The sequence below is a fragment of the Gordonia jinghuaiqii genome (assembly GCF_014041935.1).
Lineage (GTDB): Bacteria > Actinomycetota > Actinomycetes > Mycobacteriales > Mycobacteriaceae > Gordonia > Gordonia jinghuaiqii.
This window is the reverse complement of sequence record NZ_CP059491.1, coordinates 4,832,917-4,889,906: the sequence shown is the minus strand read 5'-3', so window position 1 is coordinate 4,889,906 and position 56,990 is coordinate 4,832,917. Positions and strand designations below refer to the sequence as shown.

Below are 56,990 nucleotides of genomic sequence, written 5' to 3'. Positions count from 1 at the left end.
ACTGCGACAGCGACTGATCGTGTCGGCGGCGCTGTCGGTGCCGGTGATCGTGCTCGCCATGGTCCCGGCCCTGCAGTTCACCTACTGGCAGTGGTTGTCGCTGACGCTGGCCGCGCCCGTCGTCGTCTGGGGTGCCTACCCGTTCCACCGCGCGGCGTGGATCAACCTGCGCCACGGCGCGACGACCATGGACACGCTGGTCTCGGTCGGCACCCTCGCGGCGTTCGGCTGGTCGCTGTACGCGCTGTTCATCGGAACGGCAGGTACACCTGGGTTGACCCACGGTTTCGATCTGCTCCCGCAACGGTCGGACGGGTCGTCGCACATCTACCTCGAGGCCGCGGCAGGCGTCACCACCTTCCTGCTTGCCGGGCGCTACTTCGAGAAGCGAGCCAAACGGCGGGCGGGCGACGCCCTCCGGGCACTGATGGACCTCGGGGCCAAGGACGTCGAGATCCGCCGTCCCGGTGCCGGCCAGACGCGAATCCCCATCGGGCAGTTGGCGGTCGGCGACGAGTTCATCGTGCGTCCCGGTGAGAAGATCGCGACCGACGGCGTCGTCATCGAGGGTGCGTCGGCCGTCGACGCGTCGATGGTGTCCGGTGAGTCGGTGCCCGTCGAGGTCACCGAGGGCGACTCCGTCGTCGGCGCGACCCTCAACACCAGCGGGCTGCTCGTCGTGCGGGCAACGGCCGTCGGTTCCGACACCGCGCTTGCCCAGATGGCCGCCATGGTGGCCTCCGCGCAGGAGGGCAAGGCCGACGTGCAGCGCCTCGCCGACCGCATCTCGTCGGTGTTCGTGCCGGTGGTGATAGCGATTTCGCTTGCCACCCTGGGCTTCTGGCTCGGGGTCGCGTCCAGCACCGGCTTCGACGGCGGGGACGTGACCTTCGCGTTCACCGCGGCCGTCGCGGTCCTCATCATCGCCTGCCCGTGTGCACTCGGACTCGCCACGCCGACCGCACTGATGGTGGGCACCGGACGCGGTGCGCAACTGGGCATCCTGCTCAAGGGGCCCGAGGTGCTGGAGTCGACCCGTCGCATCGACACGATCGTGCTCGACAAGACCGGCACCGTCACGACAGGTGACATGTCTGTCTCAGAGGTCACCGTCGTCGACGGGTACGACGCAGAACAGGTCCTCGGCTGGGCCGCTGCGGTGGAGAGCGGTTCGGAGCACCCGATCGCCGCGGCCATCGTTGCGTCGGGTCGGGGCCACATCACCGACCGGGTACGCGATTTCGTCTCGACGCAGGGTGCGGGTGTGGCCGGTGTGGTGGGCGATCGGCAGGTGAAGGTTCTGTCCCCGAGCAAGGTCGAGGCGGCGTTGCCACCCGAACTCGCCGCCGCGATCGGCGCAGCCGAGGAGGGCGGCGCAACCGCCGTCGTCGTCCTCGCCACTGACGCATCGGCCGAGGCCGTGTCACCCGAAGGCGTTGCGGGAGAGCCGGTCCCCGTCGGTGTCATCGCGGTGGCCGATCGGGTCAAGCCGTCCTCGGCTGCGGCCATCGCCGAGTTCCGGCGACTCGGGCTGACTCCGAAACTGCTCACCGGTGACAACGAGGGCGCGGCGCGGGCCGTGGCGGCCTCGGTCGGGATCGACGACGTGACCGCGGGAGTCAGTCCGCAGCGCAAGCTCGACGTGATCGCCGAACTGCAGCAGCAGGGACACGTCGTCGCGATGGTCGGAGACGGCATCAACGATGCCGCGGCACTCGCGCAGGCCGACCTGGGTCTCGCGATGGGTACAGGCACCGACGTGGCGATGGCCGCGAGCGATCTGACGATCGTCAGCGGCGATCTGCGCGCGGTCGGCGACGCCATCGTGCTGGCGCGTCGAACACTGGGCACCATCAAGGGAAACCTGTTCTGGGCCTTCGGTTACAACGTCGCCGCTATTCCACTGGCAGCAGCGGGCATGCTGAATCCGATGATCGCCGGTGCCGCCATGGCGCTCTCGTCGGTGTTCGTCGTCGGCAACAGCCTGCGGCTGCGGCGATTCCAACCGGTCCGCTGACACGTGAAACCGGTTGGGCGGCCTGGTTTCGATACGGACCTCGGCTAGCGCCTCGGCCCTACTCAACCAGCGGGTGTGTGGGGCTGGCCTATCAGCGGGGGTGGGTTGTGCTCGACCGCCGGGGGTGCGTTTCTGCTGGTTGAGTAGGTTCGAGCCGCTAGGCGAGAACCGTATCGAAACCACCCTCACGCCCGAGAGGTCACCTTCGCCGCGGCGTGACGCCCCGCGCGTCGACCGAAGTACGACCCCTCACCCAATTGTGTTCCGCTGCAATAACCCTTGCAGTCCTGGGCGATGTTGGTCGCACTCGCGCCTGCGGCGTACAGACCGCGGATGACCGCGCCGGAGTCGTCGAGCACTTCGCCGTCGAGCGAGGTCGCCATGCCGCCCATGGTGAAACCGGCGTACACCGCCTTGCCCAGTGAGAGGTCGTAGGCGGCCCAGGGGCCGGTGTCCTGGGGTTCGAGGAACTCGGCCGCCTTGTGGAAGTCGGGATCCTCCTTCTTCGCGGCGTTCTCGTTGTACCGCGCCATCGTTTGCTGCAGATTGCCCTCGGGGATGCCGAGTGCGGCTTCCATCTCCGCGACGGATTCGTAGCCGTCGATGAACTTGATCAGGTAATTGTGCTCCTGATTCATGTGTGATTCGTCGACGATGAGGTATGCCGTCGAATCCGGTTGTTCCAGAATGAATCCCGATGTCCGCGCGTGGTAGGAGTCCTCGGTGACGAACCGCTCACCGTACTTGTTGACGATGACGCCCATGACCATGCTCGCGGGCGGGTAGATCGGTGCGGTGATGAACGCCTTGTCCATGTACTTCAGTGCGGCACCGACTGATCGGCCCATGCGTAGGCCGAGGCCGTCGTCGTAGGTGTTGCCCAGCACGAACGGCTTCTCGGCGAGATGCGGGGTGTGTTCGGCGACCATGTCGGGGTTCATGACGAAACCGCCGGCCGCGATGATCACCGAATCCGCGCGGATGACGCCCTCGGCATCGGGCGTCTTCCAGGTCACGCCGACCACCGCGCCTTGCTCGTCGACGACCAGTTGGCGGGCCCCGGTCTCGTACCGGACCTCGGCCCCCAGCTCATCGAGCCGGGTGACCAGCAGATCGATGACCAGCTTCGCCCCGCCGGTCTCCCCCGGGACCGGCACCTTGTGGCCGCGCGGCGCGGGGACGGCCTGGTCCTTGAACGGCCAGACCTTCTCGTTGCCGGTGAACATCAGGCCCTCGGTGCCGGGCTGGATGACGGCCTTCTCTGCGTAGAAACTGCGCTCGAAGGTGAAGCCGAGGCCTTCGAGCCAGTTGAAGTGGTCGACGCTGTCGGCGCAGTAGGCGTGGATCTTGTCGGGCTCGGGGTCCACCGAGACCGCGGTGAGGTACTTCTCCATCTCCTCGACGGAGTCTTCCTGCCCCGTCGCCTTCTGCACTGCCGTGCCGCCGCCGAGGTAGAAGAACCCGCCGGACAGCGAGGTGGTGCCGCCGGGTGCCGCGGCGCGTTCGAGCAACAGGACGCGTGCGCCGTTCGCCGCGGCCTCCGCGGCGGCACATCCGCCGGCGATGCCGAATCCGATCACGACGACGTCGACCTCGTCGGAGAACGAGGTCACCGAGTCGAGGGGAACGGTCGCCGGAATCTCGGTGCTGGTAGCCATGGCGCTCAGATTAGCGGACAAACTAGAACCTGTTCTAGTCCTTGGTGACGATTGGTGTCCTGGTACGTCCGCCGGGTCACCGGCGGGTCTCGGAACGTACGCTCCACGGGGTATTCACAGAGTTCTCCGGTACCAAGAAGGATGACTTCTATCCCGAAGCTGCGCACACCCTCCATCGCCCCCGAGGTGTCCGGAGTGGTGGCGGTGGGTGCGGCCCTGGCGGTCGGTGAGCTCGCCGCGGTCCCGGTGTCGCCGGATGCCTCGCCCTACTTCGCCGTCGGGTCGACGGTCGTCGATTCCACTCCCGAGGCGGTTCGCGAGTGGGCCATCGAGACGTTCGGCACCTCCGACAAGGTCGCGCTCTACGTGGGGATGGGCGTCATCATCGCCCTGCTGGCCGCGGCGTCGGGATACCTCGAACGCCGTCGGCCGCCCCTCGGATCGGTCATCATCGCGGTGTTCGGCGTACTCGGGGTCCTCGCTGCGGTGAACCGTCCCGGGGCGTCGTGGACGTATGCGATCCCGTCGATCATCGCCGGTGTCGTCGGGGTCGTCGTGCTGCGAATCCTGTTGGCGCAGCTGGGCCCGAACCGGTCGCGAGAAGCCGCCGTCGTCGACGACGAGCCGGAACCCGCTGCGCGCGCACCGCTCTCGCGACGTTTCGTGCTGACCGCGGCCGGCATCGCGGCGGCCGCCGTGGCCGTGGGCGTGGTGGGGCGCCGCATGCTCGCCGACACCGCCGACACGGTCGCCGACCGGGCCCGGTTGCTGCTGCCGAAACCGGCCGTGCCGGCTCCTCCGATTCCGCCCGGCGCCGAGCTGGACCTCTCGGGCGCAACCCCTTTCGTCACCGACAATGCCGACTTCTACCGGATCGACACCGCACTTCAGGTCCCCACGCTCACCACAAGCGAGTGGCGGCTGCGAATTCACGGCGACGTCGACAAGGAGGTCACGCTCAGCTGGGATGACCTGCTCGCCATGCCGATGACCGAACGTGTGGTGACCCTCGCCTGCGTCTCCAACGACGTCGGCGGCGACCTGGTCGGGAATGCCTCCTGGCTCGGCGTGCCGATGCGTGCTGTCCTCGACCTCGCAGGTGTCCGCCCGGGCGCAGACATGTTGCTGTCGACCAGTGTGGACGGATGGACCTGCGGCACCCCGATCTCGGCGCTCACCGACGGGCGTGACGCACTGCTCGCCGTCGGCATGAACGGGTCACCCCTGCCCATCGAACACGGATACCCGGTCCGCCAGGTGGTGCCCGGCCTGTACGGATACGTGTCGGCGACCAAGTGGGTTGTCGACTGGGAGATCACCCGGTTCAGCGACGCGAAGGCGTACTGGACGACGCGCGGCTGGTCGGCGCTCGGTCCGATCAAGATGGCATCACGCTTCGACCGCCCCGCCGACGGGACCGAGCATCCGGCGGGAGAGGTGATCATCGCCGGCACCGCGTGGGCCCAGCACACCGGGATCGAGCGGGTCGAGGTGCGCGTCGACCAGGGGCCCTGGCAACCGGCCGAACTCACCACCGAGTACAGCATCGACACGTGGCGGCAATGGCGCTTTCCGTGGCAGGCGACGAAGGGCGAGCACACCCTCGAATGCCGGGCCATCGACAAGCTGGGCCGGCCGCAGATCGAGCGATATCAGTCGCCCGCGCCCGATGGGGCGAGCGGATTGGACGACCGTGGCTACACCATCACCTGACACCGGCCACCCGACGTCGGCGCGGACTTCGCGGACGACACTTGTCTGGACGGCTGTCCATTCTGGGTGAAAGCTCTTACGTCAAGGGCGGAGTGACCTATCCGACTCCCCTGAGCTGACGCTGAGAGTGCGTGTTATGTTCATCGGACCTTTATGTGAGCCGGGTGACAGCCATCCCTGTCCGATTCCCGGCATTCGTGACCTGAGTTCAGGTCGTCCGCGCCGCCGTCACATGGCGGAGCTGCACGATCTGCACGAGGGTCACGTTTTGTGAACGCGTAAGAGGCGTCGACTACCGGCGCCGGACAAGACGGCGCCGCGCAGCGGCGCCAACAGGCAGGGTGAGAGCAATGACAGTGGGTGTCGTGCGCGAGACGGCCCCGGGCGAGCGTCGTGTGGCGCTTGTCCCGAAGGTGGCCGCCGCGCTGGTGGGCAAGGGTGTGCCCGTCGTCGTGGAATCGGGGGCCGGTCTCGGCGCCCTGATCCCGGACGAGGCGTACACCGAGGCCGGAGCGACGATCGGCGATCCGTACAGCGCCGATGTGGTTCTGCGGGTGTCTCCGCCGTCGGACGAGGAGATCGGCAAGCTCCGCAGCGGGCAGAAACTGATCGGGTTCCTCGCGCCGCGTAACGCCGACAATCAGATCGGCACGCTGCGTGCGGCCGGCGTCGAGGCCTATGCGGTGGAGGCGATTCCGCGTATCTCGCGCGCCCAGGTCATGGATGCGTTGAGTTCGCAGGCCAACGTCGCCGGCTACAAGTCGGTCGTCGTGGCGGCGGACCTGTCCACCCGGTTCTTCCCGATGCTGACCACCGCGGCCGGCACCGTGAAGCCGGCGACCGTGCTGGTCCTCGGTGTCGGTGTCGCCGGCCTCCAGGCGCTGGCCACCGCGAAGCGTCTGGGTGGCCGGACCACCGGTTACGACGTGCGGCCCGAGGTCGCCGAGCAGGTTCGATCGGTGGGTGCGCAGTGGCTGGATCTGGGTATCGACGCCGCCGGTGAGGGCGGTTATGCCCGTGAGCTCACCGAGGAGGAGCGTGCTCAGCAGCAGCAGGCACTCGAGGATGCCATCAAGGGTTTCGACGTCGTCATCACCACCGCACTCGTGCCCGGACGTCCCGCGCCTCGCCTCGTCACCGCCGCCGCGGTGGAGGGGATGAAGCCCGGCAGCGTCGTCATCGACCTGGCCGGCGAGACCGGCGGCAACTGTGAGCTGACCGAGCCCGGTGAGACCGTCGTCAAACATGACGTGACGATCAGTGCCCCGCTCAACCTCCCGGCCACCATGCCCGAACACGCCAGTGAGCTGTACTCCAAGAACCTGCTCGCGCTGATCGAGCTGATGCTCGACGAGAACGGCGCGATCACACCGGATTTCGACGACGAGGTGCTCGCTGCGGCGTGTGTCACCCGGGACACCCCTCAGGAGGTGAAGGTCTGATGTATGCCGGACTTCTCGCGAATCTCGCGATCCTGGTGTTGGCCGGGTTCGTCGGGTTCGCAGTCATCTCGAAGGTTCCCAACACCCTGCACACCCCGTTGATGTCGGGCACCAACGCCATTCACGGCATCGTCGTGCTCGGCGCGCTGGTGGTCCTGGGCAAGCTGCCCGCCGACGCCGGGTGGGGCGTGCGCATCATCGCGTTCGTCGCGTTGGTGTTCGGCACGCTGAATGTGATCGGTGGCTTCGCGGTCACAGACCGGATGCTGGGCATGTTCAAGGGTAAGAAGGAGGCCGCCAAGTGAACGGCGCCCAGGACGTATTCATGTCACAGTTGGTGTTGGCCGCGGGCTCGCACACCCCGAGCGAGGGCATCTCCTATCTGGTGATGGCGCTCTACATCGTCTCCTTCTCGCTGTTCATCTACGGCCTGATGGGTCTGACCGGACCGAAGACCGCGGTACGCGGCAACTGGATCGCCGCGGTGGGTATGGGTCTGGCGGTCGCCGCGACGCTGCTCTACATCTGGAACGAGGGCGCGGTCGGCTCGGATGGTCATTCCACCGAGGGCGTTCCGACGATCAACTGGGTGCTGATCGCCGTCGGTCTGGCTCTCGGTGTGGCGCTGGGTATCCCGCCCGCGCTGAAGACCAAGATGACGGCGATGCCGCAGCTGGTCGCGCTGTTCAACGGCGTCGGCGGCGGCACGGTGGCGCTGATCGCGTGGGCCGAGTTCATCGAGACCTCCGGGTTCTCCACCTTCCACAACATCGAGCCGGCCTCGCCGCTGGTGGTGGGTTCGCTGATCGCCGCCGTGATCGGTTCGATCTCGTTCTGGGGTTCGCTGGTGGCCTTCGCCAAGCTGCAGGAGATCATGCCGAAGGGACTGGAGAAGGCTTTCGTCGCCAACGCCAAGCTCTTCCAGGCGGCCAACATCGTGCTGCTGCTCGTCGCTCTCGGTGTGGCCATCTACCTGGGCGTCAACGCCTCCGACGGTGGCGGGGCCAGCATGTGGTGGATGGTGGGACTGCTTCTCGCAGCCGGCGTCATGGGTCTGTTCGTGGTGTTCCCGATCGGCGGCGCGGACATGCCGGTGGTCATCTCGCTGCTCAACGCCATGACGGGTCTGTCCGCGGCTGCCGCGGGTATCGCGCTGGACAACACGGCGCTGATCGTGGCGGGCATGATCGTGGGTGCCTCGGGCTCGATCCTGACCAACCTGATGGCCAAGGCGATGAACCGTTCCATCCCGGCGATCGTGTTCGGGTCGTTCGGTGGTGGCGATGCGGCTGTGGCCGGTGGACCCGGCGGCGAGGGTGGCACGGTCAAGGCCACCTCGGCCGCCGACGCCGCGATCCAGATGGCTTACGCCAACCAGGTCATCGTCGTCCCCGGTTACGGTCTGGCGGTGGCGCAGGCCCAGCATGTGGTCAAGGAGATGGCGAACCTGTTGGAGGCCAAGGGCGTCGAGGTCAAGTACGCCATCCATCCGGTCGCCGGTCGCATGCCCGGTCACATGAACGTGCTGCTGGCCGAAGCCGACGTCGCCTACGACGCGATGAAGGAGATGGACGACATCAACGGCGAGTTCAGCCGTACCGATGTCGCCATCGTCATCGGCGCCAACGATGTCACCAACCCGGCCGCGCGTAACGACCCGAGCAGCCCGATCCACGGGATGCCGATCCTCAACGTCGACGAGGCGCGCTCGGTGATCGTGCTCAAGCGGTCGATGAGTTCGGGCTATGCCGGTATCGAGAACCCGCTGTTCTTCGGCGACACCACCAGCATGCTGTTCGGCGACGCCAAGAAGAGTGTCGACGGCATCATCGAGGAACTGAAGGCGCTGTAGCAGTTTCGCTCACACCCCCGTTGGTCCGGTCGTCGAGCCGGACCGACGGGGGTTTGTCGTGTCGGAGGGATCTGCGGGAGGGGATCTGCACGACGTGGTCACGTTGATGTGATCAGGAATCGAGAAGCGTGCCGGGGCGGCTGTGGTTAGCGTGTGATTCAGATCGCTACCCACCCACGTCCGATGGAGAAGCAACCATGTCACTCTCGCTCTGGTATCAGCGGAAGATGAACGAGCGCACCGTCAAACGCATCCGCACCAAGAGTGGATCGATGTGGGGGATGGAGATGTTGATCCTGCGGACCACCGGGCGCAGGTCCGGCGCGCCGCGGGAGACCCCGCTGAGCTGGTTCCCGGCCGACGGCGACCGATTGATCGTCGCGTCGGGCGGCGGCAGACGAAACCCCGATTGGTACGCGAACCTCGTCGCACATCCGGACTCGGTGTCCATCGAGCGGCACGGCGAGCCGCCGGTGGAGGTGACCCCGGTGGTGTTGTCGGGCGCCGACCGCGAGAGTGCATGGACCTCGGTCGTCGAGGCGCAGCCGCGGTATGCCAAGTATCAGAAGAAGGCGACCCGCGAGTATCCGGTGGTGAGGCTGGTGGCCCGGCAGTAACCGTTTCCGTCGGCGGCGCGGTCACCACGAAGACGCGTATCGAGGCATCCCGGTTGTCCGCACCCGTTACCTATCTGGGATCGGACGGGTGCGTGGCTGTTGTTCGAGTCTCGTACTGTTGCGCGAGTGACTGGTGTTACCAGAGTGAAGCGCATGAAATTGGTTGCCGCGGCGACGATCGCGGTCGCTGCGCTCGGTGGCGTGGCCGTGGGCTCGCTACCCGCCGATGGCGTCAGCGTGGTCACCACCGCGTCGGCCGTCGATCCGGCCGGTCTCTACAACAGTGCCCAGTCCAAGTTCGCCGGCGGTGACGTCACCGGTGGTCTCGATCTTCTGCAACAGGTCCTCGCGGTCGCGCCGGCAGATACCGACGCCCTTGCGCTGCAGGCTGTCTGGGCTGACCAGGTCGAGGATGCGGTCGGGCGATCGGCGTTGAGCCGACTGTCGATGATGAACCCGATGCTGGCCACGACGGCACGCAACGTCATCTCGGGTGTGGCGACCGCCGCTGCGATCGTCCCGGACACGACTCCCAAGCCGGTGTCGGGGCGAGTCGCGATCGTCATCCTCGGGTACGGGTTGAACGCGAACGGCAAGATGGCGCCGGAACTCGTCAACCGGGTGTCGGCAGGTAAAGAACAATCCGAGATCACCACCGGCGCGCCCATCGTGGTGACCGGCGGTGTGCCGAAGAAGGGCATCACCGAGGCGGCCGCCATGCGAACGTGGCTCGTCGACAACGGCGTCGACGCCAATCGGATTCTGACCGAGGACAAGTCGGGGTCGACGGTCGCCAACGCGCAGAACACCGCGGAACTGCTCCGGGCCCAGGGGATTCGCGACATCGTCCTGGTTACCTCGCCCAACCACATCCGACGCGGCGCCGCGGACTTCGGCGCGGCCGGCTTGCGCGTCGTCGGAACACTCACCACCGCAACCGACCTCGCCAAGTACCTCACCCCGCTGGCCAAACCGCAGCAGAGTGGCATCCGCCTCGAGGCCACCCGCACCGCGCGGATCCCGGCTACCCACGAGGCGGGCCTGCTCCCGCAGAACCTCCCGGACACCGGCCCCGGCCTGATCCCGGAGATCGGCGGAAAAATCCTTCAGGAGCTGCTCAAGACCGGCTCGTCGGCAATCGGCGCAGACTAGGCGTCACCGGTCCGGGACATCCCCGGTCTAGAACATCACCGACCGGAAGTGGGTGACGAGCTGCCCGTCGTCATAGAGGTGGAAGGCGATGCCCGGCGGCTGACCGCGATTGACGATCTCACGCCCCTCGAAGGGCAGGCTGAGCGTCGACGACACTCCCGGCGCAAGGCACAACGGGCGATCGGCGAAGACGGTCACCGCAGGCGTGTGCGCGTGTCCGCACAGGAACGCGACGACGTTCGGATGTTGTCCGACGAGCGCGGCGAGTCGCTCCTCGCCGGTCTGGCGGATCGAATCCATGAAGGGCATGTGCAGCTTGGCCGGCGGGTGATGAAAGGCGATGAACACCGGGGTGGCGGGGTCCTCGGCGTCGAGTTGATCCGAGAGCCAGCCGATGGTCGCGTCGTCGAGGTAACCGTCGTTGCGGCCGGGAATCGAGCTGTCGCACATCAAGAACAGGACGTCGAGCCCGTCGCGGCCACTGATGCGTCGTGCGTGGTTGATCGGCCCCGACGTCTCCGTGCCGATCAGAGCCGCGCTGAAGGGCTCGCGGACATCGTGGTTGCCTGCGGTGATGAGCATGGGGAGGGGACTCTCGAGCACCCCGTGGGCCTCGCGGTACTCGCTCGGGGCGCCCTCGTCGGCGATGTCGCCGGTGACGAGTAGGACGTCGATGCCTGCGGCGCGGGCGTTGATGTAGCTCAGCGTCGACTCGATGCGGCTCCGATTGAACCGCGTCCCGTTGAAATGCAGGTCGCTGATGTGGGCGACAACGAACACGAAGAGCTCCCGTCACGGTCACTGACTCCCACGAGGTTATCTGTCGGGCGGCCTGTAGGACTCATCGCATCTCCGGCGAGAGTCGCAACGCACTATGTCGGCGTGACTGTGGTGCAGCCCGCCGCAGGTCTCCGGGCCGGTGCATGCGTTGGACTTCGCACGCGTACCCGCGGACGGGCAATTAGTTGAGGTACGCAACTAATTGCAAAGGGAAGGTAAAGACCGTCGACGCCTCGGCCGTCATGTGGGCCCGCGACAGCGGTGAAAGGGCAACGATGACAGATTCCTCGGCAACCGCCGGCGCAGTGGCTCACGACGATGACATCGCCGGGGCCGGACTGACCCATCGTCAGATCCTGACCATCCTCGGCGGCCTCATGATGGGCATGTTCCTCGCCGCGCTGGACCAGACCATCGTGTCGACGGCGATCCGGACCATCGCCGATGAACTGCAGGGATACGACATGCATTGTCTGGGTGACCACGGCCTACCTCGTCACCGCGACGATCGTGACCCCGCTGTACGGCAAACTCTCCGACCTCTATTGTCGCAAACCGCTGTTCCTGCTGGCGATCTCGATCTTCGTCGTGGGCTCGCTGCTGTGCACGATCGCCACGTCGATGTACGAGCGCGCCGGGTTCCGGGCCTTCCAGGGACTCGGCGCGGGCGGCCTGATGACGCTCGCCTGACCACCATCGGCGACATCGTCTCGCCGCGCGAACGCGCCAGATACCAGGGCTGCTTCCTCGCCGTGTCGGCACGTCCAGCGTCCTCGGTCCGGTCCTCGGCGGCCTGTTCGCCGACCAGACGACGATCCTGTGGGTCTCCGGATGGCGTTGGGTGTTCCTGGTCACCGTGCCGATCGGACTCGCCGCGCTGTTCGTCGTCTACAAGGTGCTCAACTATGACCAGCAGAAGGGCGTCGGCGGCCGCACCGACTACTGGGGTGCGACAGCGCTCGCCGTCGCGGTCGCGCCGCTGCTCATAGTCGCCGAGCAAGGGCGCGAATGGGGGTGGAGCTCCGGACCGTCGGCACTCTGTTACGCGATCGGCGTGATCGGTATCGCCGCCTTCATCTGGGTCGAACACACGATGGGCGACGACGCGCTGATCCCGTTGCGCGTGTTCAAGAACATGGTGTTCAGTCAGGGCATCGTCATCTCGGTCATCGTCGGCGCCGTCATGTTCGGCGGGATCTCCATGCTGCCGCAGTACTTTCAGGTCCTACGCGGGTCGAGCCCCATGGTCGCCGGCCTTCAGATGTTGCCCATGGTGCTCGGGCTCATGGCCGGTTCGATCCTGTCGGGACAGCTGATCTCGCGCACCGGCCGCTACAAGATCTTCACGATCATCGGCGCGGTGCTGATCACCGCGGGCACCTTCCTGCTGCACCTGGTCGGCACCGAGACCCCGGTGTACCTGGTCATGCTGATGGCCGCGCTGCTCGGCTTCGGCCTCGGCAACCTGATGCAGCCGATCACCCTCGCGATGCAGAACATCCTGCCGCCCAAGGACATGGGACTGTCCACCGGCACCGCCACCTTCTTCCGCCAGAGCGGCGACCCGCGAGTCAGTGCATTCGGACAGTCGCTCATCGCGGCCGCCCAGAATCCCGGTGCGGCAACCGGATCGTCGGACAGCGTCATGAGCGACACGTCGATCATCGAGAAGCTGCCGGCCGACGTGGCACAGCCCGTCAAGCAGGGCTTCGCCGAATCGATGGACCTCGTGTTCCTGGCGGTGTCGATCATGTCGCTGCTGGCCATCATCGGCACCGTCACCTGGAAGGAACTCCCGCTGCGGCAGGGACGCCCCATCGGTGCCCCGGCGCGAGCGGCCGCCTCGTGAACGCCTACGTCGAGGGCGGCCCGCTGAAACCACCTCACGTGGACAGGGTTCTACGGAACAGCGCCTCCAACTCGGCGAAGTGATGTTCGCAGGCCTCGTGGTGATAGGCGGGCAGGTCGGACATCGTGTAACCGTGCGACGCACCGGGATACACGGTCGCCGCGTGCGTGACACCGCTCGAGGTGAGCGCGTGTTCGAACTGGGCGACGGCGGTGTGCGGCAGCGAACGGTCCTTGTCGGCGTGGATGGCCAGCACGAACGCGTCGATGCCGACGAGGTGCAGGTGGGGGCTGTCGCGGTCGTCGGTGACCAGGCCGCCGGCGTGGAACATGCCGACGGCGGCGACGTCGGAGGGGCGGGCCGCGGCCACGTTGAGTGCCAGCCGGCCACCCATGCAGTAGCCGGTGACACCGACCGGACGGTCCGAAACGCCCGGCAACGCCCGCAGGGCGTCGAGATAGGCGATGAGGTCGGGGCGCACCGTGTCGGGGGTGAGTGTGCGCGCCCGCGGCATGGCGGCGGCGAAGAACGCTTCACGCGCCTCCGGCAGCAACAGATCCTCGGCCGGGGCCCAGTCCTCGGCGGAGGAGAAGCGGTAGAACAGATGCGGGACCATCACGACGTGACCCCACGACGCGATGCGGTCCGCCATCGCCCGGGTCCGCGACCGCAGGCCGATCACGTCGGTCAGGAACAGCACGCCCGGCAGGGAGACCCCGCCGGCGGGCGGATCCGGCCGGGCCACATAGGCCTCGGTGTCGCCGTACGCCGCGGCAATGGTGATCGTCTCGCTCATCGTGATGGACTCCTGTCTCAGATCCCTGCCGCCGACGCCGGTGACGCGTCGCGGTCGCGCGGGCGGTGTCGCGGCAGAAAGAACGCCGGGATGACGATCACCGCGGTGAGTGCGAACGCCACCCAGAAGGCGTAGCCGAACGAATCGGCCAGCAACGGACCGATCACCGGCATGGCTTCCGGTGGGACAGAACCGATCAGGTCGGTGCCGCCGCCGTTCGACTGGACGCCGTGGGAGGTCAGTTCGTGGGTGAGTCGCTGCGTCAATGCCGTCACCAGCAGGGCACTACCCAGCGACGCGCCGACCTGCTGGATCGCCGAGAGCGTCGGTGCCGCTCGTGTCACCACGTCCTTGCCGAGATCGCTGTAGGCGGCGGCGATGGTCGGCATCATCACCGAGCCCAGACCCATACCGCGCACGAACAGTGCCAGGCTCAGCCACACGTAAGAGCTGTCGACGCTCACCTGGGTGAACGGGTACGTGCCGACCATCGCGAGCACGACGCCGACGGGCACGACGTACCCGGCGCCGATGCGGTCGGTGATCCGGCCGCCCACCACCATCGCCACCACGGCCCCGAGTCCTTGCGGTGCTAGCAGCAGACCGGCGTCGAGGGCGCCCTCCCCGCGAACCGCCTGATAGTAGAGCGGCAGGAGCAGCATGCCGCCGAACAGGCTGATGGCGACCAGGAACACCGAGACCGTTCCCGCGGCGAACACCCTGTTGGTCAGCAGACGGACGTCGACGATGGAATCGGCGCCCCTCCGAAGGCTGTGCCAGGTGTAGATCCCGAGACCGGCGGCACCGCCGATGAGCCAGCCGAGCACACCGGGGTCGGTGAACCCGCCGTGTGAACTCGCGCTGGACAGTCCGTAGAGCAGACACACCAGGCTGCCGGACAGCAGGGCGAGACCGAGCAGGTCGAGGCGATCGCGGTCGGGTGCGGTGTCGCCGTAGGGCAGCTTCCACACCGCGAGGACGACTGCGAGGATGCCGACCGGGACGTTGACCAGGAAGATCCAGTGCCAGCTGGTGTATTCGACGAGCAGGCCGCCCAGTACCGGTCCGAGCACCGGACCCAGCAGCATGGGCACGCCGAGGATCGCCATCGCCCGGCCGAGTCGATCCGGCCCCGCGGCGCGGGTGATGATGGCCTGCCCGGCGGGCAGGAGCATGCCCCCGCCGAGGCCTTGCAGGATGCGGAAGGCGATCAGGCTCTCGATGGACCAGGCCGCGGCACACAGCGCCGAGCCCATGACGAACAGACTCACCGCGGTGATCCACGTCGGTTTCGGTCCGAAACGGTCCATGGCCCAACCGGTGAGCGGAATGACCAGCGCCACCGCGAGCAGATAGCCCGTGACCACCCACTGCGTCGTGGACAACGTGGCGTCGAGTTCGGTGCTGAGCGAGTCCAGTGCGACGTTGACGATGGTGGTGTCCAGGACCACCATGACCATCCCCGAGACGATGACCAGCCCGGTGACGATGACGCTGCGGTCGAGCTTGTCCGATCGCTGGTCGGCGGAATCTGCCATTGCTCACCTACGTTTCGACGAGTCGGCGGACGCGTGCGGGCGTGGCCGCATCCTCGACCATTGTGCGGTGAAGTGGGGGATCGGCGTGGCTGCTTCGCGCTGCGGGCCCGCTCGGTCAGAGATCGCCGGGAAGTTTGTCCCGCCGGATACCCCGCCAGCTCGGGTGACGCAGATGTCCGGCCGATGTCCAGTCCATGAAACGCACCTCGCCGACGATCTTGGGCAGCACCCACACCGCACTCGCCGCGACCGGACGGTCGAGTTTGTCCAGGAACGGCGATCGCGAGATCTTCAGCGGCTCGAGTTCTTCGGCGAGCGAACGTAATTGCGCGTCGGTGAATCCCGTCCCCACGCGACCGACATACCGCAGTCCGGTGTCCTCGGGCAGTCCGATGAGCAACGACCCGATCGTGTCGGCGCGGTTGCCGCGGCCCGGACGGTAACCGCCCACGACGACCTCGATGTCGCTCCAGTTCTTGTGTTTGAGCCAGGTGGTGGAGCGCCGGCCCTGTTGGTAGACCGAGTTACGGCGTTTGGCGACAACACCTTCGAGGTTGTGTTCGCGGCTGTACTCGACCGCGGCGTGGCCGGGTGCGGGAAGCAGTGGCGGGACCTCGACGAACGGCGAGTTCCGGAACGCGGATGCGAGTTCCTCGAGGAGTTCGCGTCGTACCGACCACGGCTTGCGCAGCAACGACGAGCCGTTGAGGAACAGGATGTCGAAGAGGTAGAGCCGCAGGTTGTACGGCTCGTCGGTGTGCCGCCGTGAGGTGAGGAGGGTGAAGTTGGTGCGCCCGGAGGAGTCCAGTGCCACCACCTCGCCGTCGAGGACGACGTCCATCAGCCCGAGATCGTCGGCCAGGCCGGCCAATTCGGGGAAATCCCGGGTCATGTCGATACCCGAACGCGAGGTGAGACGGAACTCGCCGCCCACCGAGCGCACGAGCAGCCGGTACCCGTCCCACTTGCCCTCGAACGCCCAGTCGCGCCCGTTGAGCCCGTCGATCGCCTCGTCGGTGGCGAGCATCGGGCGCGGATCGGTGAGGCTGTCGGGGAGGATCGGGCGCGGTTCGTCGCTCATCAGGTGCGCGAGCCAGTTCTTGTCCCCGGTGCGGATCAGTGCATACCGCCCTTGGACCCGCTCGCCGTGGAGCCGGACGATGACCTCTTTGTCGCGCCACTTCTCCAGCTCGAAAGTGCCCTTGTCCCAGATGGATACGTGCCCGCCGCCGTACTCGCCCGCGGGGATGTCGCCTTCGAAATCGGCATAGTCCATGGGGTGGTCCTCGGTCTGCACGGCGAGCCGGTTCTGATCGGGATCGGTCGGGAGATTCTTCGGGACCGCCCAGGAGACCAGGACACCGTCGTGTTCGAGGCGGAAGTCGTAGTGCAGGCGCCGCGCATGATGCTCCTGGATGACGAAGATCGGTGCGCGCCCGGCGGTCGGGACGTCGGCCTCGGAATCGGCGAACGGCTCGTCCTCGGTCGCGACGCGTTGCCGGTGCACCTCGTCGCCGAAGGGTTCCGGAGTCTTCGACCGGTCGCGTTTGCGGCGGTATTCGCGCAGGTTGATGACCTCGCCGGGCTCCGGCTCGGCGTCGGGTCCGGGTTCGTCGTCGTAGGGGGCGTCGAGGTCGGCGAGGAGGTCGCCGAACTCGGCGACGCGCTCGAGTACCTCGGTGTAGAGCAACTGAGACAGGTCGGGGTCGGACATCTCCTCCCAGGTGCGCGGTGCGGCCACCCACGGGTGTTCGCGACCGCGGAGCGAATAGGGGGCGAGTGTCGTCTTGGCCGCGGTGTTCTGGCTCCAGTCGATGAACACCTTGTCGTCGCGCAGCGACTTGGACATCTTGGCGGTGATGAAATCGCTGTTCTGGCGGGCGAATTCGTTGGCGACCTCCTGTGCGACCTTCCGTGCCGCGTCCGACGGCACGGGCTTCGGCAGACGGGCGTACAGATGGATGCCCTTGCCGCCGCTGGTGACGGGGTAGGTGGTTGCGCCGCCGAGCCAGTTGCGGATCTCCAGGGCGACCTCGGCGGTCCGGTGCAGGGGCACCCGCGGGCCGGGGTCCAGGTCGAAGACGATGCGGTTGGCCATGGGTGCACCGTCGGGGCCCATCGGCAGCCGCCATTGCGGGGTGTGGATCTCCAGCACGGCCATCTGGGCGAGCCACACCAGGGTGGCCTTGTCGTCGGCCATCGCGTATTCGATGACCCGTTCGCTGTGCTGGATGCCGTGACGCCGGATCCAGTCCGGGGCGCTGTCGGGGAGGTTCTTCTCGAAGAACGGGGTCGACTCGACGCCGTTGGGCCACCGCTTGCGGGTGATCAGCCGATTGTGCAGGTGGGGGAGCATGACATCGGCGATACGCGAGTAGTAGTCGATGACCTCGAATTTCCGCGTCCCGGCCGCCGGATAGAGCACCTTGGAGAGATTGGTGATCGAGATCCGGCGACCGTTGACCTCCAGGATCTCGCCGCCCGCCATTCCCCCATTCTCCACACAGTCCGGGCGACCACACGATCCGAGCGGCTTCTCGCCATCGCGGCCGAACTCCTGGCAGAATGGCCGTCATGCGCTCGATCTGGAAGGGCGACCTCAGCTTCGGCCTGGTCAACGTGCCGGTCAAGGTCTATTCGGCGACCGAGAGTCACGACCGCAAGTCCTATCAGGTCGACTCGACCGACGGTACCCGCATCCGGTACCGGCGTGTGCGCGAGGGAACCGACAACGAGGTCGACTACGGCGACATCGCCAACGCCTACGAGACCGAGTCCGGCGAAACGGTGATCCTCACCAAAGAGGACCTCGCGAGCCTGCCGGTGCAGAAGAGTCCGGAGATCTCGATCCTGGAATTCGTGCCGGTCGATCAGGTCGATCCCATCTACTTCGACAAGCCGTACTACCTCGAACCGTCGTCGAAGTCGCCGAAGGCCTACGTGCTGCTGGCCCGGGCGCTGGAGGAGACCGACCGCCTGGCCATCGCCACCTTCACACTGCGCAACCGCACGCGGGTGGCCGCGCTGCGCGTCGTCGACGGCGTGATGACGCTGCAGACCCTGCTGTGGCCCGACGAGGTGCGCAAACCCGACTTCGGATTCCTCGACGACGACACCGAGATCCGCGATCAGGAGCTGCAGATGGCGGCGTCGCTGATCGAGTCGATGGCCTCCGACTACGACCCGTCCGAGTTCGAGGACAGGTATCAGAACGAGCTCGCCAAGCTCATCGAGGCGAAGTCCGAGGGCGGCGAGGCATTCCCCGAGGCCGAGGACGAGGACAAATCCGGCGACGAGGACTCCGAGGTCGCCGATCTGCTCGCCGCGTTGCGCGCCTCGGTGAAGGACCGAGGGGCCTCGGATTCGGACTCGGGCGACTCCACAGCGGACGACTCCGCACCGGCCGAGAAGGCGCCGGCCAAGAAGGCGGCATCGAAGAGCGCTGCCAAGAAGGCGCCGGCCAAGAAGGCGGCGTCGAAGAGCACGGGGTCGAAGAGCACGGCCGCGAAGAAGTCCGCATCGAGCAGTTCGGGCACCGAGAGCACCGCCAAGAAGGCCCCGGCCAAGAAGGCCTCGCGCAAGGCGAGCTGACCGCGACCGACCGTCCGCGCCGAGATGCCGGGCGCGCCGAAATCGCTGGCGTCGGCACAGGACGCTGCGGCAAGCTCGAAGGATGAGCTCTGCCGTCGACACCCGTCTGCCGCGCGCGTTGTTGCCGTTCGCGCGCCGGCAGTACCGGCTGCTGGCGTCGGGTCTGATCCTGGCGATGTTCGCCGACGGCGTGTGGACCATCGCGGTGATCTGGCAGGTGATCGCACTGGGCGGTGGGCCCGGGCAGGTGTCGCTGGCGACCGGTGTCGCGGCCGTGGGCATGCTGTTCTCCACGCTGGCCGGTGGTGTGCTCGCCGACCGTGTCTCCCAGCGCCACATCATGATCGGCCTCGAGGTCGCGAAGATGGTCGCGTTCGGCGCGATCGGGCTGGCGTCGTTGGCCGGGGCGCTGGAGCTGTGGCATGTGGTGGTGGCCTCCCTGCTCGGGGGAATCACCACCGGGATGTACTACCCGGCCTATTCGGCACTGCTGCCCGGGGTGGTGGCGCCGTCGGAACTGCAGGCGGCCAACGGGATCGAGGGTTTCTTCCGGCCGGTGGTGATGCAGGCCGTCGGGCCGATGATCGCGGGTGCGGTCATCGGCGCCTCCGCGCCGGGTCCCGCGGTGCTGATGGCGGCGGTCGCGGCGATCGCCTCGGGGGTCTGCTATCTCGCGATGGCCCCGGTGACGACCCGCCGTCTGGGCCAGAGCTCCGCCGACGAACCGGTGGTCGCGAAGAGCGCAGGCGCGCGTGGTGTCGTGACCGACCTCGCCGAAGGGTTCGTGTACATGGCCCGGACGCCGTGGCTGTGGGGCACACTGCTGTTCGCGTGCGTCCTGGTGCTGGCCACGCTCGGCCCGATCGAGGTGCTCGTCCCGTTCGCGTTGCGTGAGCGCATCGACGGCGGCGCGACCCAACATGCCTGGGTCCTGGCCGGTTTCGGTCTCGGCGCGGCCGCCGCGTCGTTGGTGTTCGCCTCGTTCCCGATGCCGCGCAGGTACCTGACGGTCATGTTCTCCCTGTGGGCGTTCTCCAGCGTTCCACTGGTGCTGATGGGGATCGCCGATTCCACCTGGATGTTCATCGTGGCCGGTGTGGGCATGGGCATCCTGTTCGACGGCCCGATGGTGTTGTGGGGCACGCTGTTACAGCGGCGGGTTCCGCCTGCGCTTCTCGGGCGTATAGCGAGCCTCGACTTCTTCGTGTCGGTCGCACTGATGCCGGTGTCGATGGCGATCGCCGCACCGGTGTCGTCGGCGATCGGATTGACCGCGACGTTCGTCCTCGCCGGCGTCCTGCCGGTCCCGATCGCGTGGGCCTTCTACTTTGCGGCCGGCATGTGGCGCGACGAGATCGAGAACCCGCTCGTCGACGAGGGGCATCCGAAGCTGGTGTCGCCGACGCATTCATAGCTCCACGCCGCCTACGGCGCGGACAGGATTTGATCGGCAGCGTCGCAACATGTTTCGCCGAAGATCACCGAAACCGAATGCGAAGCGGGGGGCCGGCCGGGTCGGTGTCGCCGACGGGCACACCGTCACGGCATCCCTGAGTGACCGATCGAGCCGAACCCGGAGAACGTGTTGACGTGACCCGGCACACAGCTTACGGTGACACATCATCCAAAAAACGTATGACGTGACATAGATGGAGTGGGTCGGTGTCTCTGGGTAAACGGGCGGTTGTGCTGGGCGGCAGTGTCGCGGGTATGTGCGCCGCAGGCGCAGTGGCGCCGTACTTCGACGAAGTGCTGGTGCTCGAACGCGACATCATTCCTGATGACGCCGAGCATCGTCGGGGAGTCCCGCAGAGCAAGCATCCCCACTTCCTGCTCAACTCCGGACGACGCGCCATGGGCGAGTTGTTCCCGGGCTACGAGGAGGCGCTCATCGATGCCGGAGCCCTGCACATGATGCCGTCTCTGGCGGCCGCGCACTGCGAGGGATCGGTGTGGGTGCCGCGTAAAGAAGCGCCGATGACCATGGTTTACGCGTCGCGGTTGCTCATCGAGCGCACGCTGCGTAACAAGCTCGCCCTGGTGCCGAATGTCGTCGTCGAAGAGGGCGTCAACATCGAGGGCCTCGAGACCGTGGACGGCGGAACGCCGAACGGACGCGTCACCGGCGTCTGGGTGGTCGGTGGCGACGGCGGTGACGACAAGCGGGTGATCCACGCGGATTTCGTCGTCGACACCCTCGGTCGCGGATCTGCGGTCTCGGACTGGCTGGTCAAGGCCGGGTGGCCCGAGAGCCCGGTGCAGTCGCTGGACGCGGGTGTCACCTACGTCTCGCAGTGGTTCCAGAAGCCGGCGGATCTTCCGGAGAGCTGGTGGTGGGCGCAGATGTCGGTGATGCCGACCTCGGACACCAAGCCCCACCCGATCGAACACGACTTCTTGTGCCAGATCTTTCCCATCGAAGGCGACCGCGTGCTGGTCACCATGGGATCGTGGGGTCACCCGATGCCCCGCAAGGACGACGAGTTCATGGACACCGTCCGCAAGGTGCGCGCCCCGGCATTCGCCCGCGCGGTCGAAATGTGCGAGCCGATCTCCAAGGTGTTCGTCACCAAGTCGACCGGCAACAAGCGCCGCCGCTACGACGCATTGGACAATCCCCCGGCCGGATTGGTCGTCGTGGGCGACGCTGTGTGCGGGTTCAACCCGTTCTACGCCCAGGGCATGAGCTCGGCGTCGAAGTCGGCGGTGCTGTTGCGCGACAAGCTCGCCGCCGCCACTCAGGTCGACAGTGCGTTCACCAAGGACTACTTCGCTTCGCAACGAGAGTTGCTCGACGACATCTGGACGCTGGCGCTGGCCCGCGACCAGGGGTACGAGAACGCCGAAGGCACCGACATCGCGCCGCGGTGGCGGCAACAGCTCGCCAACCGAGCCAGCTGGCCGATCTTCAACCACATCTCGGCCACCACGCGCGAGGACGAGGTCGTCGCCCAGCACTTCGCCGATGTCTTCAACCTGGATGAGTCGGTCATGACCATGGTCAAGAGTCCCCGCGTCCTGGCCGGCCTGGCGTGGTTCGCGGTCAAACGAGCTGCCAAGCGCACCAAGCTGCCGATCGGTACCGACAACCAGCAGGACCCGCCGTCGGACATCTGGCGCGACGGCACGCCCCATCCGGCCGGCCGCGCCCTGGCGATTCCCCAGGGAACCCCTCAGGGTGAGTTCGCAGCGGTCTCGGCCGCGGCAGGTAAGTAGAGACGATGGCAGTCTGCACCCCGGGCGACGTCCCGTCGATAATCACCAGCTACCTCGGCTTCGACTGTGAGGGCGCCAATCCGTTTGTCACCATTCGTAATCCGGCCGATCTGACCCACTGGACGCAACCGATCCTCGAGGTCACCATCATCCTCGGCGCGATCCTCGCGCTGATCCATGCGATCCGCCGACTCCGACGCGACGGAGACCCGACCAACTTGACCGTGTGGATCGGCTCATTGGTCTACCTGTTCGTGATCGAGCCGCCGCTGTACTTCCCGAACTGGTTCCACGCCGAGGAGGCGATGGGATTCATGTTCTCCCACAACGTCTTCACGGTCACCTTCATGTTCGACCGGTTGCCGCTCTACATCGTCGCCTTCTACCCGGCCGTGAGTCAGCTCGCCTACGAGATCGTCCGGGCGTGGGGCTTCTTCGACGGCTCGAAGCGCTCGGCGCTGCGCGGCTCGCTCGTACTGGCCCTGGTCTTCCAGACCTTCTACGAGATCTTCGATCAGCTCGGCCCCCAGCTCAAGTGGTGGGCCTGGAACGTCGATGCGCCGTACTACCGGGACAGTCTCGACCAACTCCGGGCCCAGGGCATCACGCCCGACGATCTCGGCAACCCCGCCGCGGTGCCCACCCTGGCCTCGGTGCCGTGGGGCAGTGTGTGGCTGTTCGCGACCGTCTCCTTCGCCGTGCTCGTCTACCTCGCGGTGCGCCTGGTGAAGATCCCGACCTCACAGGGCCGTGCCCCGCGCGGCTGGTCGCTGACATGGCGCATCATCGTCGCCGGTGTCGTGGCTGTCATCAGCATGCCGCTGCTGTCCATCCCGACGGCGTTGTTCGGTCGCGACGAGAACGCGAACCAAGACGCGCAGACGATCGTGTACTGGATCGAGATGGCACTCGTCTGGGGGATCGGACTGGCACTGCTGTACTCGCAGTGGCGTCGCCTGCGCAGCGACCCGACGATCGGCGTCGACGAGGCGCGCAGCGCGCGTCCCTTCCTCATCGTGTTCCCGCTCCTGTTCCTCGGGGTACATGTGGTGCTGTGGCTCACCGCGCTGCCGGCGTTCTTCGACGCGGACGACGGGATCACCGCCGACAACACGCCGATCGGGAGCCTCCCGTATGTGATCGCCTGTCTCGTCGTTGCGATCGGCGTACTGGGCGTCGCTTTGAGCCGGGGACGGCGGGCGGCCGACGGTAGCCCGGCAGTTGTCGGAGCTCGCTCGTCATCAGACGTGTGAGAGCATGGATGCATGAGGACCCGGGGGTGGCAAGGCGATCTGCCCCGGGACTCTGACGAGGCCAGGGCCAGGATTCTGAGCGCCGCGGCGAGTTGCGTAGAGCGCTACGGTGCTCAGAAGACCAGGCTGGTCGACGTTGCCGCCGAGCTGGGTGTCACCAGACAGACCGTCTACCGCTACTACTCGTCGGTGGACGAGATGCTGGTGGCCGTGGCGAATGCCGGCGTGGCCGATTTCCTCGATCGGATGAAGGCGGATCTCGCCGAGGTGCACACCCCCGCCGATGCGATCACCGAGACCATCATCTACTGCCTTCGGGTCCTGCCCGACGAGCCCGCGATCGGATTGATGGTGCGGGCCGGCGAAACCGAGTTCTTCACCCGCGAGGCAACCTCGGCCGGCGCCGTCGAGCTCGGCGCCGCGATGCTGCGTCGCCTCGACGTCGACTGGGAGGCGCACGGCTTCGACGACGACGCGATGTCGGGTCTGGCCGAGATGGTGATGCGGGTGTGGCTCAGCTTTCTGCAGTACCCCGCGAACCCGGCCCGGTCGGACGACGACCTTCGCGAGTTCATCCGACGCTGGGTCTGCCCGCCCGTCCTGGCCACCGGCCGCGCCTGACCCGGCCGCAGCTAGAGGGCGACCTCGGCTCCCTCGACGACGATCGATGTGAGTGCTTGCAGCAGAGGGGAACTCAGCTTCCAGTACTGCCAGTAGAGCGGGACGTCGATGTGGTGGTCGGCGATGAGGCGCACCCGGCCGGAGTCGAGGGCCTCGGAGATCTGGACGACCGGTACCGCACCCCAGCCGATGCCGAGTTCGACCGCGCGGTGGTATTCGGTCGACGCCGGGATGTACACCGCTGGCGGATCGATGAGGTGGCCGGCCAGCGCCGACGAGATGTTGCGCTGAATGTGGTCGTTGCGGTCGAACTGCACCATCGGTGCCCGGGCCAGCGCTTCGGCGTGGGGTCCCTCGGGTAGCCAGGTCTCGATGAATTCTGGTGTGGCGACGGGGAGATACCGCATCGTTCCGAGGGATCGGAGTGTGCAGCCGCGGATCGCGAGGGGTTGCGATGTCACCGCGGCCAGTACATCCCCGGTGCGAAGCATTGCACTGCTGCGTGTTTCGTCGTCACGGAAGACTTCCACCGCGACGGCGTGTTCCCGATGGAACCGTGCCAGCACCGGCAGCAGCCAGGTCGCGAGCGAGTCGGCGTTGGCGGCGATGGGGAGATGGACTCGGGGCCGTGCGGTCAGCGGTACGTCCTCGTCGTCGGGAGTTCCGACGAACTCGGCGCGTGTCTCGGCGAGCAACAACTCCCACTGTTTGGCGAGACGGACCAGTATCTCACCGTCGGGTGTCGCGGTGGCAGGCTTGCTGCGCCGCAACAACACCCGGCCGACCGCGGATTCGAGTGCCTTGATGCGCTGGCTGACCGCCGACGGGGTGATGTGCAGCGACGCCGCCGCGGCGTCGAAGGTCCCTTCACGCAGCACCGCGGCCAGGGTGCGCAAGCCCTCCTGGCTGATGTCCACCCAGGCGATCCTAGAGGCAGGTCAGCTGATCGGGATGTACTGGTGTCTCGGTGACTCCTAGCCCCGAGCGACCGCCGCCTGCGTTCGGGCCTGCCGCAGGGCGGCCAACCCCAGCAGTGCGGCACCTGCCACGACCCAGCCGAGCAGGATGGCCACCGGGCCGGCGATGCCCGCTTCCGGGAAGTAGGCAACCGAGCGGAGCAGGGTCCCGCCCGCGCCGGGCGGCAGCCACTGACCGACGGCACCCCAGGGCGCGGGGAGCAGATACGGCGAGGATGCGAGCCCCGACAGCGGGTTGGAGATCAGCACCATCAAGAGAGCCGAGACGCCCACCCCGGCCGGGCCCAGCAGTGCTCCCAAGCCGGCCGTGAACCACACGATCGCGCCGATCATGAGCGCCGCGGCCAGGCCCACGGCGGCGACGCCCCCGTCGATGACACCGAGCCAGGACCACACCGCGGCGAATCCGAACCCGGCCACCAACGATCCCAGCGTCGCCACGGTCAGTTGCATGGCCACCCGGCCGCGCAACGCGATCGCCGCCGCCGCGCCCAGGGCCATGCCGGCGATGAGGAGCGGGAGCAGGCCGGCCGCGAATCCGGTACCGCGCGCATCGGTCTCGGGTGTCGACACCACCGACTCGACGGTGACCGGCAGTGATCGTGCGGTGGCGATACCGGTTCCGGTCGCTGCCACCACCTGTGCCAGCACGGCCGACCCGGCCTCCGCGGTCAGCACGGTCACGCCATCCGGGCCGATCGTGAACGCCCCGGCGATGTCCCGCCGCTCGATCGCGGCACGGGCGCCCTCGGCGTCGGCGAACTGCTCGATCACGAAGGCGTCGTCGCCGGCCCGCTCGGCCAGTGCCGACTCGATGGCCTGCGACGCGGCCGGAGGAGCAACCACCCCCAGCGGGACTCGATGCGGTTCCGGGTCGACGGCCAGTGACACGAACATCGCCGCGATGGCGACGACGACGGTCGGGATCAGCACGACCATCGCGACGACCATCCGCCAGCCCGGCGTGTGGTTCGACGACGTCGCGGGTCGAGCGCCCGGCCCGGAGGACAACGGCTGGTCGTCGGCGACTGCTTCGGCAGCCTCTGGATGTGCACTCATCGCCTGCTCCTAAAAAGAACGAACCTTCGTTTTAGTGAGTATGCGCCCGTGCCGATGAACAATCAAGAACGAATATTCGTTTTATGCTGGTCGAATGCCGAAGATCAGTGACGAGCGCAAGCTCGAGCGCAGCCAGCAGATACTCGAGGCCGCGCGTCGCTGTTTCGTGGACAAGGGCTTCCACCGGGCCTCGATGTCCGACGTCATCCGCGAATCCGGGCTCAGTGCCGGGGCGGTCTACTCCTACTACTCGTCGAAGGAGGAGTTGATCGCCGCGGTCGCGCGGTCGATGTTCGTCGCCTATGAGGCCGGGATCAGCAGCTTCGACGAGCAGTCGCCTCAGATGGCCTCGCCCGAGGACGCGGTGCGCGCGCTCGCCTCCAGGGTGATGGTCGAGATCGCCCCGCTGACCGACGGCTTCCGGATGGTGTTGACGGTCTGGGGTGAAGCTGCGAACAATCCGCCCCTGCGCGACACCGTGGCAGACATCGTGCACGGATTGCGCGGTGTCTTCGAACGTGTCCTGATCGAATGGCGCGACGCCGGGCACGAGCTTCCCGGTGACCCCGCGGTTCTCGCGCAGGTGATGGTGTCGATGATGCAGGGTGCCGTGGTGCAGCAGGGCCTGGTGGGGGACCTCGACATCGAGGCCTACATCGACACATTCTGTGCGTTGTTGCGGGCGGTTGGCCTCGGCCGGGCCGGCTGATTAAGTTCTGTTAATGATTCATCAGAAACATTCGCTGTACTGACGATGTGGCGGCTCCTAGCCTCATCGAGGTGACCAGCTACCTCGTTCCGGCGTTCGCCGGATTGCTGACCGGAGCGGGCCTGATCATCGCGATCGGCCCCCAGAACGTCTACGTGCTGCGGCAGGGTGTCGCCCGACGGCACACCGCGCCCATCGTTGCGGTCTGCGCGATCTCCGATGTGGTCCTGATCGTCGCGGGTGTTGCCGGTCTCGGCGCCCTGGTCGCCACCCATCCGCAGGTCGTGACCGTGGCCAAGATCGCGGGCGGGCTGTACATCCTCGTGCTCGGCCTGCTGGCCGCCAGGCGGAGTCTGCGGAGCAACGCCGCGATCGCCACGAACGCGGGAGAGGCGGAGTCGGCCGGCCGCTGGGTGGCGGTGGGCACGGCGCTGGCGCTCACGTGGCTCAACCCGCACGTCTATCTCGACACCGTCCTCACCATGGGTGCGATTGCCAATGGGCACGGAAACGGCAAGTGGGCCTTCGCGATCGGCGCATGCGCGGCCAGCGTGATCTGGTTCACCGCTCTCGGCGGCGGTGCGCGCAAGCTGTCGGGGTTCTTCGCGAGTCCGGGGGCATGGAAGGTGCTCGACGCCGTCGTCGCGGTGATCATGATCGCGATGGCAGTCGCGCTCTTCGTATCCGTCTGACCCCACGCGGAACCCTGTCTGACCTGGCGATACGGCACGAACAGCGCGTTGTGAGGTATGCCGGACGGGTGACCCTGCGCCGTGCGGCCCCGACGATGACTCGCGATAGCCTCGCGATCTTCGACGCGCGCGCACTGGTCTCCGGTGCCCGCGGCCTGGTCTCCGACACCCGCCGCGTACTCGCCCGTGGTGATCTCGCCGCCGCCGCGGCAACCCTCACCTACTACGCCGCAATCGCCATCGTGCCATGGGTGCTGCTGGCGATCTGGTCGACGACGTGGATACGCGGGACGGACGCCGCCGATGAGTCGCTCACCGCGTCGAGAGTGCTGATCCCGCCGGACATGGGTGCCCGTCCGGTGTTCGCCGAGGCCGTGGTGGTCGGCACGCACCTCGGTGTCGTCAGCGCCATCGTGTTGCTGTTCCCCGCCTCCTTCTACGGCGAGGGTCTCCGGCGCGCGTGCATGTCGATGTACCCGCACCGGGACCGGTTCACCGGCTGGCGGTCGCGGCTGGCGATCCTCGGTCTGGTCGTGCTGGTCCCGCCGCTGGCCCACATCGCCGCCGTCGTGGCCGCATCGATCACCGGGCTCGCGCCCGATGGCGGCGGGTCCGGTGGATTCTGGGATCTCGCCGCGCGTGTGGTCATCGGCTTCGTCACCGTATGGCTGACCGTTGCGGCGGTCCTGACCTGGGTGTACTGGAAGGTGACGCCCGGGACACCGACGCCGGTAGCGGCGGGAGCGGCGGCGCTCGGGACCGCGTCGTTCATCGCGGGATTCGTCCAGGGGTTCCTGTTGTTCCTGTCCATCCCGCTCGACGTCGGCATCCCCTACGGGGGTCTGCGCGTGATCGGCGGTGTCGTCGCCGTCGGCCTGTGGCTGTATGTGCTTCACGTCATCGTGATCGTGGGCTGGGCGGTCTGCCAGGCCATCGGAGGAAGCGGCCGCGAGAGTCAGGGGAGTTGAGGTGTCCGCAGAACCCGACCACCTCGCACCCGCGATTCCGCCGCGGCCCCACCGGGAGGCCGTACTCGACGCGTGGTCGTCACTGCACGGCGGCATCGACCCGCGTGGGTCGGTGTGGACGCGGAACTGGGTCCTCCTCAGCAACGCCTGCGCGCGCCCGCTCGCGCGGATCGGGATCACACCGAATGTGGTCACCGTCCTCGGCGTCGTCGTCACCGCCGTCGCGCTGTGTCTGACGCTCCTCGGCGGTGGATGGCCGGCGATCGGCGCGGTGGTGATCGTGTTCGCGGCCCTGCTCGACGGCATCGACGGTGCGATCGCCGCCCAGACCGGCACCGCGTCGAGGTGGGGGCGCGTCTACGACACACTCGCCGACAGATGTTCGGATCTGATGCTGGCCGCGATCGTGGTGATCGTGGGCGCGCCGATGTGGACCGGGGTGACGATCGCCGTCCTCACCCTGCTCCTGGAATCCACTCGCGCCACCGCGCAGGTCATCGGGATGAACGGCCCGGGGGCCGTGACCGTCTGGGAGCGCCCGTCGCGGGTCATTCTCGCCGTCATCGCGGCCCTGACCGCGGCCATCTTCTGGTGGGCGGGACTCGGGACCGACACCACCACCGGACTTGCCGCAGTCACCGGGACGATAGGTGTGGCGCTCGCTTCGGTGGGGACCGTGCAGCTCCTCGTCGCCGTTCGCGCGCACACGTTCGGCGGGGTGACCTCCCCGACGAGGTGACTCTCCGCCGTGGAACCACTCCGACGTGGTGACGCAGTCGGACCAAGATCCCTTTTCCGGCGCCCGGGCAATCCGGAAGGCCGCACGGTGACGAACAATGGAGGAATCCGGGCTCCGGCCCTCGCTGTACGAACCCCTTGAGGCACCAACCCGTGAGGTATCAGAGATGACGAACGACTCGGTGGTTCTCGCCGACGCCGACGGCCGCCCCTGCGGCACCGCCGATCGTGAAGGCGTGCACGGCACCGACACCCCGCTGCACTTCGCGTTCTCGTGCCACCTCGTCGACGATGGTCATCTCCTCATGACGCGCCGGGCACTGACCAAACGCAGCTGGCCCGGGGTCTGGACCAACTCGTTCTGCGGTCACCCCCGTCCCGGCGAATCCGTCGTCGACGCCGTCCACCGCTACGCGCGCCGCGAGCTCGGCATCGACGTCGACGATGTGCGAATCGTGCTGCCGGACTTCCGATACCGGGCCGTAGACGCGAGCGGCATCGTCGAGAACGAGATCTGCCCGGTCTTCGTCGCGCGGCCACTGCGCGAGGTGGCACCCGACCCGGCCGAGGTCGCCGAACACGCGTGGGCCCGGGTCGCCGACGTGTGGTCGCTCGTCGAGCGAACCCCGTGGGCGGTCAGCCCGTGGTTCGTCGAACAGGTTCGTCAGTTGCCGGGACCCGACCCCTACCGGCATGCGGAGCCGACCCATCCGATGACGGCCCGGGCGTCGAATTCATGATGTCGGCACACCGCCTTCGATCGAGAGTTTTGTTTCCGCCGGGTAGGTTCCCGGCAGGCAGGTACAGGAGCAACCGGATGATGCACATGCCCGGTCATACCGAAGTGGTCCCCCCGCACCGACGGTACGACGAGGTCGCCGACGCCAGCGCTGCGCTCGTGATCAAGTCGTACTCGAGTTCCTTCGGACTCGCCTCACGACTGCTCACTCCGGCGGTCCGTGGCGACGTCCGCAACATCTACGCACTGGTCCGCGTCGCCGACGAGATCGTCGACGCACCGCGCCCCGAACAAGGCCTGGCAGACCGGAGCAACGAGCTCGACCAGCTCGAGGAACAGACCAGCGTCGCGCTGATCACCGGGGCGAGCAGCAACCTCGTCGTGCACGCCTTCGCCCGGACGGCCCGCAAGGTCGGCATCGACCTCGACCTCGTCAGCCCGTTCTTCGAGTCGATGCGCACCGACCTCACCGACGTCGTCCACGACTACGAGAGTCTGGCGTCCTACATCTACGGGTCCGCCGAAGTGGTCGGACTCATGTGTCTGCGTGCGTTCTTGGCGGACGAACCGAAGGCCGCCGCACAGTATGAGCACCTCGCGCCCGGGGCCAGACGACTCGGCGCCGCGTTCCAGAAGATCAACTTCCTGCGCGACTTCGGCGAGGACAGCGACGGGCTCGGCCGCCGGTACCTGGTGGGTCTCGACCCCGACAACCCGACGGACTCGGCGTGGTCGCTGTGGCTCGACGACATCGATCTCGATCTCACCGCCGCCGCCGCGGTCATCCCGAGCCTGCCGATCGGGAGCCGCGTCGCGGTGTGCACGGCCCATGATCTGTTCGCCGAGCTGACCGCGCGCCTGCGCGAATCATCGGCAGCGCAGGCGCGGCGCAACCGCGTCCGGGTCCCCAACGCGGGTAAGGCGAGGATCGCGGCGTCCGCCGTCGCGCGACGCGGAATCCCGCGCGTCGCCCAGGGGGCCGGCGCATGACCGCGGCCAGACGCGTCGTCGTCATCGGCGGCGGTGTCGCCGGACTGGCGACCGCCGCCCTTCTCGCACACGACGGTCACGACGTCGAGCTCGTCGAGAAGAACGACGACCTGGGCGGGCGGGCCGGCACGTGGAGCAGTGGGGATTTCCGTTTCGACACCGGCCCCTCGTGGTGGCTCATGCCCGAGGTCTTCGACCATTTCTTCGAGATGCTCGGCACGTCCACCGCCGAGCAGCTCGACCTCGTCCGGCTCGACCCCGGATATCGCGTGTTCTTCGGGGACCCCGAATCCGAGGGCGCACCGATCGACGTGTTCGGCGACGAGCAGCGCAACCGCGCGATGTTCGAGCAGATCGAACCGGGGGCGGGGGCGGCGCTCGAGAAGTACCTCCAGACCGGCCGGCAGGCCTATGACCTTGCGGTGGAACGATTCCTGTACACCAACTTCGATTCGCCGCGGGCATTTCTCAGCGGTCCGGTCCTGCGCCACGCCACGACGCTGGTGACGCTGCTCGGCCGATCCCTGCAGTCCTTCATCTCCGCGCGTTTCGATGACCGTCGCCTGCAACAGGTGCTGGGCTACCCCGCGGTGTTCCTCGGCTCGTCGCCCGAACGCACACCGGCGATGTATCACCTGATGAGCTGGCTGGACCTCGCCGACGGCGTGCGATATCCCAACGGCGGCTTCACCACTCTGGTCGACGCACTGGAGCGGGTCGCCCGCGAGCGCGGTGTGCGCGTGCACACCGGGACGTCGGCGACCGCGGTGCTCACCCGCCGGCGACCGGGGCGACGCATGGGCATCTTCCGGCGCCGCGCCGAGGTCACCGGCGTACGCGTCGAGACGGCGGAAGGGAGCCGAGACCTGCCCGCGGACATCGTGATCGGTGCCGCCGACCTCCACCACCTCGAGACCGCATTGCTGCCCGCGGGTTTGCAGACGTTTCCGCAACGCTACTGGAACCGGGCGACGTCGGGTCCCGGCGCGGTGCTGGCCTGTCTCGGTGTCACCGGTGAACTGCCCGAGCTCGAGCATCACTCGCTGTTCTTCACCGAGGACTGGAAGACCAACTTCGACGCCATCTTCGAAACCCCCACGCGGATTCCGGATCCCGCGTCGCTCTACGTGTGCAAGCCGTCGGCGACCGACACCTCGGTGGCGCCGGCAGGCCACGAGAACCTCTTCATCCTGGTGCCCGTCCCACCCGACCCGGGCCTCGGCCACGGGGGCTTCGACGGCGGCGGGGACCCCGACATCGAGAAGGTGGCAGATCGCGCCATCGCGATGATCGGGCAGTGGGCCGGTGTGCCCGACCTCGCCGACCGCATCGTCGTGCGCCGGACCATCGGGCCCGCCGACTTCGTCGACAGCGTCAACTCGTGGTGCGGGGGAGCGCTCGGACCGGCACACACGTTGCGCCAGAGCGCATTCCTGCGCTCGACGAACCGGTCGCGCAAGGTCGAGGGGCTGTATTACGCGGGATCGAGCACACGGCCGGGCATCGGTCTGCCGATGTGCCTGATCAGTGCCGAGCTGATCCGGAAGCGACTGCGCGGCGACCGATCCGTCGGGCCGATGCCCACGTCCTGACCCGAACTCGTGAAGACACCACGGATCATCCGTGGTGTCTTCACGTTTCGGCGATGAGATCCGCGACGATCTTCGCCGACATCACCACGAGCGGCAGCCCGCCACCGGGATGCGACGACCCGCCCACGAGGTACAGCCCCGGTACCGGTGAGGTGTTCGACGGCCGGAGGAACGCCGACCGCGGGCCGTTCGACGACGAGCCGTAGATCGAACCGCCCGGCGTCAGCGTCCGGCGCTCGAGATCGGCCGGGGTGAGCAGGGTCCGGTGACGGATGCGGTCGCCGACGTCGAGGCCGCGCCCGGCCATCACCGTCAGAATCCGGTCGGCATAGGACTCGGCCAATCCCGGTGTGTCCCAATCAACCCCGTGTCCGGGATCGTGGCGGGGCGCGTTGACCAGGACGAACCACGATGCCGTGCCGGGACCCGGCACGATCTCGGGATCGTCGGGCGCGGAGATGTAGACCGTGGGACGCGCGATGGGACGCGGCGGGCCGCCGAACCCGAACACGGCGTCGAACTCCTCGTCGTAGTCCTCGGCGAACAGCACGTGGTGATGGGGCTGGTCGGCGGGCGGATCGTCGAGGGCGAGCAACAGGACGAACCCCGACAGCGACGGAGTCGTCCGGCGCAACAGGGCCGAGGGGACGCGTGCGGCGCGACGGGGCACGAGGCGGTCATAGACCTGGCGTGCGTCGGCGTTGGCGACGACGATGTCGGCCGGGCGCTCGGTGCCGTCGGCGAGCATCACGCCGTCGACGCGACCACGCGTATCGGTCGACACCCGCGCGACCTCGACGCCGAGCTCGATACGACCACCGAGTTCCGTCAGGCGGTCCCGCATGGCCGCGGCGATGCGACCCAAACCGCCTCGTACATACCATGATCCGTAGGCCTGCTCGGCCCACGGGACCGACGCGAGCGCGGCCGGGGCGCGGCGCGGATCGGACCCGGTGTAGGTCGCGTACCGGTCGAGGAGCATGGACAGGCGAGGGTCGTCGAAATGGCGATCACCGAGTCCGCGCAGCGTTCGCCACGGCGCCACCGTCCGTACGTCGGAGGGTGTGGCGATGCCGCCGATCATGGTGCGGATGCTCATCGGCGATTCGAGGAACGGGCCGTGGGTGACATCCCAGATGCGTTCTGCGCGTCGAAGAAACGACGACCACTGTGCGCCCCGGCCGGGACCGAGGGCGGCGTCGAGTGCGGTCGGGATGGCGTCGAGATCGCCGGGCATGTCCAGCTCGGTGCCGTCGGGGAAACGGTAGCGGGCGGCAAGGGGGAGGCGCTCCAGGGTGAGGACATCGTGGATCGACGCCCCGGTCGCGGCGAACAGTTCCTCGAAGACGTGCGGCATCGTCACCAGAGACGGTCCGGTGTCGAAGACGAATCCGTCGTGTTCGACCACGCCGAGCTTGCCGCCGACGGCGTCGGACTGTTCCACGACGGTGACGTCGTGGCCGGCGGCCTGCAGGCGCATCGCGGCCGCGAGTCCGCCGACCCCGGCCCCGATCACGAGTACACGGCTCATCGGTTGACCTCGATCGGTCGTCCCTTCCATTCCAGGGCGCCGCGCTGCCTGGCCAGTGTCGAATCCACTGCCAGGCCGGTGAAGACGACGACGGAGACGGGGTGGGCGAACACGTCGGGCCATACCCGGCCTCCGGTGGCGCGGGCGCAGACCGCGCGTGAACCGACACCGGCGAGGTAGCCGACGAGCCCGGTCCGGGAGCCGAAAAGTGCTCCCAGCGCGGGGATCACATACGCCAGGCACAGCAGTCCGGTGACGGCGAGGGTTCCGGCGGGCGAGCCGAAGGCCGACCACAACGACTTTCGGTATCCGGCGCGGACCTCGTCCCAGCCGTGGTACATGCGGCAGGTCGCGATGCTGCTGCCGTCGGCGACCACTCCTCGGCCCCCCGCCGACTTGATCGCGCGCAGCAGTGCGATGTCCTCGAGGACGACGTCACGCACCGCCCCGTGGCCCCCGGCGCGCCGGTAGGCCCCGGCGTCGACCACGAGGAGCTGTCCGTTGGCGGCCGTCAGCGATTCGCGAGGTGACCGTTCGGCGAGTCCCAACGGGAGGGTGCTGAGCCAGGACCACTGCAGGAGCGGCTGGACGAGCCGCTCGCCCGCGCCCTCGGCGATCTGGCGCGGGTAGGGGCTCACCAGGTCCAGGCCGGTGTTGCGCAGCAATGAGAGGGACGAGGTGAGGGCGTCCGGCCCGACCACCACGTCGGCGTCGACGAAGGCATAGACCCCGTCGGGAGTCGCCTTGTCGGCGAGTTGCGCACAGGCCCAGTTCTTTCCGAGCCAGCCGCTCGGCGGGGTGGTGCCCGGGTACACCTCGATCCGCTCGTCGCGAGCCGAGAGGCGTGCGAGTACTTCGCCCGTACCGTCGACGGATCCGTCGTCGAGAACGAGGACGCGGGCCGGTCCGGGCCACCGGTCGAGCGCTTCGAGGACGGCGGTGAGGCACCGCTGCGCGTTGTCGACCTCGTCGCGCATCGGCACCAGCACCGAAAGTGGTTCGGGCGCCGGTAAGTCGGTGAGACAGGGACGTCGCACGCGGACCGCGTTGTCGACGGTCAGTGCCAGGGATGCCACGGACAATCCGGTTCCCGCCGCGATGAGACGACGCCACAGGTCACCGGACCGCACGGCGACTCCGGATCTCGATGACCAGCACCGGCAGCGCGATGACACCCATCACGAAGGCCCCGGTCAGCGCCACGGACGGGCGACCGAAGTACACCGCATGGGCCATCACCGACGAGAAGTAGGTCCACAGGTAGGCCGTGATCGGCACCCCGTCGGCCGGGTTCTCGCCCGAATGCCCGATGAGACGATCGAGTGCGGCGATCATCAGGAACGAAACCAGCAGCCAGCCCGCGAAATTCGTCAGCGGGATGTCGGCGACACCGGGCAGCGCGGGGGTCGGGTACTGCCACACCCAGTGCCCCTGATCGACCATCTGCGGATCCAGGAACACGTCCCAGGCGGTGAGGGCGTACGCGCCGACCGCGGCGACCGCCACACGTGCTCGGACGCCCGACAGCCCGAGAGCCCCGACGAGCCTGCGGGTCACCACCAGCGCCGGCCACGACATCATGATCCACGCCAGCGGGACGAGTACCGGCACACCCAGGAGCTTGAGTCCCAGGCCATCGGTGTACACGTATGTGCCGAAGGGGAATCCGGTGCTCACGCCGACTGCCTCGGCGATGAGCCCACCCCCGCCGGCGACCCCGGCCAGTGCGATCGCGGCCCACGCGCCGCGGGTGGCGGTGACATGGACGAGTGCCGCCGAGGCGAAGAGCAGCACGCTCGCCACCGTCAGCGGCAGGTTGCCGCCGTCGGTCAGCGGGAACGCGATCTGGACGCCGATGCCCGCGGCCAGAAGAACCCACGCCAGCGGGATGAGCAGGCCGCGAACGCTCTTCGCGGAACCGCGGTCGCTGCTGTCTCGGCCGGCGCGGAATCGATCGTCGCGGGTCGGTGGTTGCCTGCCGCGGGCGGGAGCGTCGTGTGCGGTGCTCATGCGGGCTTTCCGTCGTATGTGCCGGCCACGTCCGTGACGGCGAAGCGTGCGAAGAGCTCCTCGGCGTACCAGCGTGCCGGTGCGGTGCGTCTGACCGCCGAGACATGGGCGGGGCTGCGGTAGGCGAAGTCGGTGAGATCCCGCGCGGAATCCCACACCGAGAACGTGCCCTGGACCCCGATCGGCAGTTCGCCGACACCGAGCGCCAACCGATTTCCCCGCGCGTCGGCGAGTTCGGAGGCCACCGGGGGGACGGCGCGCCAGAACGACATCATCGTCGTCGGTCGGAGCCGGGCACGGGTCAGCGCCGCGACCGGGCCGGCCCACTTCCGGCCGAGTTCGGCGGCATGCGGCGGCGGGGAGCCGAACGGTTCCACACGTGACCACCGGCCCTTCGACCGGAGTGGTCTCATCGTGACGCGCAGTTCCTCGGTGCTCGAATCCTGCCATCCCCGGAACAGCCGGGATCGGTCGGCGGCCAGGGCTGCGGCGTCGTCGTGCCACACGGTCAGAGCGGCCCAGTGTCGCAGGTCGGCGCTCTCGAGAGTGAATGTCTGCGCGGTGCCGGTGCCGAGGAGTTTCGCGAATCGCAGACCCGGTGTGGCGCGCAGGGTTCGTCGCCCCGTGGACATCCGGCCGAGCGCGGGCAGGACACGGTCGACTCCCCAGACGCGGAGTTCGACCGTCGGTCCACCGAGATCACTCATGAGGTACGCCAGACGCAACGTTCGATGAGCGAGGTGAGTGCCTCGCGGGTCCTCCCGTCGAGCTGCGAGTCCGCGACGACGCCGAGCGCGTCCTCCGACAGGTCGACGATGCGCTGTTCCACCCGGGCCAGTGCCCCCGTCGATTCGAGTACGTCGCGCATCTGCGCGGCGCCCTCCTGGTCGAGATCAGGGTTGCCCAGGCAGTCGGAGAGCACGCGTCGCTCCATCCGTCCGGCCGCTTCCTCGGCCAGCGCGATCAGCAGCGTCCGCTTGCCCTCACGCAGGTCGTCGACGGCGGGTTTGCCGGTGAGCTTCTCGTCGCCGAAGACGCCGAGGATGTCATCGCGCAACTGGAATGCCTCGCCCGCGCTCAGTCCGATCAGGTCGTAGGAGTCCAGCAGCGCCGACGAGGCGCCGGCAAGTGTCCCGCCGAGGCGCAGTGGCTGCCCGATGCTGTAGCGCGCGCTCTTGTACCGCAGGATGCGTGCGGTCCGGTCGGCGTCGGTGGCCGCCTCGGTCTGGCTCAACATGTCCAGGTACTGGCCGCCGTAGGCCTCGTCGCGCATCTCCGACCAGGTACGACGAACCGCGCGGCGGGTATCGCGGTCGACCGTGTCGACGGCGGTGGCGACCAGGTCGTCCGACCACGACAGGCACATGTCACCGACGAGGATCGCGACGGCGGTGCCGTGTCGTTCCGCATCACCTCGACGCCGGGCACGGAGGTGGTCGTCGGCGAACTGCCGGTGCACGGTCGGCAGTCCGCGGCGGGTGTCGCTGTCGTCCATGACGTCGTCGTGGACGAGCGCGGCGAGATGGAACAGCTCGATCGCCGCGGCCATCTCGACGATGCCCGGTGCGGTCAGGCCCTGCGTCGCACCGCGTGCACCCCACAGACAGAATGCGGCCCGAAGACGTTTGCCGCCGCCGATCCGTGCCGACACGGCGTCGACCACGGGAGCGAGTTCGTGCCCGACCCCCAGGAGGGTGGGGGCGTGCTGGCGGAAGTGTGCGGCCAGGACCTCCTCGACCAGTTCCAGATCGGTGGTCGCGTGGTCGATCGCGCGGAGATCGCGGGACGACGCGGTCGACCGGGAGGCGGAGGCTGAAGAGGTGTCGGTCATCTCGGCGGTCTGTGTCATGTCGGGGGCCCTTCGGGTCCGGGGGCGGTCAAGACGTGGCTGGAGCTCGAATACCCCTTGTTCGGAGCGGTGAGCGCGACCGGATGGGTGGCAGGGACATGCCGGTACCCTGAGCCTCATGGCTGTGGATGCAACGGTGCCCGTGGTGGCGGTCGGTCTGGTGGGCGGTTTCGCGGTCGCGCGATACAGCGGGCGACGTGAGCTCGGTGGAGTGGTGCTGGGTACGGCCGGTGCGTGGTGTACCCGCCAGTGGGCCGTCGAGAAGGGCCCCGCCGTCGCGGGCGGCCTGCTGGCCGGATACCTGGCGGCGTTCGGCGGATCGCACCCGCTGGCGAAGAAGATCGGTGCGTGGCCGTCGGTGGCAGCGGTGACCGTCGCCGCCGCGGGCGTCACCGCGCTGGCCACTCGCTGAGCGACTCGCCTTCGGCGCCATCGTGGCCGCGATCCGGCCACGTCGAGGCTACGATCACCACCCATGACCGCGGGATATGGGCGTGCACGGCAGAACGAGATCTACACGGCCGGGGTCCATCGTCGAAAGCCCCGCGTGCCAACGGATTTCGCGGAACTGGAACGTCGCGCCAAGCGGGCGATGTCATCCCGCGCTTGGGCCTACATCGCCGGCGGCGCGGGCGAGGGCCGCACCATGACGGCGAACCGGGCCGCGCTGGACCGGTGGGCGATAGTGCCGCGCGTCCTGCGCGATGTGTCGCAGCGGAACCTCGAGATCGAGCTGTTCGGGCGGCGGATCCCGGCTCCGGTGCTGTTCGCGCCGGTGGGTGCGGGTTCGCTCGCCGCGCCTGAGGCCGACGCCCTCGTCGGCCGTGCGGCCGCGGAACTCGGTGTGCCCTACATCTTCTCGAACCAGGCCGGCGTGCCGATGGAGAGCGTCGCCGCCGAGATGGACCGCGTCGACGCCGGCGCCCCGCGCTGGTTCCAGCTGTACTGGTCCACCGACGACGACCTGGTCGACAGTCTCCTCGCGCGGGCGGAGGCGATCCGCGCCGACGCCGTCGTCGTCACACTCGACACCACGATGCTCGGGTGGCGGCCGCAGGACCTGAATCTCGGTTCGCTGCCCTTCGCGCGCGGCGAGGGTATCGCGCAGTACACCTCCGACCGCAGGTTCGGAGACATCGTGAGCGAGCGTCTGCGCGCGGCGTCGGACGAACGCCCCGAGATCTCCCTCGGGGCGGTCGCCACACTGATGTCGATCACCCGCAACGCCCCGGGGCGCTTCCTGTCGAACCTGAGGTCGCCGCGGCCGCGTGCGTCGGTCCAGACATTCCTCGACATCTACTCGCGGCCGTCTCTGGACTGGGACGACCTCGCCGGTCTGCGCGATCGCACCTCACTGCCGATCGTGCTCAAGGGGGTCCTGCATCCCGACGACGCACGCCGAGCCGTCGACGCCGGGGTCGACGGCATCATCGTCTCCAACCACGGCGGCCGCCAGATCGACGGCGCGATCAGCACCATCGACGCCCTCGACACCATCGCGCCGGTCGTCGACGGCCGGATCAAGGTGCTGATCGACTCCGGCATCTACACCGGGTCCGACGTGCTCAAAGCGCTGGCGCTCGGTGCCGACGCGGCGTGTATCGGTCGGCCGCACATGTACGGCGTCGCACTCGCCGGGGCCGACGGAGCCCGCGACGTGGTGGCCGACATCATCGCCCAGCTGGACCTCACCCTGGGCCTGGCCGGTCACACCGACGTCGCCGACCTGGACCGGGACGTGTTGCGACGGCTGTAGTGGTCGGTCACCGGTCGTGTCGACACGCCCTCGACGCGTACAGCGGGCGTCACACCAACGGACGACCGGTCCGCATACGCCAGCGGACGTCGGCGAGCAGGACATTGAACGGGAATGCGCGCACCGACTTCGGTGCGCGGGTGATGAACGCGCGCAGGACCGCGTTGTGCTTGTCGAAGAACAACTCCTGCCACGGCGACAGCTCGACGCGCATCTTGCGGCGGAAGTTCTCCGGCAGAAAGCCGATGGCGTTGATCTCGAAGTACCAGCCGAACAGCTTCGACACCACCGGACCGAGGAACTCCGCACGTGCGATCTGCATCAGGTAGTTCCGGATGACGGGATCGATCTCGAGGGTCTCGACCGTCTCGTTCCAGTAGGTCTCGAAGTCCTCGCGGGTGGCAGGCCACATCTCGCGGGGCATCTGCAGCGTGGTTCCGAGGACCGCGCCGGCCTGGTAACGCGCGTCGGTCACCTCGGTCACGCCGCCGAAGATCCGATGGATGTCCTCGGTGCCGCGGTACAGGCAGGCCGCCACCCACAGCTGGAGGTTCGGGTCGAAGGCGTTGTACTCGACCGGGCTCTCGGGCGTCGAACGGACCTGGGCGTGGGCCTTGCCGACCGCCTTGCGATAGGCCTTGCGGTCCTTGGCGCTGCCGAGGCCGGCGACGGCGAGGTAGCTCAGCGTCGTGCGCCCGCGCTTCAGGGGGTGTTTGAACAGGTTGCCCGAGTCCACGCGGCTCTCGTACACGCCGTATCCGACGGCGGGCAGGCTGAGCTGCATGATCACGTTCGCCGCCCCGGCGAGTACGCCTGCTCCCAGCGGGTCGAGATCGATGGTGGGGAGGGCGTCGAGCTCGGCGCGGGACATCCGCGCGGCCGACGGCAGGAACTCGGTGTCCGGACGCTCGGCGGTGAGGAACTCCTCGAGTTCGGCCCTCACCTCGGCCGACGGTCGCGGCGACAAGGCCGAACTTCCACTGGTGATAGGCTCCGTTGCCATCGAACACCCCTCCGCGCGATTCAGGAAACGTCTGTTTCCCGTTTCATGAGACACCTCACTCACCGGGGGTGTCAAGATAGGAAACATGGGACGAGCATCATCGACTCCGGAGAGTCGACCGGGCGTCGCGGCCGACCCGGCAGCCTCGCTCCGGGCCTACGGCGGCGAGGGCGGTGACACGCGAGTCGCCCGCCGCCGCACGTCCCTGATAGACGCCGGCCTCGACCTGCTCGGCGCAGACGACGCCACCACGATCACCGTGCGCGGTGTCTGCCGGCGGGCCGGGCTGACCGCGCGGTACTTCTACGAGAGTTTCGAGTCGGTCGACCAGCTCGTGGGTGTCATGTACGACGAGGTCATCGAGGAGATCGCCCAGGCCGGCATCGCCGCGTTCTCGGAGGGTGCGAGCATGCGGTCCAAGGTGGCCGGCGCGGTCGCGGCGATCGTCGATCTCATCGACGCCGACCGCCGCAAGGGCCGCCTCCTGTTCTCTCAGGCCCTGCTGAGCCCGGTGATCGCGGCCAAGCGGATGGAGTCGACCGCGTTGTTCGCGAGCCTCACACTGCAGAGCACCTCGACCATCCTCGACGTCCACGTCGGTCCCGATGCCGCCGCCGGCGTCGCCCACTATCAGGTGGGCGGCCTCAGTCGGCTGCTCGCCGCATGGCTCGAAGGTGACGTCGCGCTGTCCAAGGCCGATGTGGTGGATCTGAGCATCGCCCTACTCGTCTCACCTGCGGAGATCCTGGAGAAGAGCCGCGCGCACAGCGACGGCGATGGTGAGTAGTGCCGCACGTGGGGATATGTTTGATCCCATGAGTGGCGGAACCGGCGAAGCAGACGTCCGACCGGGGAAGCGGGAACTCGGGAGCTGGCGCGACTACGGCGAGCCCGAACTGCCGATCCCGTTGGCCGCGGCGCTCGCTGCCTTCGCCGAGCAGGGGTATCACGGCACGTCGGTGCGGGAGATCGCCTCGCGCGCCAACCTGTCGGTCCCCGGCCTCTATCACCACTACCCGTCGAAGCAGTCGCTGTTGCAGGGGTTGCTGGAGCGGACGATGACAGACCTGCTGGCGCGTTCGGAGGCGGCCATCGCCGAAGCCGGCCCCGAGCCGGTGCGACAGTTCGACGCAGTCGTCGAGTCGTTGTTGCGATTCCACATGTACCGGCGTGAACAGGCATTCGTCGGTTCCACCGAGATCCGCAGTCTCGACGACACCTACAAGTCCACCTACATCGGTCACCGGGACCGCCAGCAGCGAATGGTCGACGAGATCGTGTTCGCCGGAGTCGAGGCCGGCGACTTCACCACCGAGTACCCGAAGGATGCCGCGCGTGCGGTCGCGACGATGTGCGTCGGCGTCTCCACCTGGTTCAAACTCGACGGTCTGCTCGGTCCCGACGAACTCATCGCGCGCAACCTCCAGCTGGCCCGCGCGCTGGTCGGACATCGCACCAGCTGACAGCACGGGGGCGACCGTGTCGGGTTGCCCTTGACCCGGATCGCACCGCCTGGCAAGGTATGGACCGCCGAACGATCGCTCGGTCGGCGGAACCCGGGGAGACCTCACCGGTCCATGTGTAAGGAGTCACCGATGCCCATTGAACTTCGCCACGACGACGAGGTGCTCGACGTGGTCGCCAAGACCGAACGCTTCGTCCGCGACTACGTGTTGCCGATCGAGGACGAGTCGGCGGGCGACATCACCGCGGCCGGCGGTGACGACATCCGACGCGAGATGAACGCCAAGGCCAAGGCGGAGGGCATCTTCGGCCCGCATGCGCCCGTCGAATTCGGCGGACTGGGACTGAACATGTGCGACCGCGCACCGGTGTTCGAAGCGGCGGGCTACTCGACCTTCGGTCCCATCGCGCTGCACATCGGCGCACCGGATGAAGGCAACGTGCACATGCTCGCGCACATCGCGAGCGAGGAGCAGCGCCAGAAGTACCTCGCTCCGCTCGCGACGGGCGAGGTCCGCTCCGGGTTCGCGATGACCGAGCCTGCGCCGGGTGCGGGTTCGGACCCCAATGCACTCCGGACCGAGGCCGTGCGCGTCGACGGTGGCTGGAAGATCAACGGCGAGAAGCACTTCATCACCGGCGCCGACGGGGCGGGCTTCTTCATCATCATGGCCCGGACCTCCGGCGCGCCCGGCGACCGCGGCGGTGCCACGATGTTCCTCGCGCCCGCCGACGCGCCCGGGCTCACCGTCGGGCGGCACATCAACACGATCGACAAGGCCATGATCGGCGGCCACTGCGAGATGAGCTTCACCGACCTGTTCGTTCCCGACGAGGACATCCTCGGCGAGGTCGACGAGGGCTACCGCTATGCCCAGGTGCGGCTCGGACCCGCGCGGATGACCCACGTGATGAGGTGGCTCGGTTCGGCCAAACGCTGCCAGGACGTGGCCGTCGACTACGTCTCGCGCCGTGAGGGATTCGGCGGTCGCCTCGGCGATCTCGGCATGATCCAGCAGCTCGTCGCCGACAACGAGATCGACCTGGCCGCCACCCGCGCGCTGCTGCTCAAGGCATGCCACGAACTCGATCTCGGCAACCACGCCTCCGACGAGACGTCGATCGCCAAGACCTTCGCCGCCGAGGCATACTCGCGTATCGCCGACCGGAGCATCCAGATGTGTGGCGGCCTCGGTGTCTCCGCCGATCTCCCGCTCGCACGACTGTCGCAGGAGCTGCGACCGTTCCGCATCTACGACGGCCCGTCCGAGGTCCACCGCTGGGCGATCGCACGGCGCGCCGTCGGGCGGGCCAAGAAGGCGCAGCAGGCGCTGGAGGCACAGGCCGCGGCGGGTGCGAAATGACGTCGGTGGAATCCGCACTAGACGGAGATCGCCTGCGCCGCTTACTCGTCGACAACGGCGTCGAACCCGCCGGTGACCTCTCGATAAGTCTCATCAGCGGCGGCAAATCCAACCTGACCTACACGGTCACCGACGGTGAGAGCACCTGGGTGGCACGGCGTCCGCCGACAGGTGGTCTCACCCCCTCGGCGCACGACATGGGTCGCGAGTGGGCTGTGACCAGTGCTCTGCAGTCCACCGCTGTGCCTGTCGCGCGGACCATCGCCTTCGACTCCGACGGGTCGATCATCGGCGCCCCGTGCACCGTGGTCGAGTTCGTCGACGGCCGGGTCGTCCGCACCGCGCACGACCTCGACGCCTACTCCGACGACGACGTCGCAGGTAACCTCGACGCGCTCGTGCAGACCCTCGCCGACCTGCACGCCGTCGACCACCTCGCGGTCGGGCTCGGCGGGTTCGGCCGGCCGGCAGGCTTCGCCGCACGCCAGGTCAAACTCTGGGCACGCCAGTGGGGTCACGTGAAGACCCGCGAACTGCCCGACGTCGAACGCCTCGTGGAGGCGCTCTCTGCGCGAGTCCCCGAGCAGACGCGGGAATCGGTGGTGCACGGGGACTTCCGCGTGGACAACACCATCATCGACGCCGATGACCCGACAAAGATCGCCGCGGTGGTCGACTGGGAGATGTCGACCCTCGGTGACCCGCTCACCGATGTGGCGCTGATGTGTGTGTATCGCACCGGCGCCTTCGACCAGGTGCTCGGATTCTCCGCGGCGTGGACCAGCGACCGCTACCCGTCCGTGGACGAGATCGCCCAGAAGTACTCGATCGCAACGGGTTCTGATCTCGGGGACTGGGATTTCTATCTGGGGTTGGCGAACCTGAAGCTCGGCGTCATCGCCGAGGGCATCACCTACCGGGCCCTCTCGGGTGCCTCGTCGGGCGACGGCGCCGAACGAGCCGGGGAAGCCACCGCGGCCTTCATCGCCGACGGACTGCGCCACATCAGCTGATCAGCGTCGAAACGACCAGGGGACAATTCAATTGAGTAAGTCGACGAACAACAGGGCAGCTCTGGTGACCGGCGCGTCACGAGGAATCGGCGCGGCCATCGCCGATCGGTTCGCTGCCGACGGCTGGGACCTGACCATCAGTGCGCGCGGGCGGGAAGCTCTCGAGAAGAAGGCCGCGGGACTTCGCGAACGTGGAGCCGGCCGCGTGGAGGTCGTCCCCGCGGACATGACCGACGCCGAGGCGATCATCGCGCTGGCCGGCGCACACGCGGAGGTCTTCGGACGGTGCGACGCGTTGATCATCAATGCCGGGATGGGTTCAAAGGGGGCGGTCGCCGATCTGCCGGTGAAGCGCTTCGACCGTCTCTACGAGGTCAACGTGCGCGCGCCCTACGTTCTGCTCCAGGCGGCCCTGCCCACCCTGCGTGCCACGGCCGATGTGTACGGCGCCGCGAAAGTCATTGCGGTGGCATCGATCACGGGGGTCTATCCGGAGCCCGAGCTGTCGGCCTACGGTGCGACCAAGGCTGCGCTGATCTCCCTGTGTGAGACGTTCAATCTCGAGGAGTCGGTGAACGGTGTGAGCGCCACGACCATCGCGCCGGGTTATGTGAACACGGACATGACCGACTGGCTGAAGGACACACTGCCGGCGGAGGAGATGATCACGGCCGACGACGTTGCCGTGGTGGCGCATTCGGTCACACAGCTGTCGCGGTTCGCGGTGTTGCCGAACATCGTGATCACCCGGCCGGGGGAGAACCTGCACCGGGCGTGATCAGCGGACGGTGGCGACCCCGCCGTCGCGATCGGACAGGTGACCGTGCTCGTTGAAGGACACCACCGAGACCCCGGTTCGGCCGACGATGAGCTTGGTGATCGAGGCGTTGACCATCGTGCGGGCCATCGCGGGCCAGTTCTCGTCTGGGACGCCCCACAGCTGGGCGATCAACTGGGTGATGGTGCCGGCCGAGGACACCACGAGAACTGTCTGTCCCGACCCGGCCAGCGCGGCCGCTCGTGCGGCGGCGTCGGCGACACGCGCCTTGAACTGTGGGTAGCTCTCGGCGGGACCGCCGTCGAGTCCGGGGGCGGCGTCGTGCTCTCCTGCCGCGATCCAGGCGGCCAGGCCCTTGTCCAGCTGCTCCTGATAGCGACGGTTGTCGTGGTACATCTCAGCGGACGCGTGACCGACGAGGGCGGGGAGGGAGTACTCGTTCCAGCCCGGGTCGACCCGGGGGTGTGGTCGTTCCTCGAATGTGCCGAGCACGCCGCTCAACGTCTGGGACTGCCGCGGGAGGTCTCCGCTGACGGCATCGGTGAACGCATCGACCTGTCCTGCGAGGAATCCGCCGGTGAGTGCTGCCTGTGTGCTGCCCGTCGTGGTCAGACCACCGGGCCCGTTCGTCAGGTCGTCGGCGGCGTCGGCGACGCCGTAGGCCGACGCGTTCGCCTGGCCGTGCCGGACGAGATAGATGACACCCATTGCTGCACCTTATGTCGCTTCCGATGAGTTCGGGTCGTCGGGATGGTCTGTACTGGTTGACTCCCCAGACGCACTGGAGAACTGACGGACCGGAGAACTGCCCGTGACGCCGATGCTGTTCATCAACCTCCCGGTCGCCGACGTCTCCAGATCCCGGCGCTTCTTCGGCGTGCTCGGATTCCGGTTCGACGAGATGTTCTGCGACGACGGGGCCGCCTGCATGATCGTCAACGATTCGGCGGTGGTCGTGCTGATGCAGCGACGACGCTTCGCCGGGTACGCAGCGGGGAATGTCGCGGAACCCACGCGGGGACGGGAGTCGCTGTTGGCGTTCTCCGCCGACAGCCGGGCGCAGACCGATCGGCTGGCCGACGCCGCACTGGCGTCGGGAGGTAGCGCTCTCCGGAACGCCGAGGACCTCGGATTCATGTACTGCCGCAGTTTCTGCGATCCCGACGGACACGCATGGGAGGTGGTCTGGATGGACCCCTCCCAGATCCCTCAGGACGGCGACTGACCAGCGGCCCGCGGCTGTTCGGTCAGTGCCAGGGACTGGCCTCCGTGCGGGCCGGGGCGTCGTAGGGGGTCGCGGGTAGTCCGAAGCGGGCGAAATCCGCTTCCATGGTGTCGCTGAAAAATGCCACGACATGGCTGACCTTGCCTGCACGCGGATCGATGTCGAGCACCTGGAGCTGGAAAGGGCGGTGGATGCCGTCGGGCTCGCGCATGTAGAGCCCGTACGCGGGTTGACCGTTCGCCACGGTGGGCAGCAGGATCTGGTCGCCCGGCTTCTCGGCCGGGCAATTGCGGCGGATGAGGGTGCCGATGCTCTCGCCGCCCTGGTACCAACCGGTGAAGGGGGGCATCTCCCAGATCGCCCTGTCGGTGAACATCTCGACGATGGCGTCGACGTCGTACCGCTCGAACGCCGAGACGTAACGCGCGAGCAGCTCGCGTTTGGCGGCGTCATCGAGAACCGACGCTCGGGACTCTGCCGAATCCTCTTGGGGGCGAGAGTTCTTCACCTGTTCGCGGGCGCGCTGCAGGAGGCTGTTGACCGTCGCGGTGGTGACGCCGATGGTGTCGGCGACCTCGGCTGCCCGCCACTGCAACACGTCGCGCAGGATCAGCACCGCGCGCTGTCGCTCGGGTAGATGCTGCAGGGCGGCGATGAACGCGAGCCGTACGGACTCCCGCGCGCCGACGACGAATGCCGGGTCCGCGTCGTCGCCGGGGGTGATGTCGTCAGCGGTGCCGGAGTACGGCTCGAGCCAGGGCACCTCGTGGTTCTGCAGGAGATCGTCGGCGGGGTCGAAGGCGTCGCCGCCGAGGCCTGACGGCAGCGGCCTGCGTTGCGTGCTCTGCAGTGCCGTGAGGCAGGTGTTGGTCGCGATCTTGTGCAGCCAGGTGCGTACCGACGCCCGGTGGTCGAACTTGGCATAGCCGCGCCAGGCCCGGAGGAACGTCTCCTGCGTCAGGTCCTCGGCGTCGTGATGGGAACCCATCATCCGGTAGCAGTGCGCGACGATCTCTCGTCGGAACGGTTCGGTGACCCGCAAGAACTCGGCGTCGAGTCCGGCGTCGGGCTCGGCCGTGGACGTGGTTGTGGTCATGGTCACAATCTACCGGCGGGCACCGACAGACTCGACCCGAGCGGGCAACCCGACCCCGGTCCGCTTCGGCGGCCTGTCGCAGGTGGGGCGTGGCGTCGTGCGGGCTTTCGATCACGCTGAGTGCAACCCGGGCCGCGGTGCCCGCAGGTGCCTATCCTCGCCGGTGAACGCGACTGCGCTCGGCGCCGGACGCCGCGGTGCCCCGGCCGAACCGGGTTGCCGGGCCGGTGATGCGTTGCTAGCTTGATGCGCATGACGAGTGCCGACCGCAGGCTTCCGGAGGTCACCTTCGTGACCACCGCGCTGGGCTGTCGTCTGCCTTTCGCTCGTGTCCTCTGTTGTTGTCGTCGAATGCGCTGAGCCGACCCCCGTTCGAGTCCATCTCCTCCCGGGTGTCGCTTTCGCGAGTCTCTGCATCCAGAGCACTTTCCGACTTTCGCCCGCGGTCTTCTCGCGGGTTCTTCGACGAGGACGATCATGACCAGCACACTTTCCGACTTCTCCGCCCGCGATCTGCGTACCGCACCGGCTCCCCTCGCGCGGCGCCAACCTGTGTCCCGAGCGGTGCGTCGCGGTCCGCAGCCCACCCGCCAACCCGTACCGTTGTCTCCCGTACCGCCCACTCGGGCCCCCGGCCGCACGGCCGGCCTCGAACGGTCGGTCCCGAACACCGATCGCCGCGCGGCAGGGAAGGGGGGTCAGCGGGTGCACGTCGCGACGCCGCACCTGGAACTGTCGACCAAGCCGGCCGCCCTCGTCCTCCGAGCCGCCCGCCTGGCCGGTCCGCTGTTCCGCGACGATGCCGCCGAGCGCACCGGGCTCAGCATCTCCACGGTCAACCGCCAGGTCAGCGCGCTGCTCAAGGCGGGGCTCATCCGTGAACGCGCCGATCTCGCGCCCTCCGGTGCCATCGGCCGTCCGCGCCTCCCGTTCGAGGTCAACCTCGCCGACTTCCTGACCCTCGGTATCCACATCGGTTACAAGGTCACCGCCATCACCACTCACGATCTCCTTCACCGAGTGGTCGGGGCCATCCAGATCCCGACGCCGGAGGCCGACACGCCGGAGGAGGCCCTCGCCGCGATCGGTGTGAGTGCCAGGCGCTTCGCCGAACGCTGGACCGGCCGCCGTGTGCTGTGGGTCGGCGTCGCGCTCGGTGGCCGGGTCGCCGAAGACGGCATCGTCGACCATCCACGTCTCGGCTGGGAGGGGGCGCAGGTGGGCCGCACGATCGCCGAGGCCGTCGGCCTGCCGGTCTCGGTGGCGTCGCACGTGGAGGCGATGGCCGCGGCCGAGCTCGTGCTCAACCCCGACGACCAGCAGTCGAGCTTCCTCTACTTCTACGCCCGCGAAATGCTGGGCATCGCGTTCAGCGTGGGCGGCACGGTGCATACGCCGACCGCGGGTCCGCCGGTGATCGGTCATTTCCCGACCGGCGCGACGACGCTCCTCGACCCCCGCCGGACGGGCCGCCTCGAGCCTGCGGTGAGTGATACCGGAGTGGTGGAAGCTGCTCGGGCCCTGGGCCTTTCGGTCGCCGATGTCGAAGGGGTGCACGCGTTGGCGCGGACCGGTGACGTCACGGCGCGTCGTCTGCTGGAGGAACGCGCCGAGGTGCTGGGTCGTACCGTCGGGCTCATCGCCGACATCTTCAACCCGGATCACATCATCCTGGGTGGACAGGCCTTCACCGACTACCCGACGAGCCTCCCGACTGTCGCGAAGGCGGTCCGGGAGACCTCCATCGTGGCCAAACGCGATGTCCGGGTGTCCCATTCGGGTGCGACCGTGCAGCAGCAGGCCGCCGGTGCGGTATCGCTCGACGCGATCTACAGCGACCCGCTACAGGCGATCACGCTGACTGCCTGAGCGGGCCGCTGCCGGACGGGTCCGGGTGGGTATTTGCCTCCGCGGTTCTCCTCAGTCCTGCGTGCGCTTGTTGTAGGCGCGCAGGGCGAACGGTGCGAACGCGAGCGTCAACGCGACCGACCAGAGCACGGTCGCGATCACTGGATATTGGAGCGGCAGAGCGGCATCCGAGCCGAACGCGGGACCGTTGCCCCACAGCACGCGCAGCGCCTGAACCAGCGACGACATCGGATTCCACTCCGCGATCGTCTGCAACCACGTGGGCATCGGCTCGGTCGGCACGAAGGCGTTGGACAGGAACGTGATCGGGAACAGCACCGAGAACATGAAACCGTTGACCGCCTCCACGGTCCGCAGCCATGAGCCGATGAGGATGCCGAACCAGATCATCGCGAATCCGAACAGCACCAACAGGGCGAAGGCGAGTACGGCCTCGCCGAAGGAGCCGCGGATGCGCCAGCCGATGGCCAGTCCGGTCACGGCCATCACCACGATGCCGATGGAACTGTGGAGCAGACTGGCGATGCTACGTCCGATCAGCACGGAGGACCGTTGGATGGGCAGCGACCGGAAGCGGTCGATGATGCCCTTCTCCAGGTCGGCGGTGATGCCCGTGGACACGATGAACGCGGTGAACACGATCGTCTGGCCCATGATGCCCGGCAACAGGAACTCTTTGTACGACGCGCTGTCGGTCTGGATCGAGGCACCGAACACATACGCGAAGAGAAGCACGAACATGATCGGCTGAATCGTGACGTCGGAGAGCATCTCCGGCATCCGCTTGGTGTGGATCATGTTGCGCTTGACCATGATCCAGGATTGCTGCCAGATCGTGGTCGGGTGAGTCCGCGGCCTGTCCGCGACCACCGTCGAGGCGTGTGCAGTGGTGGTCATCAGGGATTCTCCTCGTCGATGGTGTGATCGGTGTCTTCGGCTCGGTGGCCGGTGAGGGACAGGAAGACGTCGTCGAGGCTCGGACGGGCGAGTCCGAAGTCGTCGACGGCGATGCCGCTCTCGTCGAACCACGCGGCGACCCGGGGGAGGTCCCCGAGACCGCCGGCCCCGGTGGTCAGGCGGCGTGCAGCGGTGTCGACGAACACCTCCGCGCCGTTTTTGCTCAGAAGGGCTTCGGCGGCGGGAAGGTCGTCGGCGTGGGACACGGTCAGCACGAGGCTGGCCGAGCCGGCCTGTTCCTTGAGCTGCAGGGAGGTGCCGTGGGCAATGATCGTGCCCTTGTCGATGACGACGATGTCGTCGGCCAACTGGTCGGCCTCCTCGAGGTACTGCGTGGTGAGCAGCAGCGTGGTGCCGTCGGCGACGAGATCGCGCAGGACATCCCACAACTCCGACCGGCTGCGCGGGTCGAGTCCGGTGGTCGGTTCGTCGAGGAACAGGACCGGAGGTGTGGCGAGCAGGCTGACGGCGAGGTCGAGGCGGCGGCGCATGCCTCCGGAGTACGACTTGACCTGCTTGTCTCCGGCCTCGCCGAGGGAGAACTGTTCGAGCAGTTCCTCGGAGCGGCGGGCCAGGGGTTTGCGGCCGATCCCGTACAGACCGCCGATCATCCGGAGGTTCTCGCGACCGGTGAGGATCTCGTCGACCGTGGCGGCCTGGCCGGTCAGGCCCATGTTCTGACGGACCATGCCCGGTTGCTCGCGGACGTCGTATCCGGCGATACGTGCCGTTCCGCTGGTGGGCGGGGACAGGGTGGTCATCATGCGGACGATGGTCGTCTTGCCTGCCCCGTTGGGGCCGAGCAGGCCGAGCACCGAGCCGCGCGGCACGGTGAAGCTGACGCCGTCGACCGCGGTGAAGTCGCCGAAGCGTTTCACGAGGTCGATGGCCTCGATGGCGACGTCGGGCGTCGCAACGTCGCCCGGTGCGGTGGCGGGGACTGTGACTGAGCTCATGTTTCTCCACGTTATCGATGGGGTCCGACAGTCGCGACTGATTTTTCGGACGTCAGGGTGGGGACCGGGGACTTCTCGGGGTTCATTCGGGGGCCTGTTGGTCTCGAGATGGCAGACCGCCGGCTCTCACAGAACTCATCGGTCTGGCGGACGCGAACTCCGACGCCTCGCGTGCCGCCAACGCTAGGACCTCAACCAGACTTGAGGTCAAGCCCTCGGCCCATATTCCGCGTCAGCGGTGATCACAAGCCCTGATCGTCGTGAATGCGGATACAATCCACCGATGTCAGCAATTCGGATCAAGGACGCCGCAGCACTGCTCGGCGTCAGTGACGACACGATCCGCCGGTGGATCACCACCGGAGTACTCGAACAGTCCGATGAGGGTTCCGTCGCCACCGTCGACGGGGCGCGGCTCGCCGCGCTGGCCAGGGAACGCGCGGTGGCTCCCGACGACGGGGCCGCGGTGGCGCGGTCGGCTCGCAACCGGTTCACCGGGCTCGTCACGGATGTCCAGATGGACGGGGTGATGGCTCAGGTGACCCTGCAGTGCGGACCGTTCGAGGTGACCTCGTTGATGAGCGCGCAGTCGGCGCGGGAGCTGGCACTCGCTCCCGGTGCGGTGGCCACCGCGGTGGTCAAGGCGACCACGGTCATGGTGGAGACGGTCAAGGGCACCCGATGAAGGGGTTCGTCGTCGGGGCCGGACTCGCGCTGGCCCTCCTCGCCGGCTGTTCCGCCGACACGTCGACGACCACCCTCGACGTGTCGGCTGCGTCGTCGCTGAAGACAGCCTTCACCGCGATCGCCGACGAATTCGAGCGGCGGCACGACGGGGTGACCGTGAGCCTGTCGTTCGACGGGTCGTCGACCCTGGTGAATCAGATCAAGCAGGGGGCGCCCGCCGATGTGTTCGCCGCTGCCGACGAGAAGAACATGGCGAAACTCGGCGCGGCGGCACTCGACCCGCGGATCTTCGCGACCAACACACTGGTGATCGTCACCGCGCCCGGTAATCCGCGGAACATAAGGTCGTTCGCGGATCTGGACGAACCCGGCGTCACGACCGTCGTGTGCCAGCCGGCGCAGCCGTGCGGGGCCGCAACCGAGGCGGTGGAGCGCACCACCGGCGTCACTGTAGACGCGGCGTCGGAGGAGCAATCGGTGAACGCCGTACTCACCAAGGTGACGACCGGACAGGCCGATGCGGGGGTCGTGTACGTGACCGATACGAGGGCGGCGGGCGACAAGGTGCACACCGTGGCCGACCCGGCGTTCGCGGCGGTGGTCAACACCTACCCGATCACGACGCTGGCCGGCGCCGATGCCCGGGACCTCGGTGCACAATTCGTCGAGCTGGTGCTCGGTCCGGACGGGCAGGCCATCCTGACCGGCGCCGGGTTCGGGCCACCGTGACCCTGAGTCGACCCGGTCTGTTCCGCCGCGATCCCGCGGGGCTGCCTGCATGGGTGTATGGACTGGCGGCATTCGGGGTCGCGCTGATCGTCCTGCCGCCCATGGCGCTGCTCGCACGTTCTCCGTGGGACACCTTCGTCGACCAGGTGACCTCGCCGTCATCGATTGACGCCCTGCGTCTTTCGCTGATCACCGCGACGGTCAGCACGGTCATCTGTCTGGTTGTGGGTGTGCCCATGGCGATGATCTTCGCGCGGTACGACGGCCTTATCGTCCGCGTGCTGCGCTCCCTGGTGTTGCTGCCGTTGGTGTTGCCGCCGGTGGTGGGCGGTCTCGCGCTGCTCTACACGTTCGGCCGGCTGGGGATCGTCGGCGAGCACCTGCACGCGGCGGGGATCGACATCGCGTTCAGTACGGCTGCGGTGGTGCTGGCGCAGAGTTTTGTGGCACTGCCCTTTCTGGTGATCAGCGTGGAAGGCGCGGTGCGCGTGGTGGGTACGCGGTACGAAGAGGTGGCGGCGACGCTGGGCGCGGGGCCCAGCCGCACGCTGTGGCGCGTGACGCTGCCGCTCGTGATGCCGTCGCTCCTCGCCGGTGTCGTGCTGGCGTTCGCTCGTGCGCTGGGCGAGTTCGGCGCGACGATCACCTTCGCGGGCAACGCGCCCGGTGTCACCCAGACCGCACCCCTGGCGATCTACGTGTCTGCGATCGATGATCCACAGGCGGCGATACCGTTGTCGCTCATACTCGTTCTGATCTCGCTGGTCGTCGTGGTGGGTGTGCACAGCCGTCGGCGCCGGGGCGGGGTGGGAGCGCTGTGAACGGCGACGATCTGGTCGTGTCCATCGACAATGCGGTCCCACGGTTGCAGGTGGAGCATCGGTTCGCCGGGAGCCGGACAACCGCGCTCGTCGGACCGAACGGTGCAGGAAAGTCGACGATGCTGCGCGTGATCGCGGGACTGCTCCGGGGAGACTCCGGTACACGGATAACGCTCGGGGATTCCGTGTTTCGTGGTCCGCGGGCCTTCGTTCCGCCGCACCGGCGGGGCATCGCGTTGCTATCGCAGGATGCGCGCCTGTTCCCGCACCTGAGCGTCGCGGAGAACGTGGCCTTCGCGCCGTCGGCGCAGAGGCTACCGCGAGCGGAGGTCCGTGAACGAGTGACCCGGTGGCTCGGCGCCGTCGAGGCCGGCGACCTTGCCGATCGGAAGCCCGACCAGCTCTCCGGTGGACAGACACAGCGTGTGGCGATCGCCAGGGCGCTGGCCGCTGATCCGCGAATCCTGTTGCTGGACGAACCGTTTCGCGCCCTCGATGTCGGCGTCGCCAGTCGCCTGCGTGCACTGCTGCGCGGTCTGCTCGCCGATCGCGGCCGGACCACCATCATGGTGACCCACGATCCGGTGGACGCTCTCGGCCTTGCGGAGGACATTGTCGTCCTGGATCAGGGGCAAGTCGTCGAATCCGGTTCTACGCGTGACGTGTTGACCAATCCGAGGAGTCGATTCAGTGCTTCGCTGTCGGGGCTCAATCTGTTTGTGGGTCGGATCGGTGAGGCGAACGCCGTCGTCGACGCAGCCGGGAATCGGGTGGTCGGGACGACTGGGGAGGATGTACCGCCTGGTGATCTCGGCACTGGAACACCTGCCGCCGCCACGTTCTCACCGCGCGCCGTGGCCGTGTATCTCGAAGCGCCGCACGGTAGTCCGCGAACCACGCTGCGAGCGACCGTCCGCGACGTGGTCCCGAGTGGAGGCCACGCGCTGGTGAACACCGACGCCGGGGGTCAGGTCGTGGCTGCCGAGGTCACCTGGGAGGCGGCCGCGGATCTGGGGTTGGTCGCCGGGGTCCAAGTCGTGCTGGTGGTCAAGGCGAGCGAAGTACGGGTCAGCGCGGTCGCCGAGCGTTGACTGGCCGACTTCTTTCGACGATGCGACTTCGATCGAGATCGCAACGTCGAAATGAACTCTGCAAGTTGCCCGTTGAGTGGTCAGTCAATCGGGGCCGCAGGAAGATGAGGTGTCAGTTCGATGCCAGGTACCCGAGCAGAATCCCGATGCAGAAGGTCAGGATGGGGTAGGTGATGAACATCGACAGTTTGCCGGTGAAGTAGGTGCTCAGCTGTCGCCATTTATTGTCGTCGTCAACCACTGGTCCGCCATTTCTCTAATTTCTGATCGGACTGTTTCCGCCGCGGACACGGTAGTCGTGGCGGTGAAGATCGTGAGGACCGACTGCCCCGTCGCGGTCTGGTAGGCCAGTTGCGCGCGGTGGACGCGCAATTCGGTGTCCTGTGCGGTGTAGACGCCATCGTCTGTGCAGGTCCCTGCAGCGATCAGTGTGATATCGCACTCCCACACATCAGCCCCAAGAAGAAGGTGAGGCCGGACGGCAGGCACGCCAAGGGTGTCCAGAACATGAAACTCGTCGTACTGTCGGACAAACTGGTGGACAGCCTTCGGCGCGGACCCTCGTGTTCAGACCGAAGTTTCCACGGCGGCACAGATTCGGGGTCGCTTTCACCAGAGTCAGCGTGTCGCGCCATCAATCGAACCAACCTTTCACGACTTTCATCGCGTCGGAGCCTGCCTTGCTACCGATGGCGGCTCCGATCCCGGCTCCGATTGCCGTGCCGACAGGGCCGGCAAAGGACCCCACCACGGCACCTGCCGCCGCTCCACCGATCACTCCGCCGCCGACCGCCCCGACGACGGTTGCGGCAGCGTCGCCACCATCTTGCTCGTCGCGATCGTACTTGCTCCATTCGTCGTAAACCGTCACCCCCAAACCGAGAATGAACGAGCCTTTGGCCATCGACTTGCCGAGAGAGTTCATGCGTGCGACGTCGTCTGGACTCATGCCCGATTGACCGACTGACCGCCTCGTCCGGCGATAGGCCTCGGCGATGTCCTCTCCTCGTCTCTGTGCGGCGGAGATGGCCGCTGTGGCCGCCGGCCCGGATAGATCGCCCTCAACACCGAGAACGGTCTTGATGTACTCGATTCGCGACGGGTCCAGGCCACTCGGCCTACCCGCTTTGAGGTCTTCCAACTGTTGCGGCGTAAGCGCCGTCATGCGTTCGAAACGTCCGCGCTGTTCGGGGGTGGCCGTGCCATCGCGTACCGCTTTCGCATCGCTTTCCGCCAGCTTGGGGTCGACGAGCCCTCGGTTCGCAGCCACAGAAGGTGGCGTCATAGCCCCGATTTCGCCGAGTACACCGTTGATGGCATCCCGAGCCCCCGTCACGGTGTCATCAGCCGCAGTTCCTAGGCCGACGAGAGCGGAGTGGTGCTCGTATGCGAGCCCGGCGTCGTACTCGGCACCTTCGGGCGCGCGCGCCGGATCGAAGTTCACGGTGTAGTCGCGGCTACCCCGATCGAGGATGTAGCCGTCCCCGTCTGCCAGGGTCGTCCGGCTCTCGAGTGCCGTGATGGCACCGCGGATGTCGGCCGCCCCTGTCCGCAGTGCTGCCGCGAGGTCGCCGTACTCGTCGGCGGTGTGCCTGATCCACTTGGTGAGCCCGACGCCACGATCATCAGCCGGTGTTCTTGCCTCCCCGTGCCATTGCGCGCCTGTCAGATTCAGGACAGGGTTGCTCGCCTTCGGCGCCTCGACCTCCAAGTGGGCCTGCAGGCGAACAATGCCGCTCGCGATCTGGGACATGACCTCTGGCTTCCAGGAGGTCACCTCGCTATAGCTCGGTGGCATCGACCTACTGCACCGAAAGCAGGACGGAGAGCGGGACGATGTGGTGGGTCTGTTCCCCTTGGCGTTCAGGAAAGGGGACTGCATCCCGGATACGGCCGGCGCTCTGAACGTCTGTCGCCAGGGTGGTTTCCTTGGCGTCCACCACCAGCTCTGAGAACGCCGCAACTGCGCCGGACAGATTGGCCAGGGAGGTGCAGATGCGTTCGTCTGCGGTGGCCGCCATCACCGACATGTCGGCCGTCGCACCCCGGAAGTTGCCGGCCAGTTCGCCGAACGTCGACGACGTGCCCTCGAGGCCCGCGTACGACGTCAGTTCGAGCGCCATCAATCGTGAGGCGCAGTTCGAGACGTCTGTTGCAGCGGTGTCGAGTGCTGCTGGATCTACAACCAAGTCCGACATGAATCCCCCATTGATGTCGCAAACCACCATAGAT

Annotated in this window: 52 protein-coding genes and 1 pseudogene (1 of these 53 running past the window's edge); 33 read left to right on the top strand and 20 right to left on the bottom strand. The window is 67.7% G+C overall.

What is annotated here, in order from left to right; translation table 11 throughout:
- Positions 1 to 2,017: the 3' portion of a heavy metal translocating P-type ATPase gene (locus H1R19_RS21750; protein WP_219850142.1), read on the top strand. It extends 299 nt beyond the left edge of the window; 2,017 of the gene's 2,316 nt are visible here — the last part of the coding sequence; the start codon falls outside the window, past its left edge; its stop codon occupies positions 2,015 to 2,017.
- A gap of 185 nt (positions 2,018 to 2,202) precedes the next feature.
- On the opposite strand, the gene H1R19_RS21745 is transcribed toward H1R19_RS21750, so the two are convergent.
- On the bottom strand, positions 2,203 to 3,675 hold the full coding sequence (locus H1R19_RS21745) for an FAD-binding protein (protein WP_188328360.1): 1,473 nt from the start codon (positions 3,673 to 3,675) through the stop codon (positions 2,203 to 2,205).
- Between the two features lie 141 nt (positions 3,676 to 3,816).
- Between H1R19_RS21745 and H1R19_RS21740 the strand changes: the two genes are divergently transcribed.
- The 6 genes from H1R19_RS21740 to H1R19_RS21715 all read left to right on the top strand — a co-directional run bounded on the left by H1R19_RS21740 (position 3,817) and on the right by H1R19_RS21715 (position 10,451).
- Positions 3,817 to 5,388 (top strand): molybdopterin-dependent oxidoreductase, encoded by a 1,572-nt coding sequence (locus H1R19_RS21740; protein ID WP_188328359.1) that lies wholly within the window; start codon positions 3,817 to 3,819, stop codon positions 5,386 to 5,388.
- Between the two features lie 350 nt (positions 5,389 to 5,738).
- Positions 5,739 to 6,830, top strand: coding sequence for a Re/Si-specific NAD(P)(+) transhydrogenase subunit alpha (locus tag H1R19_RS21735; protein ID WP_188328358.1), 1,092 nt, complete (start codon positions 5,739 to 5,741; stop codon positions 6,828 to 6,830).
- Complete coding sequence (locus H1R19_RS21730) at positions 6,830 to 7,135, top strand: NAD(P) transhydrogenase subunit alpha part 2 (RefSeq protein WP_004020381.1); 306 nt, start codon at positions 6,830 to 6,832, stop codon at positions 7,133 to 7,135. The genes H1R19_RS21735 and H1R19_RS21730 overlap by 1 nt, the downstream gene beginning before the upstream one ends.
- A gap of 20 nt (positions 7,136 to 7,155) precedes the next feature.
- On the top strand, positions 7,156 to 8,682 hold the full coding sequence (locus H1R19_RS21725; protein ID WP_188328357.1) for an NAD(P)(+) transhydrogenase (Re/Si-specific) subunit beta: 1,527 nt from the start codon (positions 7,156 to 7,158) through the stop codon (positions 8,680 to 8,682).
- 197 nt (positions 8,683 to 8,879) lie between these two features.
- Positions 8,880 to 9,299 carry a nitroreductase family deazaflavin-dependent oxidoreductase gene (locus tag H1R19_RS21720; RefSeq protein ID WP_219850141.1) on the top strand — a complete coding sequence of 140 codons (420 nt, stop codon included), beginning with the start codon at positions 8,880 to 8,882 and terminating at the stop codon, positions 9,297 to 9,299.
- Positions 9,300 to 9,452: 153 nt separating this feature from the next.
- Positions 9,453 to 10,451, top strand: coding sequence for a YdcF family protein (locus H1R19_RS21715; RefSeq protein ID WP_219850140.1), 999 nt, complete (start codon positions 9,453 to 9,455; stop codon positions 10,449 to 10,451).
- Positions 10,452 to 10,478: 27 nt separating this feature from the next.
- On the opposite strand, the gene H1R19_RS21710 is transcribed toward H1R19_RS21715, so the two are convergent.
- The gene (locus H1R19_RS21710; protein WP_188328354.1) at positions 10,479 to 11,231 is read right to left on the bottom strand and encodes a metallophosphoesterase family protein; all 753 of its coding nucleotides are present in this window, start codon (positions 11,229 to 11,231) and stop codon (positions 10,479 to 10,481) included.
- Between the two features lie 275 nt (positions 11,232 to 11,506).
- Here H1R19_RS21710 and H1R19_RS21705 point away from each other — a divergent pair.
- Positions 11,507 to 13,080 (top strand): annotated as a pseudogene (locus tag H1R19_RS21705) (MDR family MFS transporter).
- Between the two features lie 34 nt (positions 13,081 to 13,114).
- Here the strand turns inward: H1R19_RS21705 and H1R19_RS21700 are convergent.
- The 3 genes from H1R19_RS21700 to H1R19_RS21690 all read right to left on the bottom strand — a co-directional run bounded on the left by H1R19_RS21700 (position 13,115) and on the right by H1R19_RS21690 (position 17,902).
- Entirely contained in the window at positions 13,115 to 13,876 is a 762-nt protein-coding gene (locus tag H1R19_RS21700; RefSeq protein ID WP_188328353.1) for a dienelactone hydrolase family protein, read from the bottom strand.
- Between the two features lie 17 nt (positions 13,877 to 13,893).
- Complete coding sequence (locus H1R19_RS21695; RefSeq protein ID WP_219850139.1) at positions 13,894 to 15,414, bottom strand: MDR family MFS transporter; 1,521 nt, start codon at positions 15,412 to 15,414, stop codon at positions 13,894 to 13,896.
- A 115-nt stretch (positions 15,415 to 15,529) separates the two neighbouring features.
- Positions 15,530 to 17,902 (bottom strand): ATP-dependent DNA ligase, encoded by a 2,373-nt coding sequence (locus H1R19_RS21690; protein ID WP_219850138.1) that lies wholly within the window; start codon positions 17,900 to 17,902, stop codon positions 15,530 to 15,532.
- 86 nt (positions 17,903 to 17,988) lie between these two features.
- Here H1R19_RS21690 and ku point away from each other — a divergent pair, with 86 nt between their 5' ends.
- The 5 genes from ku (at position 17,989) to H1R19_RS21665 (ending at position 24,095) form a co-directional block, all read left to right on the top strand.
- Positions 17,989 to 19,005: a non-homologous end joining protein Ku gene (ku, locus tag H1R19_RS21685; RefSeq protein WP_443984636.1), complete on the top strand. Its 1,017-nt coding sequence runs from the start codon at positions 17,989 to 17,991 to the stop codon at positions 19,003 to 19,005.
- Positions 19,006 to 19,087: 82 nt separating this feature from the next.
- A complete protein-coding gene (locus H1R19_RS21680) occupies positions 19,088 to 20,419 on the top strand; it encodes an MFS transporter (protein ID WP_219850136.1) in 1,332 nt (443 codons plus the stop codon).
- Positions 20,420 to 20,667: 248 nt separating this feature from the next.
- Entirely contained in the window at positions 20,668 to 22,221 is a 1,554-nt protein-coding gene (locus H1R19_RS21675) for an FAD-dependent oxidoreductase (RefSeq protein ID WP_188328348.1), read from the top strand.
- 5 nt (positions 22,222 to 22,226) lie between these two features.
- Positions 22,227 to 23,474, top strand: a complete 1,248-nt coding sequence (locus tag H1R19_RS21670; protein WP_219850135.1) for a hypothetical protein — start codon at positions 22,227 to 22,229, stop codon at positions 23,472 to 23,474.
- Between the two features lie 12 nt (positions 23,475 to 23,486).
- The gene (locus H1R19_RS21665) at positions 23,487 to 24,095 is read left to right on the top strand and encodes a TetR/AcrR family transcriptional regulator (protein WP_188328346.1); all 609 of its coding nucleotides are present in this window, start codon (positions 23,487 to 23,489) and stop codon (positions 24,093 to 24,095) included.
- Between the two features lie 11 nt (positions 24,096 to 24,106).
- On the opposite strand, the gene H1R19_RS21660 is transcribed toward H1R19_RS21665, so the two are convergent.
- Both H1R19_RS21660 and H1R19_RS21655 read right to left on the bottom strand, forming a co-directional pair.
- A complete protein-coding gene (locus H1R19_RS21660; protein ID WP_219850134.1) occupies positions 24,107 to 25,012 on the bottom strand; it encodes a LysR family transcriptional regulator ArgP in 906 nt (301 codons plus the stop codon).
- A 57-nt stretch (positions 25,013 to 25,069) separates the two neighbouring features.
- Positions 25,070 to 26,131: an ABC transporter permease gene (locus H1R19_RS21655; protein WP_219850133.1), complete on the bottom strand. Its 1,062-nt coding sequence runs from the start codon at positions 26,129 to 26,131 to the stop codon at positions 25,070 to 25,072.
- A 94-nt stretch (positions 26,132 to 26,225) separates the two neighbouring features.
- Between H1R19_RS21655 and H1R19_RS21650 the strand changes: the two genes are divergently transcribed.
- The 7 genes from H1R19_RS21650 (at position 26,226) to crtI (ending at position 32,559) form a co-directional block, all read left to right on the top strand.
- Positions 26,226 to 26,840, top strand: coding sequence for a TetR/AcrR family transcriptional regulator (locus H1R19_RS21650; protein ID WP_219850132.1), 615 nt, complete (start codon positions 26,226 to 26,228; stop codon positions 26,838 to 26,840).
- A 71-nt stretch (positions 26,841 to 26,911) separates the two neighbouring features.
- Positions 26,912 to 27,532, top strand: coding sequence for a LysE/ArgO family amino acid transporter (locus H1R19_RS21645; RefSeq protein WP_219850131.1), 621 nt, complete (start codon positions 26,912 to 26,914; stop codon positions 27,530 to 27,532).
- Between the two features lie 95 nt (positions 27,533 to 27,627).
- Positions 27,628 to 28,500, top strand: coding sequence for a YhjD/YihY/BrkB family envelope integrity protein (locus H1R19_RS21640; RefSeq protein WP_188328341.1), 873 nt, complete (start codon positions 27,628 to 27,630; stop codon positions 28,498 to 28,500).
- 1 nt (position 28,501) lies between these two features.
- Entirely contained in the window at positions 28,502 to 29,239 is a 738-nt protein-coding gene (locus H1R19_RS21635) for a CDP-alcohol phosphatidyltransferase family protein (protein ID WP_244970794.1), read from the top strand.
- A 166-nt stretch (positions 29,240 to 29,405) separates the two neighbouring features.
- The gene (gene idi, locus H1R19_RS21630; RefSeq protein WP_219850130.1) at positions 29,406 to 29,978 is read left to right on the top strand and encodes an isopentenyl-diphosphate Delta-isomerase; all 573 of its coding nucleotides are present in this window, start codon (positions 29,406 to 29,408) and stop codon (positions 29,976 to 29,978) included.
- Positions 29,979 to 30,055: 77 nt separating this feature from the next.
- Positions 30,056 to 30,967: a phytoene/squalene synthase family protein gene (locus H1R19_RS21625; RefSeq protein ID WP_188328339.1), complete on the top strand. Its 912-nt coding sequence runs from the start codon at positions 30,056 to 30,058 to the stop codon at positions 30,965 to 30,967.
- Positions 30,964 to 32,559, top strand: coding sequence for a phytoene desaturase family protein (gene crtI / locus H1R19_RS21620; RefSeq protein WP_219850129.1), 1,596 nt, complete (start codon positions 30,964 to 30,966; stop codon positions 32,557 to 32,559). Before H1R19_RS21625 ends, crtI begins: the two co-directional genes overlap by 4 nt.
- 40 nt (positions 32,560 to 32,599) lie before the next feature.
- Here the strand turns inward: crtI and H1R19_RS21615 are convergent, their stop codons facing one another.
- From H1R19_RS21615 to H1R19_RS21595, 5 genes are read right to left on the bottom strand one after another with little or no spacing between them, the layout of a single operon-like run.
- A complete protein-coding gene (locus H1R19_RS21615; protein WP_219850128.1) occupies positions 32,600 to 34,090 on the bottom strand; it encodes a phytoene desaturase family protein in 1,491 nt (496 codons plus the stop codon).
- Positions 34,087 to 35,220 carry a glycosyltransferase family 2 protein gene (locus H1R19_RS21610; protein ID WP_219850127.1) on the bottom strand — a complete coding sequence of 378 codons (1,134 nt, stop codon included), beginning with the start codon at positions 35,218 to 35,220 and terminating at the stop codon, positions 34,087 to 34,089. The genes H1R19_RS21615 and H1R19_RS21610 overlap by 4 nt, the downstream gene beginning before the upstream one ends.
- Positions 35,207 to 36,100, bottom strand: coding sequence for a carotenoid biosynthesis protein (locus H1R19_RS21605; RefSeq protein WP_219850126.1), 894 nt, complete (start codon positions 36,098 to 36,100; stop codon positions 35,207 to 35,209). The genes H1R19_RS21610 and H1R19_RS21605 overlap by 14 nt, the downstream gene beginning before the upstream one ends.
- Positions 36,097 to 36,807: a monooxygenase gene (locus tag H1R19_RS21600; RefSeq protein ID WP_188328334.1), complete on the bottom strand. Its 711-nt coding sequence runs from the start codon at positions 36,805 to 36,807 to the stop codon at positions 36,097 to 36,099. Before H1R19_RS21600 ends, H1R19_RS21605 begins: the two co-directional genes overlap by 4 nt.
- Entirely contained in the window at positions 36,804 to 37,949 is a 1,146-nt protein-coding gene (locus H1R19_RS21595; protein ID WP_188328333.1) for a polyprenyl synthetase family protein, read from the bottom strand. The genes H1R19_RS21600 and H1R19_RS21595 overlap by 4 nt, the downstream gene beginning before the upstream one ends.
- 118 nt (positions 37,950 to 38,067) lie before the next feature.
- Between H1R19_RS21595 and H1R19_RS21590 the strand changes: the two genes are divergently transcribed.
- Complete coding sequence (locus H1R19_RS21590; RefSeq protein WP_219850125.1) at positions 38,068 to 38,361, top strand: hypothetical protein; 294 nt, start codon at positions 38,068 to 38,070, stop codon at positions 38,359 to 38,361.
- Positions 38,362 to 38,424: 63 nt separating this feature from the next.
- Complete coding sequence (locus H1R19_RS21585; RefSeq protein ID WP_219850124.1) at positions 38,425 to 39,705, top strand: alpha-hydroxy-acid oxidizing protein; 1,281 nt, start codon at positions 38,425 to 38,427, stop codon at positions 39,703 to 39,705.
- Positions 39,706 to 39,754: 49 nt separating this feature from the next.
- On the opposite strand, the gene H1R19_RS21580 is transcribed toward H1R19_RS21585, so the two are convergent.
- Positions 39,755 to 40,708 (bottom strand): oxygenase MpaB family protein, encoded by a 954-nt coding sequence (locus H1R19_RS21580; protein ID WP_188328330.1) that lies wholly within the window; start codon positions 40,706 to 40,708, stop codon positions 39,755 to 39,757.
- 85 nt (positions 40,709 to 40,793) lie between these two features.
- Between H1R19_RS21580 and H1R19_RS21575 the strand changes: the two genes are divergently transcribed.
- The 5 genes from H1R19_RS21575 to H1R19_RS21555 all read left to right on the top strand — a co-directional run bounded on the left by H1R19_RS21575 (position 40,794) and on the right by H1R19_RS21555 (position 45,327).
- Positions 40,794 to 41,495: a TetR/AcrR family transcriptional regulator gene (locus tag H1R19_RS21575; protein WP_188328329.1), complete on the top strand. Its 702-nt coding sequence runs from the start codon at positions 40,794 to 40,796 to the stop codon at positions 41,493 to 41,495.
- Between the two features lie 28 nt (positions 41,496 to 41,523).
- Positions 41,524 to 42,171: a TetR/AcrR family transcriptional regulator gene (locus H1R19_RS21570; RefSeq protein ID WP_188328328.1), complete on the top strand. Its 648-nt coding sequence runs from the start codon at positions 41,524 to 41,526 to the stop codon at positions 42,169 to 42,171.
- A 132-nt stretch (positions 42,172 to 42,303) separates the two neighbouring features.
- Positions 42,304 to 43,536, top strand: coding sequence for an acyl-CoA dehydrogenase family protein (locus H1R19_RS21565; protein WP_219850123.1), 1,233 nt, complete (start codon positions 42,304 to 42,306; stop codon positions 43,534 to 43,536).
- The gene (locus tag H1R19_RS21560; protein WP_188328326.1) at positions 43,533 to 44,549 is read left to right on the top strand and encodes a phosphotransferase family protein; all 1,017 of its coding nucleotides are present in this window, start codon (positions 43,533 to 43,535) and stop codon (positions 44,547 to 44,549) included. The genes H1R19_RS21565 and H1R19_RS21560 overlap by 4 nt, the downstream gene beginning before the upstream one ends.
- A 31-nt stretch (positions 44,550 to 44,580) precedes the next feature.
- Positions 44,581 to 45,327 (top strand): SDR family NAD(P)-dependent oxidoreductase, encoded by a 747-nt coding sequence (locus H1R19_RS21555; RefSeq protein ID WP_188328325.1) that lies wholly within the window; start codon positions 44,581 to 44,583, stop codon positions 45,325 to 45,327.
- Here H1R19_RS21555 and H1R19_RS21550 read toward each other — a convergent pair whose 3' ends face one another.
- Positions 45,328 to 46,035 carry a histidine phosphatase family protein gene (locus H1R19_RS21550; RefSeq protein ID WP_188328324.1) on the bottom strand — a complete coding sequence of 236 codons (708 nt, stop codon included), beginning with the start codon at positions 46,033 to 46,035 and terminating at the stop codon, positions 45,328 to 45,330.
- A gap of 103 nt (positions 46,036 to 46,138) precedes the next feature.
- Here H1R19_RS21550 and H1R19_RS21545 point away from each other — a divergent pair, with 103 nt between their 5' ends.
- On the top strand, positions 46,139 to 46,552 hold the full coding sequence (locus tag H1R19_RS21545) for a VOC family protein (RefSeq protein ID WP_188328323.1): 414 nt from the start codon (positions 46,139 to 46,141) through the stop codon (positions 46,550 to 46,552).
- 22 nt (positions 46,553 to 46,574) lie between these two features.
- On the opposite strand, the gene H1R19_RS21540 is transcribed toward H1R19_RS21545, so the two are convergent.
- Positions 46,575 to 47,648 (bottom strand): sigma-70 family RNA polymerase sigma factor, encoded by a 1,074-nt coding sequence (locus H1R19_RS21540; protein ID WP_188328322.1) that lies wholly within the window; start codon positions 47,646 to 47,648, stop codon positions 46,575 to 46,577.
- A 705-nt stretch (positions 47,649 to 48,353) separates the two neighbouring features.
- Here H1R19_RS21540 and H1R19_RS21535 point away from each other — a divergent pair.
- Positions 48,354 to 49,517: an ROK family transcriptional regulator gene (locus H1R19_RS21535; protein ID WP_219851841.1), complete on the top strand. Its 1,164-nt coding sequence runs from the start codon at positions 48,354 to 48,356 to the stop codon at positions 49,515 to 49,517.
- 51 nt (positions 49,518 to 49,568) lie between these two features.
- Here H1R19_RS21535 and H1R19_RS21530 read toward each other — a convergent pair whose 3' ends face one another.
- Entirely contained in the window at positions 49,569 to 50,414 is an 846-nt protein-coding gene (locus H1R19_RS21530; protein ID WP_188328321.1) for an ABC transporter permease, read from the bottom strand.
- A complete protein-coding gene (locus H1R19_RS21525) occupies positions 50,414 to 51,430 on the bottom strand; it encodes an ATP-binding cassette domain-containing protein (protein WP_188328320.1) in 1,017 nt (338 codons plus the stop codon). Before H1R19_RS21525 ends, H1R19_RS21530 begins: the two co-directional genes overlap by 1 nt.
- 283 nt (positions 51,431 to 51,713) lie before the next feature.
- On the opposite strand from H1R19_RS21525, the gene H1R19_RS21520 reads away from it, so the two are divergent.
- From H1R19_RS21520 to H1R19_RS21505, 4 genes are read left to right on the top strand one after another with little or no spacing between them, the layout of a single operon-like run.
- Positions 51,714 to 52,115 (top strand): TOBE domain-containing protein, encoded by a 402-nt coding sequence (locus H1R19_RS21520; RefSeq protein WP_188328319.1) that lies wholly within the window; start codon positions 51,714 to 51,716, stop codon positions 52,113 to 52,115.
- On the top strand, positions 52,112 to 52,846 hold the full coding sequence (gene modA / locus H1R19_RS21515) for a molybdate ABC transporter substrate-binding protein (protein WP_219850122.1): 735 nt from the start codon (positions 52,112 to 52,114) through the stop codon (positions 52,844 to 52,846). Before H1R19_RS21520 ends, modA begins: the two co-directional genes overlap by 4 nt.
- A complete protein-coding gene (locus H1R19_RS21510; RefSeq protein WP_219850121.1) occupies positions 52,843 to 53,667 on the top strand; it encodes an ABC transporter permease in 825 nt (274 codons plus the stop codon). The genes modA and H1R19_RS21510 overlap by 4 nt, the downstream gene beginning before the upstream one ends.
- Positions 53,664 to 54,758: a sulfate/molybdate ABC transporter ATP-binding protein gene (locus H1R19_RS21505; RefSeq protein ID WP_219850120.1), complete on the top strand. Its 1,095-nt coding sequence runs from the start codon at positions 53,664 to 53,666 to the stop codon at positions 54,756 to 54,758. The genes H1R19_RS21510 and H1R19_RS21505 overlap by 4 nt, the downstream gene beginning before the upstream one ends.
- A gap of 112 nt (positions 54,759 to 54,870) precedes the next feature.
- On the opposite strand, the gene H1R19_RS23375 is transcribed toward H1R19_RS21505, so the two are convergent.
- The 3 genes from H1R19_RS23375 to H1R19_RS21495 form a co-directional block, all read right to left on the bottom strand.
- Positions 54,871 to 54,999, bottom strand: coding sequence for a hypothetical protein (locus tag H1R19_RS23375; RefSeq protein ID WP_257865664.1), 129 nt, complete (start codon positions 54,997 to 54,999; stop codon positions 54,871 to 54,873).
- A gap of 393 nt (positions 55,000 to 55,392) precedes the next feature.
- On the bottom strand, positions 55,393 to 56,511 hold the full coding sequence (locus H1R19_RS21500) for a hypothetical protein (protein WP_244970792.1): 1,119 nt from the start codon (positions 56,509 to 56,511) through the stop codon (positions 55,393 to 55,395).
- A gap of 49 nt (positions 56,512 to 56,560) precedes the next feature.
- Positions 56,561 to 56,881: a hypothetical protein gene (locus H1R19_RS21495; protein WP_244970791.1), complete on the bottom strand. Its 321-nt coding sequence runs from the start codon at positions 56,879 to 56,881 to the stop codon at positions 56,561 to 56,563.
- Positions 56,882 to 56,990: the final 109 nt, after the last annotated feature.

Coding starts and splice junctions, on each gene's coding strand:
- H1R19_RS21695 (WP_219850139.1), bottom strand. CDS start 15,414: ATGGCAGATTCCGCCGACCAGCGATCGGACAAGCTCGACCGCAGCGTC.
- H1R19_RS21530 (WP_188328321.1), bottom strand. CDS start 50,414: ATGACCACCACTGCACACGCCTCGACGGTGGTCGCGGACAGGCCGCGG.
- H1R19_RS21540 (WP_188328322.1), bottom strand. CDS start 47,648: ATGACCACAACCACGTCCACGGCCGAGCCCGACGCCGGACTCGACGCC.
- H1R19_RS21655 (WP_219850133.1), bottom strand. CDS start 26,131: ATGAGTGCACATCCAGAGGCTGCCGAAGCAGTCGCCGACGACCAGCCG.
- H1R19_RS21665 (WP_188328346.1), top strand. CDS start 23,487: ATGAGGACCCGGGGGTGGCAAGGCGATCTGCCCCGGGACTCTGACGAG.
- H1R19_RS21580 (WP_188328330.1), bottom strand. CDS start 40,708: ATGGCAACGGAGCCTATCACCAGTGGAAGTTCGGCCTTGTCGCCGCGA.
- H1R19_RS21670 (WP_219850135.1), top strand. CDS start 22,227: ATGGCAGTCTGCACCCCGGGCGACGTCCCGTCGATAATCACCAGCTAC.
- H1R19_RS21725 (WP_188328357.1), top strand. CDS start 7,156: ATGTCACAGTTGGTGTTGGCCGCGGGCTCGCACACCCCGAGCGAGGGC.
- idi (WP_219850130.1), top strand. CDS start 29,406: ATGACGAACGACTCGGTGGTTCTCGCCGACGCCGACGGCCGCCCCTGC.
- ku (WP_443984636.1), top strand. CDS start 17,989: ATGCGCTCGATCTGGAAGGGCGACCTCAGCTTCGGCCTGGTCAACGTG.
- H1R19_RS21590 (WP_219850125.1), top strand. CDS start 38,068: ATGGCTGTGGATGCAACGGTGCCCGTGGTGGCGGTCGGTCTGGTGGGC.
- H1R19_RS21500 (WP_244970792.1), bottom strand. CDS start 56,511: ATGTCCCAGATCGCGAGCGGCATTGTTCGCCTGCAGGCCCACTTGGAG.
- H1R19_RS21570 (WP_188328328.1), top strand. CDS start 41,524: ATGAGTGGCGGAACCGGCGAAGCAGACGTCCGACCGGGGAAGCGGGAA.
- H1R19_RS21575 (WP_188328329.1), top strand. CDS start 40,794: ATGGGACGAGCATCATCGACTCCGGAGAGTCGACCGGGCGTCGCGGCC.
- H1R19_RS21595 (WP_188328333.1), bottom strand. CDS start 37,949: ATGACACAGACCGCCGAGATGACCGACACCTCTTCAGCCTCCGCCTCC.
- H1R19_RS21565 (WP_219850123.1), top strand. CDS start 42,304: ATGCCCATTGAACTTCGCCACGACGACGAGGTGCTCGACGTGGTCGCC.
- H1R19_RS21715 (WP_219850140.1), top strand. CDS start 9,453: ATGAAATTGGTTGCCGCGGCGACGATCGCGGTCGCTGCGCTCGGTGGC.
- H1R19_RS21720 (WP_219850141.1), top strand. CDS start 8,880: ATGTCACTCTCGCTCTGGTATCAGCGGAAGATGAACGAGCGCACCGTC.
- H1R19_RS21745 (WP_188328360.1), bottom strand. CDS start 3,675: ATGGCTACCAGCACCGAGATTCCGGCGACCGTTCCCCTCGACTCGGTG.
- H1R19_RS21735 (WP_188328358.1), top strand. CDS start 5,739: ATGACAGTGGGTGTCGTGCGCGAGACGGCCCCGGGCGAGCGTCGTGTG.
- H1R19_RS21690 (WP_219850138.1), bottom strand. CDS start 17,902: ATGGCGGGCGGCGAGATCCTGGAGGTCAACGGTCGCCGGATCTCGATC.
- H1R19_RS21550 (WP_188328324.1), bottom strand. CDS start 46,035: ATGGGTGTCATCTATCTCGTCCGGCACGGCCAGGCGAACGCGTCGGCC.
- modA (WP_219850122.1), top strand. CDS start 52,112: ATGAAGGGGTTCGTCGTCGGGGCCGGACTCGCGCTGGCCCTCCTCGCC.
- H1R19_RS21615 (WP_219850128.1), bottom strand. CDS start 34,090: ATGAGCCGTGTACTCGTGATCGGGGCCGGGGTCGGCGGACTCGCGGCC.
- H1R19_RS21680 (WP_219850136.1), top strand. CDS start 19,088: ATGAGCTCTGCCGTCGACACCCGTCTGCCGCGCGCGTTGTTGCCGTTC.
- H1R19_RS21730 (WP_004020381.1), top strand. CDS start 6,830: ATGTATGCCGGACTTCTCGCGAATCTCGCGATCCTGGTGTTGGCCGGG.
- H1R19_RS21585 (WP_219850124.1), top strand. CDS start 38,425: ATGACCGCGGGATATGGGCGTGCACGGCAGAACGAGATCTACACGGCC.
- H1R19_RS21740 (WP_188328359.1), top strand. CDS start 3,817: ATGACTTCTATCCCGAAGCTGCGCACACCCTCCATCGCCCCCGAGGTG.
- H1R19_RS21625 (WP_188328339.1), top strand. CDS start 30,056: ATGATGCACATGCCCGGTCATACCGAAGTGGTCCCCCCGCACCGACGG.
- H1R19_RS21605 (WP_219850126.1), bottom strand. CDS start 36,100: ATGAGCACCGCACACGACGCTCCCGCCCGCGGCAGGCAACCACCGACC.
- crtI (WP_219850129.1), top strand. CDS start 30,964: ATGACCGCGGCCAGACGCGTCGTCGTCATCGGCGGCGGTGTCGCCGGA.
- H1R19_RS21650 (WP_219850132.1), top strand. CDS start 26,226: ATGCCGAAGATCAGTGACGAGCGCAAGCTCGAGCGCAGCCAGCAGATA.
- H1R19_RS21560 (WP_188328326.1), top strand. CDS start 43,533: ATGACGTCGGTGGAATCCGCACTAGACGGAGATCGCCTGCGCCGCTTA.
- H1R19_RS21640 (WP_188328341.1), top strand. CDS start 27,628: ATGACTCGCGATAGCCTCGCGATCTTCGACGCGCGCGCACTGGTCTCC.
- H1R19_RS21700 (WP_188328353.1), bottom strand. CDS start 13,876: ATGAGCGAGACGATCACCATTGCCGCGGCGTACGGCGACACCGAGGCC.
- H1R19_RS21525 (WP_188328320.1), bottom strand. CDS start 51,430: ATGAGCTCAGTCACAGTCCCCGCCACCGCACCGGGCGACGTTGCGACG.
- H1R19_RS21600 (WP_188328334.1), bottom strand. CDS start 36,807: ATGAGTGATCTCGGTGGACCGACGGTCGAACTCCGCGTCTGGGGAGTC.
- H1R19_RS21520 (WP_188328319.1), top strand. CDS start 51,714: ATGTCAGCAATTCGGATCAAGGACGCCGCAGCACTGCTCGGCGTCAGT.
- H1R19_RS21495 (WP_244970791.1), bottom strand. CDS start 56,881: ATGGCGCTCGAACTGACGTCGTACGCGGGCCTCGAGGGCACGTCGTCG.